This is a genomic window from Candidatus Aquicultor sp. (assembly GCA_036504445.1).
Taxonomy (GTDB): Bacteria; Actinomycetota; Aquicultoria; order Aquicultorales; family Aquicultoraceae; genus DASXVE01.
This window is the reverse complement of the sequence record DASXVE010000017.1, coordinates 1-57,671: the sequence shown is the minus strand read 5'-3', so window position 1 is coordinate 57,671 and position 57,671 is coordinate 1. Positions and strand designations below refer to the sequence as shown.

Annotated in this window: 55 protein-coding genes, 1 pseudogene and 1 CRISPR repeat array (1 of these 57 running past the window's edge); of the genes and pseudogenes, 13 read left to right on the top strand and 43 right to left on the bottom strand. The window is 49.9% G+C overall.

Annotation, left to right across the window (positions count from 1 at the left end; translation table 11 throughout):
* Positions 1–895 carry the 3' portion of a stalk domain-containing protein gene (locus VGK02_04060; GenBank protein ID HEY3374223.1) on the top strand. The gene continues 38 nt to the left of window position 1, outside the view, so only the last 895 of its 933 coding nucleotides appear in the window; its start codon lies off the left edge, out of view; it ends in the stop codon at positions 893–895.
* A gap of 835 nt (positions 896–1,730) precedes the next feature.
* Here VGK02_04060 and VGK02_04055 read toward each other — a convergent pair.
* Positions 1,731–4,244, bottom strand: a complete 2,514-nt coding sequence (locus VGK02_04055) for a DUF3656 domain-containing protein (GenBank protein ID HEY3374222.1) — start codon at positions 4,242–4,244, stop codon at positions 1,731–1,733.
* A 211-nt stretch (positions 4,245–4,455) separates the two neighbouring features.
* Here VGK02_04055 and VGK02_04050 point away from each other — a divergent pair, with 211 nt between their 5' ends.
* Positions 4,456–6,642: a PBP1A family penicillin-binding protein gene (locus VGK02_04050; protein HEY3374221.1), complete on the top strand. Its 2,187-nt coding sequence runs from the start codon at positions 4,456–4,458 to the stop codon at positions 6,640–6,642.
* Between the two features lie 75 nt (positions 6,643–6,717).
* Here VGK02_04050 and VGK02_04045 read toward each other — a convergent pair whose 3' ends face one another.
* The 5 genes from VGK02_04045 to polX form a co-directional block, all read right to left on the bottom strand.
* The gene (locus tag VGK02_04045; protein HEY3374220.1) at positions 6,718–7,518 is read right to left on the bottom strand and encodes a hypothetical protein; all 801 of its coding nucleotides are present in this window, start codon (positions 7,516–7,518) and stop codon (positions 6,718–6,720) included.
* Positions 7,515–8,900, bottom strand: a complete 1,386-nt coding sequence (locus VGK02_04040; protein HEY3374219.1) for a MurT ligase domain-containing protein — start codon at positions 8,898–8,900, stop codon at positions 7,515–7,517. The genes VGK02_04045 and VGK02_04040 overlap by 4 nt, the downstream gene beginning before the upstream one ends.
* Before the next feature lie 96 nt (positions 8,901–8,996).
* Positions 8,997–9,950 (bottom strand): hypothetical protein, encoded by a 954-nt coding sequence (locus VGK02_04035; protein ID HEY3374218.1) that lies wholly within the window; start codon positions 9,948–9,950, stop codon positions 8,997–8,999.
* Positions 9,951–10,008: 58 nt separating this feature from the next.
* Positions 10,009–10,671 (bottom strand): DNA-3-methyladenine glycosylase, encoded by a 663-nt coding sequence (locus VGK02_04030; protein HEY3374217.1) that lies wholly within the window; start codon positions 10,669–10,671, stop codon positions 10,009–10,011.
* 22 nt (positions 10,672–10,693) lie between these two features.
* Positions 10,694–12,460 (bottom strand): DNA polymerase/3'-5' exonuclease PolX, encoded by a 1,767-nt coding sequence (gene polX, locus VGK02_04025; GenBank protein HEY3374216.1) that lies wholly within the window; start codon positions 12,458–12,460, stop codon positions 10,694–10,696.
* Positions 12,461–12,774: 314 nt separating this feature from the next.
* On the opposite strand from polX, the gene VGK02_04020 reads away from it, so the two are divergent.
* Positions 12,775–13,680 (top strand): cation diffusion facilitator family transporter, encoded by a 906-nt coding sequence (locus VGK02_04020; GenBank protein HEY3374215.1) that lies wholly within the window; start codon positions 12,775–12,777, stop codon positions 13,678–13,680.
* A gap of 12 nt (positions 13,681–13,692) precedes the next feature.
* On the opposite strand, the gene corA is transcribed toward VGK02_04020, so the two are convergent.
* The 15 genes and pseudogenes from corA to cas3 form a co-directional block, all read right to left on the bottom strand.
* Complete coding sequence (gene corA, locus VGK02_04015; GenBank protein HEY3374214.1) at positions 13,693–14,760, bottom strand: magnesium/cobalt transporter CorA; 1,068 nt, start codon at positions 14,758–14,760, stop codon at positions 13,693–13,695.
* 11 nt (positions 14,761–14,771) lie between these two features.
* A complete protein-coding gene (locus tag VGK02_04010) occupies positions 14,772–15,257 on the bottom strand; it encodes a hypothetical protein (protein ID HEY3374213.1) in 486 nt (161 codons plus the stop codon).
* Positions 15,258–15,270: 13 nt separating this feature from the next.
* Positions 15,271–15,990, bottom strand: coding sequence for a CPBP family intramembrane glutamic endopeptidase (locus VGK02_04005; GenBank protein HEY3374212.1), 720 nt, complete (start codon positions 15,988–15,990; stop codon positions 15,271–15,273).
* Between the two features lie 309 nt (positions 15,991–16,299).
* A pseudogene (gene tnpA, locus VGK02_04000) lies at positions 16,300–16,741 on the bottom strand (IS200/IS605 family transposase).
* Positions 16,742–16,938: 197 nt separating this feature from the next.
* Positions 16,939–17,160 (bottom strand): hypothetical protein, encoded by a 222-nt coding sequence (locus tag VGK02_03995; protein ID HEY3374211.1) that lies wholly within the window; start codon positions 17,158–17,160, stop codon positions 16,939–16,941.
* Positions 17,161–17,410: 250 nt separating this feature from the next.
* Positions 17,411–17,683 carry an AzlC family ABC transporter permease gene (locus VGK02_03990; GenBank protein HEY3374210.1) on the bottom strand — a complete coding sequence of 91 codons (273 nt, stop codon included), beginning with the start codon at positions 17,681–17,683 and terminating at the stop codon, positions 17,411–17,413.
* A gap of 47 nt (positions 17,684–17,730) precedes the next feature.
* Positions 17,731–18,390: an HD domain-containing protein gene (locus VGK02_03985; GenBank protein HEY3374209.1), complete on the bottom strand. Its 660-nt coding sequence runs from the start codon at positions 18,388–18,390 to the stop codon at positions 17,731–17,733.
* 176 nt (positions 18,391–18,566) lie between these two features.
* Positions 18,567–19,184, bottom strand: coding sequence for an NAD(P)H-dependent oxidoreductase (locus VGK02_03980; protein HEY3374208.1), 618 nt, complete (start codon positions 19,182–19,184; stop codon positions 18,567–18,569).
* 282 nt (positions 19,185–19,466) lie between these two features.
* Positions 19,467–22,758: direct repeats of the CRISPR family, unit length 32 nt; unit sequence GTTTCAATCCACGCCCCCGCATGGGGGGCGAC.
* A gap of 255 nt (positions 22,759–23,013) precedes the next feature.
* Positions 23,014–23,304: a CRISPR-associated endonuclease Cas2 gene (gene cas2 / locus VGK02_03975; GenBank protein ID HEY3374207.1), complete on the bottom strand. Its 291-nt coding sequence runs from the start codon at positions 23,302–23,304 to the stop codon at positions 23,014–23,016.
* A 7-nt stretch (positions 23,305–23,311) separates the two neighbouring features.
* On the bottom strand, positions 23,312–24,346 hold the full coding sequence (gene cas1c, locus VGK02_03970; protein ID HEY3374206.1) for a type I-C CRISPR-associated endonuclease Cas1c: 1,035 nt from the start codon (positions 24,344–24,346) through the stop codon (positions 23,312–23,314).
* 66 nt (positions 24,347–24,412) lie between these two features.
* A complete protein-coding gene (gene cas4, locus VGK02_03965; GenBank protein ID HEY3374205.1) occupies positions 24,413–25,054 on the bottom strand; it encodes a CRISPR-associated protein Cas4 in 642 nt (213 codons plus the stop codon).
* 4 nt (positions 25,055–25,058) lie between these two features.
* Complete coding sequence (cas7c, locus tag VGK02_03960) at positions 25,059–26,069, bottom strand: type I-C CRISPR-associated protein Cas7/Csd2 (GenBank protein ID HEY3374204.1); 1,011 nt, start codon at positions 26,067–26,069, stop codon at positions 25,059–25,061.
* Positions 26,069–27,865: a type I-C CRISPR-associated protein Cas8c/Csd1 gene (cas8c, locus tag VGK02_03955; GenBank protein ID HEY3374203.1), complete on the bottom strand. Its 1,797-nt coding sequence runs from the start codon at positions 27,863–27,865 to the stop codon at positions 26,069–26,071. Before cas8c ends, cas7c begins: the two co-directional genes overlap by 1 nt.
* Positions 27,866–28,609 (bottom strand): type I-C CRISPR-associated protein Cas5c, encoded by a 744-nt coding sequence (gene cas5c, locus VGK02_03950; GenBank protein ID HEY3374202.1) that lies wholly within the window; start codon positions 28,607–28,609, stop codon positions 27,866–27,868.
* Between the two features lie 16 nt (positions 28,610–28,625).
* A complete protein-coding gene (gene cas3, locus VGK02_03945; protein ID HEY3374201.1) occupies positions 28,626–30,950 on the bottom strand; it encodes a CRISPR-associated helicase Cas3' in 2,325 nt (774 codons plus the stop codon).
* A 765-nt stretch (positions 30,951–31,715) separates the two neighbouring features.
* On the opposite strand from cas3, the gene VGK02_03940 reads away from it, so the two are divergent.
* On the top strand, positions 31,716–31,967 hold the full coding sequence (locus VGK02_03940) for a hypothetical protein (protein ID HEY3374200.1): 252 nt from the start codon (positions 31,716–31,718) through the stop codon (positions 31,965–31,967).
* Between the two features lie 53 nt (positions 31,968–32,020).
* Complete coding sequence (locus VGK02_03935; GenBank protein HEY3374199.1) at positions 32,021–32,683, top strand: YidC/Oxa1 family membrane protein insertase; 663 nt, start codon at positions 32,021–32,023, stop codon at positions 32,681–32,683.
* A gap of 102 nt (positions 32,684–32,785) precedes the next feature.
* On the opposite strand, the gene argH is transcribed toward VGK02_03935, so the two are convergent.
* The 10 genes from argH to VGK02_03885 form a co-directional block, all read right to left on the bottom strand.
* A complete protein-coding gene (argH, locus tag VGK02_03930; GenBank protein ID HEY3374198.1) occupies positions 32,786–34,189 on the bottom strand; it encodes an argininosuccinate lyase in 1,404 nt (467 codons plus the stop codon).
* 19 nt (positions 34,190–34,208) lie between these two features.
* Entirely contained in the window at positions 34,209–35,435 is a 1,227-nt protein-coding gene (locus VGK02_03925) for an argininosuccinate synthase (GenBank protein ID HEY3374197.1), read from the bottom strand.
* Between the two features lie 33 nt (positions 35,436–35,468).
* Positions 35,469–36,239 carry a hypothetical protein gene (locus VGK02_03920; protein HEY3374196.1) on the bottom strand — a complete coding sequence of 257 codons (771 nt, stop codon included), beginning with the start codon at positions 36,237–36,239 and terminating at the stop codon, positions 35,469–35,471.
* A gap of 114 nt (positions 36,240–36,353) precedes the next feature.
* Complete coding sequence (argR, locus tag VGK02_03915) at positions 36,354–36,824, bottom strand: arginine repressor (protein ID HEY3374195.1); 471 nt, start codon at positions 36,822–36,824, stop codon at positions 36,354–36,356.
* 3 nt (positions 36,825–36,827) lie between these two features.
* On the bottom strand, positions 36,828–37,766 hold the full coding sequence (gene argF, locus VGK02_03910; GenBank protein ID HEY3374194.1) for an ornithine carbamoyltransferase: 939 nt from the start codon (positions 37,764–37,766) through the stop codon (positions 36,828–36,830).
* A 19-nt stretch (positions 37,767–37,785) separates the two neighbouring features.
* The gene (locus VGK02_03905) at positions 37,786–38,967 is read right to left on the bottom strand and encodes an acetylornithine transaminase (protein ID HEY3374193.1); all 1,182 of its coding nucleotides are present in this window, start codon (positions 38,965–38,967) and stop codon (positions 37,786–37,788) included.
* A gap of 31 nt (positions 38,968–38,998) precedes the next feature.
* Positions 38,999–39,874, bottom strand: a complete 876-nt coding sequence (argB, locus tag VGK02_03900; protein HEY3374192.1) for an acetylglutamate kinase — start codon at positions 39,872–39,874, stop codon at positions 38,999–39,001.
* A 15-nt stretch (positions 39,875–39,889) separates the two neighbouring features.
* A complete protein-coding gene (gene argJ / locus VGK02_03895) occupies positions 39,890–41,113 on the bottom strand; it encodes a bifunctional glutamate N-acetyltransferase/amino-acid acetyltransferase ArgJ (protein HEY3374191.1) in 1,224 nt (407 codons plus the stop codon).
* Positions 41,114–41,123: 10 nt separating this feature from the next.
* Positions 41,124–42,170, bottom strand: coding sequence for an N-acetyl-gamma-glutamyl-phosphate reductase (argC, locus tag VGK02_03890; GenBank protein HEY3374190.1), 1,047 nt, complete (start codon positions 42,168–42,170; stop codon positions 41,124–41,126).
* 454 nt (positions 42,171–42,624) lie between these two features.
* On the bottom strand, positions 42,625–42,774 hold the full coding sequence (locus tag VGK02_03885; GenBank protein HEY3374189.1) for a PAS domain-containing protein: 150 nt from the start codon (positions 42,772–42,774) through the stop codon (positions 42,625–42,627).
* Between the two features lie 274 nt (positions 42,775–43,048).
* Between VGK02_03885 and VGK02_03880 the strand changes: the two genes are divergently transcribed.
* The 7 genes from VGK02_03880 to nhaD all read left to right on the top strand — a co-directional run bounded on the left by VGK02_03880 (position 43,049) and on the right by nhaD (position 48,037).
* Entirely contained in the window at positions 43,049–43,612 is a 564-nt protein-coding gene (locus VGK02_03880) for a 2-oxoacid:acceptor oxidoreductase family protein (GenBank protein ID HEY3374188.1), read from the top strand.
* Positions 43,609–43,815: a hypothetical protein gene (locus tag VGK02_03875; GenBank protein ID HEY3374187.1), complete on the top strand. Its 207-nt coding sequence runs from the start codon at positions 43,609–43,611 to the stop codon at positions 43,813–43,815. The genes VGK02_03880 and VGK02_03875 overlap by 4 nt, the downstream gene beginning before the upstream one ends.
* A 12-nt stretch (positions 43,816–43,827) precedes the next feature.
* Entirely contained in the window at positions 43,828–43,962 is a 135-nt protein-coding gene (locus tag VGK02_03870; protein HEY3374186.1) for a 4Fe-4S binding protein, read from the top strand.
* An 83-nt stretch (positions 43,963–44,045) separates the two neighbouring features.
* A complete protein-coding gene (locus VGK02_03865; protein ID HEY3374185.1) occupies positions 44,046–44,402 on the top strand; it encodes a hypothetical protein in 357 nt (118 codons plus the stop codon).
* The gene (locus VGK02_03860; GenBank protein ID HEY3374184.1) at positions 44,402–45,583 is read left to right on the top strand and encodes a hypothetical protein; all 1,182 of its coding nucleotides are present in this window, start codon (positions 44,402–44,404) and stop codon (positions 45,581–45,583) included. The genes VGK02_03865 and VGK02_03860 overlap by 1 nt, the downstream gene beginning before the upstream one ends.
* An 87-nt stretch (positions 45,584–45,670) precedes the next feature.
* On the top strand, positions 45,671–46,615 hold the full coding sequence (locus VGK02_03855; GenBank protein HEY3374183.1) for a thiamine pyrophosphate-dependent enzyme: 945 nt from the start codon (positions 45,671–45,673) through the stop codon (positions 46,613–46,615).
* Positions 46,616–46,765: 150 nt separating this feature from the next.
* Entirely contained in the window at positions 46,766–48,037 is a 1,272-nt protein-coding gene (gene nhaD, locus VGK02_03850) for a sodium:proton antiporter NhaD (GenBank protein ID HEY3374182.1), read from the top strand.
* A 66-nt stretch (positions 48,038–48,103) separates the two neighbouring features.
* Here the strand turns inward: nhaD and arsB are convergent, their stop codons facing one another.
* From arsB to VGK02_03825, 5 genes are all read right to left on the bottom strand, one after another.
* The gene (arsB, locus tag VGK02_03845; protein ID HEY3374181.1) at positions 48,104–48,805 is read right to left on the bottom strand and encodes an ACR3 family arsenite efflux transporter; all 702 of its coding nucleotides are present in this window, start codon (positions 48,803–48,805) and stop codon (positions 48,104–48,106) included.
* A gap of 151 nt (positions 48,806–48,956) precedes the next feature.
* On the bottom strand, positions 48,957–49,343 hold the full coding sequence (locus tag VGK02_03840) for a DUF2703 domain-containing protein (protein ID HEY3374180.1): 387 nt from the start codon (positions 49,341–49,343) through the stop codon (positions 48,957–48,959).
* A gap of 222 nt (positions 49,344–49,565) precedes the next feature.
* Complete coding sequence (gene arsD / locus VGK02_03835) at positions 49,566–49,931, bottom strand: arsenite efflux transporter metallochaperone ArsD (protein HEY3374179.1); 366 nt, start codon at positions 49,929–49,931, stop codon at positions 49,566–49,568.
* 12 nt (positions 49,932–49,943) lie between these two features.
* The gene (locus VGK02_03830; protein HEY3374178.1) at positions 49,944–50,897 is read right to left on the bottom strand and encodes a permease; all 954 of its coding nucleotides are present in this window, start codon (positions 50,895–50,897) and stop codon (positions 49,944–49,946) included.
* A gap of 4 nt (positions 50,898–50,901) precedes the next feature.
* Positions 50,902–51,135, bottom strand: coding sequence for a thioredoxin family protein (locus tag VGK02_03825; GenBank protein ID HEY3374177.1), 234 nt, complete (start codon positions 51,133–51,135; stop codon positions 50,902–50,904).
* 697 nt (positions 51,136–51,832) lie between these two features.
* On the opposite strand from VGK02_03825, the gene VGK02_03820 reads away from it, so the two are divergent.
* Positions 51,833–52,411, top strand: a complete 579-nt coding sequence (locus VGK02_03820) for a (4Fe-4S)-binding protein (GenBank protein HEY3374176.1) — start codon at positions 51,833–51,835, stop codon at positions 52,409–52,411.
* A 213-nt stretch (positions 52,412–52,624) separates the two neighbouring features.
* Here the strand turns inward: VGK02_03820 and VGK02_03815 are convergent, their stop codons facing one another.
* The 7 genes from VGK02_03815 to VGK02_03785 form a co-directional block, all read right to left on the bottom strand.
* Positions 52,625–52,954: a hypothetical protein gene (locus VGK02_03815; protein ID HEY3374175.1), complete on the bottom strand. Its 330-nt coding sequence runs from the start codon at positions 52,952–52,954 to the stop codon at positions 52,625–52,627.
* Between the two features lie 121 nt (positions 52,955–53,075).
* Positions 53,076–53,741 (bottom strand): MBL fold metallo-hydrolase, encoded by a 666-nt coding sequence (locus VGK02_03810; protein ID HEY3374174.1) that lies wholly within the window; start codon positions 53,739–53,741, stop codon positions 53,076–53,078.
* Between the two features lie 415 nt (positions 53,742–54,156).
* Positions 54,157–54,342, bottom strand: coding sequence for a type II toxin-antitoxin system HicA family toxin (locus tag VGK02_03805; GenBank protein ID HEY3374173.1), 186 nt, complete (start codon positions 54,340–54,342; stop codon positions 54,157–54,159).
* A complete protein-coding gene (locus VGK02_03800; protein ID HEY3374172.1) occupies positions 54,339–54,563 on the bottom strand; it encodes a type II toxin-antitoxin system HicB family antitoxin in 225 nt (74 codons plus the stop codon). Before VGK02_03800 ends, VGK02_03805 begins: the two co-directional genes overlap by 4 nt.
* Before the next feature lie 237 nt (positions 54,564–54,800).
* Positions 54,801–55,577 carry a flavodoxin family protein gene (locus tag VGK02_03795; GenBank protein HEY3374171.1) on the bottom strand — a complete coding sequence of 259 codons (777 nt, stop codon included), beginning with the start codon at positions 55,575–55,577 and terminating at the stop codon, positions 54,801–54,803.
* A complete protein-coding gene (locus tag VGK02_03790; protein ID HEY3374170.1) occupies positions 55,574–56,302 on the bottom strand; it encodes a DUF998 domain-containing protein in 729 nt (242 codons plus the stop codon). The genes VGK02_03795 and VGK02_03790 overlap by 4 nt, the downstream gene beginning before the upstream one ends.
* Before the next feature lie 338 nt (positions 56,303–56,640).
* The gene (locus tag VGK02_03785; protein ID HEY3374169.1) at positions 56,641–57,378 is read right to left on the bottom strand and encodes a DUF4097 family beta strand repeat-containing protein; all 738 of its coding nucleotides are present in this window, start codon (positions 57,376–57,378) and stop codon (positions 56,641–56,643) included.
* Positions 57,379–57,671 lie beyond the last annotated feature (293 nt).

The following is a 57,671-nucleotide window of genomic DNA, read 5'->3' as shown; positions in this document are numbered from 1 at the left end:
GCTAATCGCATCTACGGGGCTTGGTTATGCCGCTGACAGACCGGCATCAACGTACTCCGCAGCCGCGGTCGCACAAACACAACTTGCGTTCAAAATTGATGAGCGTCAGTATTTTGTAGTGAACTCTCAAGGCAGCACACAAAAAACGCTTGATGCCACACCGTTTGTTGCTGCGGGGCGCACGCTTATCCCTATCAGGTATGTTATCGAGCCGCTAGGTGGCAAAGTGACCTGGAACCAAAAGCTAAAGGAAGTAGATATAACGTTAAAGGGAACAACAATCAAGCTCTGGGTTGGCAAGGCGCAAGCTGAAGTCAATGGGAAGAGCACCCCTATAGATAGCTCAAACTCAAAGATTATGCCGATAATCTACAAGAGCAGGGCATTCGTTCCGCTTCGCTTTGTGCTTGAGACCGTCAAAGCCGAAGTGCTGTGGGATCCTACCGAGAAAAGCGTCCTCGTCAGGTATCCTGTCCCGTCGCTGCTGACATTTGACGCCCCAGGCTTTTCAATTAAGTATCCTGATAACTGGACAAAGGCAAGCGATAGAACCGCTTTGTTTACTTCTCCCGAGGATGATAATCAGGTGGTAGTGCGGTCGCAAGAAGTCTCATCAACAGTTACATTTGCTGATTTTGTAACGGCCAATGTAGACGATCTGCAACAAACGGCGGGTTTCAAAGTACTCGAATCTATGGATGCTACCGTGGGCGGCATTGCAGCTCATAAAGTAACATTTACATCACTTGATAACGGCGTAACGTCGGAGTTTACGCAATACTGGGTAATGAAGAACAGCACCGTGTATATCGTGCAATACAGCGCCAGCGATGCCCTCTTTGCAAACTACATGTCGATGTTCTCGCAAACGGTGGGTTCATTCACGCTGAAATAGGTGCTGATCGCTCTAGCGTTTACGTCAAAAAGCCCTGTATGAGTATACAGGGCTTTTTATTTTTGTTGCTAAATGACGATAACAATTCCATCCGTGAGTTCCCTTAGCCGTCTTGTTACGTTCCCGGTACGCAGCCAAGATCCAGGACATCATTAAGACAAAACCCGTGATGACATTTAAGAATGCTTTTCACAAGGTAAAGCCTTGGATTTCCGCCATACAGTTAAGCAGCACGATAAACGACCAGACGACAATGCCGGCTAATGCAATACCTAAAATATTAAATATAAGCACTCCATTATGGCTGCTATGCGTCGGTGTAAAAAACATTCCAGGTCAGCGATATACGACTGCGGCATAGTTCCCTGCGGGAATGCCTCTCGCCAAACATCAGAACGCGGGGCACCCAGAGTAGCTGCTCTCAGGTTACCGGCGCACGAGCCCATGCAACCGCTGTAATTGAATTTGCATTACTATGAATATAATTTCGGCAACGCCCCTGAAACTTGTCATGGTATAGCCGGGAAACATATACGAAGACCGAGCGACTTTACTATCTCGATGCTTGCATCGATACCGAGTTCGCTTACGGCCTCCTTAGCATTTGCCTCTAGCTTCTTGCAGTTGGTGCAGCCCGTCCTAAGATTTTGATCTCTATGAAATCTTCCTAAAATTACTTGATTGTATATATCCGTTAAAAATTGAGCTTTTCAGAGACGGTTCATATTAGTCGGTGCTTTTGATTTTCAGCAGAGTTACTCCAATTCGCTCTTAGTCTATAGTTACGCAGAATTTGCAGTGTGAAATACTCTCCTGGGCTTTCGCTGACCCATTACTATTGAACTTCGCGGAAGAAGTGGCCGGTTGTTGATTCCTGTCTATGGAATAGATTATCGGCTTTTTTCAGTACCGACGTGATGTCGGGATTACCGGCCGTTATGAGGTCGATTGCCTCTCGATACGCGGCAACCACATCGCGGACTTCTTTTTCCTCGTAGCGGTTAAGCAGAAGGCGGATCGAAGAAACGCCTGCGTCGATGATATTCCCGGTATTCGGCAGCAAGTAGAGTTCACGCGAGTTATAGATATGCGAGCGGCAATTGCTATCCTGCTCGATGGGGAACTTAAAACCCTTTTCATCCTTGATATAGAAGCTCTTGTAGGCGCACGTCGCACAGCTTTTCTTCGAGGCGCTCGGTACGCAATGCTCCGTGGTCATTACCTCGAGCCAACCGTGTGCCAGCACTTCAAACGGCCAGCTGATAGATGACGTGATTTCCCGTACCTGGTCGAGCGTGAGTTCCGGCGACAGACAGATTCTGGCGGCAACTTCTTCCATAAAGAACCGCGCGGCTACCCGGTTAAAAGTATTGACGTGATAATCGAGGAACACAGGTAATCCCAGAGTTTGTACGGGCTCGAACAACCCGAAATTATCGGCAAGCACGGCATTGAACGAACCGTTGTTTTCCTCCAAGAACTTCATGAGCGAGGTGATTTCCTTCTCATGCAGGATGTTGCCGGTAGCATATGCGATTCTTACACCGGTCGCCGATCTGAGATCGGTCAATCTTTCAAAATCGACCGGCTCCAACCTCTTGAGGCCCGGCCTGATGTATATCCAATCCGCGCCGCTGACTGCGGCGGAACGTGCCTGGTCGACGGTGCTTACATCGGCTGCTAATATCGGCTTTGCTTTGCCCTTTTTCGGGGGAGTCTTTTGAGGCGCCATGATATCATCGAGTTCATCCAGCGCCCTGCGGGCCGACAAATTTTGGCGTCGATATGCTTTAAGGCGCACGGCATCAAGGCGCTCGATGAGGTCGCGTCGGAGTTCGTTGAGTTTGCCGAGCGGCACCATCGCGCCTTCTTCGATCTTAATGTCCCACGATTCAACCTCGTATTCGGTGCTGCCGAGCCTGTTTAGCTGCGCTATTACGTCGATATCGGTAAGCGATCTGTGTTCACCCCGCTCAGCGAGAAAACCGCTGGTTACCTCCGACGTTTCATTGCCGTACGGCTCTGCCACACGCGCCGTAAACTCTAAGGGCTTATCAATCTCAATGCGTGCGCTCATGTGAATCGGGATTTTGCGGTCGCCGCCACGCTTGATGACTTCTCGCGCAGCCCGGACCAGTTTTTCGTTATGCACGCGAAATACCCGGTCGCCTGTGTTGATGCGGTGGCGTTTCCCCTCTACAATAACGACCGCCTTTGAATCCTGCGGCGCACAATCAACTGCTTTGTCGTCTACAAAGAGCTTACCGACTTTCGAGCGCACTCTTCCGCCTTGGCTCACCCATACTTCAATTTCATCGCCGATACAGAGTTCGCTTCTGAGCTGTATGCCGAGGCGTGCGGTATACACGTCCAGGTAGGTAACGCGCCCGATAAGGACGCCGCGGTCGCTCGGGCGTTCGAAGCTCATGAGCTGCCCGTCGCGAACCCCCTTCATATAGCCCTCGGTAAAACCGCGGCTAAACGCTTCTTTGAGCTCCTCGATCTCCTCGTCTGAAACATGATAGTTATCCGGGTCGCCTTTATAGCGGTCGATTGCCGCCCTATAAATGCGAACGACGGTCGCCACGTACTCGGGCGACTTCATGCGCCCCTCGATCTTGAGAGCCGAGACACCGGCTTCAGCAAGCTCGGGGATTAGTTTTATGCCGGCGAGATCGCGCGTGCTCATAAGATGCCTGCCCGGTGTCGGCCAAACCTCTTCTTTTTTGCCCGGCACGAGCAGTTCGTAACTCATCCGGCAAGCTTGCGGGCACATGCCGCGATTGCCGCTGCGATTTCCTACCATGCTGCTGAAAAGGCACTGGCCCGAGTATGAAAAACACAGCGCTCCATGGATAAAAGTTTCAATCTCGATATCGGTCGCTGTGCAAATGTCGTGGATTTCTTCGATGGATAGCTCGCGGGCAAGCGTAATTCTTGAGGCCCCATGTTCCTCAATGAATTTTGCCATCTCTACGTTATGCGTATTCATCTGCGTGCTCGCGTGGAGCCTTATCCCCGGGAGCAGCTCGCGCACCAGCTTAAATACACCCCAGTCCTGCACAATAACAGCGTCGGTGCCGGTATTATATATCTTCACCAGGTTTTCAATCGCTGATGGCAGTTCTTCATCTGAAACAACCGTATTGAAAGCGACATATACTCTTACACCTTTAAGGTGAGCGTCTTTTATCGCATCGTACAACTCTTCGATGGTGAAGTTATCGGCCCCACGCCGTGCGCTGAATTTGTCGATGCCTACATAGATGGCGTCGGCGCCGCTGTTGAGCGCCGCATTAAATGCCGTCCGGTTGCCCGCCGGCGCTAGAAGTTCAAGGTTTTTGTTCATTGTAATAAAATACCCCAGCTCACGTATTTAAACAAGCATTACAAAACTATCCTTGAGATTAGGTATGCCCTATACATTAGTTTAATTTTCCCCAATCGCGATAAAAACTGAAAAGATTCAAGCTCAACCAAACCGTTTTAGGGAATAGATAAAACACACGCATACTCAACTAACAGAAGCCATGGTCCATTCGCAGAAAGAGTGATGACGGTTGAAGAAATATTTCTTTTTAATATTATTGGGATTCTTTCTCACTGTCTTTCTTGCCGATAGCTTTGCCGGAGAAGCAGATCAGTTTACGAAAGTAGAAAACTTGGGAATAACTCAAACCGCCCAAAGATCGTATGTTATGGCCGACAACGGAACTGTCCTCGCCCGTTTATACCTTGAAAACCGCGAGGATGTACCGCTCAGCAAAGTGCCCAACCATGTTCAGCAGGCGTTTGTTGCAATTGAAGACGAGCGCTACTACGAACATCACGGGGTTGATTACTACGGTATCGCGCGGGCGCTGGTAACGGATATTAAAAGCGGCAAAGTCGTTGAAGGCGGTAGCACGATAACGCAACAATACGTAAAAAACAGTATCGGAGAGAAGGACCGTACGGTTACGAGAAAGCTTCGCGAGGTGTTCCTGGCATCAAAGCTCGAGCAAAAGTACTCGAAGCGAAAGATACTCGAAGCGTATCTTAATACCATTTACTTCGGTCAGGGTGCGTACGGAATAGAGGCTGCGTCAGAGGTCTTTTTTGACAAAAAGGTTAGCAGCTTGTCGCTGGCCGAGGGCGCGTTGCTTGCGGGTGTTACCAAGTCACCCGAGTATTTCTCCCCGTATACGAACCCTGAGCATGCCTATGAGCGACAGAGGATCGTTCTCGATAAAATGGTCAAGTTGCATATGATAACACCGGAAATGGCGGATGCGGCTAAGCAAACAAAGCCGAGGCTCACAGCTCTTAAGTCGGAAACCATTATCTGCCCTCATTTTGTAGAATACGTAAAGAAAGAGCTAATCGACCACTATGGTGTGGATAAGGTCTTTAAGGGCGGCCTGCGGGTTTACACGACGCTTAACTTGCGGGCGCAGCACATCGCGGAAAACGCGATTGACAACGAGCTTTACTACAAGCACGATCCTGAAGCCGCTTTAGTATCGATAAACCCAAAAAACGGCCATATCGTTGCGATGGCGGGCGGCCGTAATTTCAGCACATTAAAATATAATCTTGCGACACAAGGCAAACGCCAGCCTGGATCTTCATTTAAAACATTTGTGCTTGTCACGGCGTTAAAACAAGGATATTCGCCTAACGATATGTTTGATGGCAGTTCACCTCAAGCTATACGTATCGGGGGGCCCAACCCCTGGATCGTACACAACTGCGAAGGTGAAAGCAGCGGCGATATAACGCTGCGCGATGCCACCGTGCATTCGATTAATGCCGTATACGCACGGCTCACCGTCAAAGTCGGCCCCAAAAACGTATGGCGTACTGCCCATGCTATGGGTATTACCACGTACAACCACCCATACCCGTCTATGGGAATCGGCGGTTTGACTGTCGGCGTGTCGCCGCTTGAGATGGCGAGTGCGTATGCTACACTGGCAAACGGCGGTATTTACATAAAACCTGTGGCAATTTCCAGCATATTGGATCCAAATGGCGATCTTTTCGCACAAGCGATGCCGTCCAGGTCACGAGCGATTAGCCCGCAAGTCGCAGCCGAGGCGATAGATATACTTCGCGGCGTTATAACACGCGGCACGGGCACGGCCGCCGATATAGGTCGCCCCGCAGCCGGCAAAACCGGTACGAACGAAGAATACCGGGACGCCTGGTTTGTCGGTTTCACCCCAAACCTCGCAACTGCTGTTTGGATGGGTTACCCGCAAGCGCAGGTTTCGATGTATGATGTGCACGGTAACCGCGCGTACGGAGGTATTATCCCCGCTTCGATTTGGGAGCGTTACATGAAAAGAGTGCTGGTAGATACGCCTGCATCGAGTTTCCCCGAACCTAAAGGAGCTTGGGATTCTCGCTCACACTCTGATAAATCATCCATAAACGCGGATAACAAGAACTATTCTGGCGGACCGCGCAAATCTCGAAGGAGGTCCCTTCATAACCAATGGAACCAGCAGCAAGGGCAGCAGCAATCGACGACGACACAAGACACATCATGGCAAACACCGCAAACCACACAAGCGCCACCGGTAGATTCAACCGCACCGTCAACGCCATCAACACAAAACAACTCCGGCAATTCCTGGCAACAAACGCAACCGAATACGTCGGTGACCCCGCCCGGCCAGCAACGCCAAAATCAACAAAACCGGCAGCCGGATCAGCAAGGTACCGGCAATGGCGATAGGCCGTCCACGACCTATCAGCAGTAGCTAGTTACAGCGGCTTGTATTGCATCCATCCGTATATGCCATCGGTTTACGTGGGGATCGTTTTTGCTAATGCAGCTATATGTGAGTGGTCTTTGCGGTGAGCGCTCGCTTCTTCGCCCCATAAAAAGCTGCGGCTTCCATCGAATTGTCGAGCTCTATAACTTCGATATTCTCACCATATTTCCTGCGAAGTGCGAGCACAATCAGGTAATCGGCGAACCAGGGGTTTTTCGGCAGAAGCGGGCCGTGTAAATAGGTGCCGAAAGCGTTTTTGTAACGGCAGCCTTCATGCTGAGACGCGCCATCATTGCCATAACCTTTGATAACTTTGCCAAAAGGCGTAACGTCTTCTTGCAAGTATGTTTTCCCGCTATGGTTTTCGAACCCTACGAGCTCAAGCTTCCGCAGCTTCGAGCCCCTGAATAACAGCGCTCTATCTACCGGTGTCATAAATGAATAGCAGTCGATAAGCGTGTTGCCGATCATGCGGTCGTCGCTTCCTTCTGTATGCACGTCAAATACACCGATGCCGGGTAGCTCAAGGCCTTCCTTTGTCCTAAAGTAATGCCCAAAGAGCTGGTATGCCCCGCAAACCGTGAGCGCGCATACCCCCTGCTCGATAGCCTCTTTTAACGCGCACTCCCGTTGTTTCAGATCATGAGCGATTACCTGCTGCGAGCGATCTTGCCCGCCGCCCATGAGAATGATATCGGCTGCATTAAAATCAACCGAATCACCCTGCTTGACATGGGTTACGACAACATCGAAGCCGCGCCACTCGCACCGTTTAACAAGTGCAAGAACGTTTCCGTAATCACCGTAAAGGTTCATCGCATCCGGATACAAATGGTAGAGATTGATGCTGATGTTGCTCATGCGACTTCCTTCCAGAAACCCTCGACAAAGCCTTTTCTCGTCAAGTAATTCCTTATATGCAGCATACCGGTATACGTCGCCAGAACGTACAACGTTTCACCATCGCCAGTGCGCGATAACGCCTGTTCAAAAGCATCATCGATCGTTTCAACTAAGACAATCTTACCCGTCTCGAATCCTTCATATTTAAAGCGAAGCGCCATATCCCCCGCCCTGATTCCCGTTGTGTAGATAAAGTTCGAGTGCCTGGGTAACGCTGAGATATCGGCATCCCATATCCATGAAATATCGGTGCCGTCCGCAAAGTTATCGTTTAGCACGAGCATAAAATTTCGCGCTTCGCTATCGGTGCTGAGCGTCTCGGCGATCTGCGTTAAGCCGATCGGGTTTTTAATAAGCAGAAGATAGGTTTCCTTGCCGTTTACCACGAAGCGCTCCATGCGGCCGAACGCCGCATCTGAATTCGTCAGCGCCATAGAGATATTGCGCTCATCCACATCTAAGGTTGATACAAGCGCGTATGCGGCGAGAGAATTATACACATTGTAGGTGCCCGATAATCCGAGTGCGACATCCAGCGATTTGTCGCTGCCGCGCAAGGTTACGGATGAATTCTTAACCCCGTGCAGGTAGATGTTATGCGCTTCGAAGTCGAGCGGAGGCCGTTTAAAGTCGCAGTTCGGGCAGGAATAGAGCCCGAGATGACCGTAGAAACGCCGGTCAAATTGCAGCTCTGAGCCACATATAATACAGTCCTTGCTGTCCATTGATGCTCTGGAGGTCGATATGTAACGGGCTTCGTCGAGGCCGAAGAACGCGACTCTACTGCGCTCATTTACATCACGGGCAAGCCATGCTACCAGCGGATCGTCTGCATTAAGAAGCACCATTGCACCCTGAAGCGGCGCGATTGAACTGCCTATCATTCGCGCGGTGGTATCGAGTTCACCATAGCGGTCGAGCTGATCTCTAAAAAGGTTTGTCACCAGCACGATTTTTGGTTTCAGTTGCGGTATGGCGTTCGGCATTGTGGCTTCATCCACCTCGAAGAGCCCGATATCACCGCGCGTCCGGCCAAATATCGTCGATTGCTCGATCAAAGCCGACGCTATCCCCCGAACAAGATTAGAGCCCGTCCGGTTATGCACGACCTTATAACCTGACTCGCGCAGTATCTCCGCCGCATATTTTGCGGTGGTCGTTTTGCCGTTCGTTCCGGTTATAACGATTGTGCCGTGTTTAAGCTTGCTTGTTATCTTAGCAATAAGCCGTGGGTCGATCCTAAGTGCGACAAGCCCTGGGAGGGCTGAGCCGCCGCCGGCTTTAAAAAGCCTGCTCAATAGTATTATGATCTTTCCGGCAATCACAGCTAAGAATTTCATTATCTCGCCTGATATATCTCGTGTTAATGCGGTTTGGTTCAGCTTCATAAGATATGTAACCATTCGTGGCTTTTTGAAACCTTTACTTATCCCCTGTTAACCCCGTTGCACACGCATTAATCCGGAAGTCGTTATGACTTTAACGCCCTGAGCTTCTATTTTATCGAGGTACAAGTTCATTCCTATCGCATCGCTTGCGATATGACCTGCCACTATAAGATTGATGTGGCTTTCGCTTGCTTTCTTCCTGAGCTTCTCGCTAAAGTGCATACCGATTATGGTGCCGACGCCGGCTGTGCTGAGCCGCTCCATCGCGCTCTCGGGCCCTTCGGTACCGCCTGTCATATCAACGACGATTCTACCAGGACGTTTGCTCGCTTCACCGGCTATGAGCGTTGGGCCGCTTCCCTTTTTTGCCGCATCTTTATACTCAGGTATCTCGCGAAGCGCTTTAACAATATCGCCGAGCGTGCTCGGGGATTTCGCATCGACATGGCGCTGGACAAATCCTTGTACCATGTTATCGCACGGTGTATGCGTGCACATAAACGCGAATCCAAGAAGTTTGGCCGCATCGACAGAGCGCATGTGGTTTACGGGCATAAGACCCCGGCGAACCTCGGCCATCCGTTCGCCGATTAAATCTTCACCGACATTGATCGGTACACCCTGCTTTTCCCACATATCGGCTTGCATCGCCATAACGCCCGCCAACTCCGCAAGCGCCCGGCCTTCGGGATGGTGTGCATGGACAAGATCGATTGTCTCACCTTTTTCACGTAACCGGTCGGCAAGAACAATCTCTTGCGTTTCCATGTCGATACCGGCCATTAAGCCCCTGATCTCCATGTCGGGATCGCCCAAGAGAATCCGGGTATCGGTATACGGGTTATCGAGCGACTCAACGTCGAAGTATTCTTTTTCGTCATCTTTGAGCCCCTCATATGCTTCCTTCTTTTTGTCGAGGAGTTTTTCAATTTCGGCTTCACCGCGCGGATCATGATTAATTCCAAGCTCAACCGCTAAATCGTACATTGCGCGCAACTTCATCTTTTACACAACCTCCTTGAGATAAGAACACATATCTAAAATACTTGTTTTTACCACTTTAACGACTCACGTATGGATTCCCGTCAATGGTAAACCTTAAAAGCATGTCTGTGCCTGCAGATATGCCTATCCTCGAAGATGCGGCGACTGCAAACTTACCGGCATCATCGGCTGAGCGCCTGTGATTATTGCTACCGTCGCATTTGCCGCGAGCGTCGTAACTGCAGTCCGCGAAAAAAAGACAGCCCGGTACGGTTACATCCGCACCGTTATCACGCAAATCGATACTCAAAGCCTTGGTTAGTTTGCCCGGCCCGTTCGTAAGTTCAACCGTGCTCTTGGCAGGCCGGTTTTCAAACATCTCCCCAACGCCGGATAGAGGCTCGATCGCCCGTATAAGAACCGCTCCTGCATGCCCATCGGGCTCGGTAACAACATTGAGCAGGCTATGCACGCCGTAATTAAGATAGACATAGGCCTTTCCGGCCCGGCCGAACATTATCGCATTCCGGGACGTCATGCCGCGGCATGCGTGGCTCGCCGGGTCATTCTCACCGAAATACGCCTCCGTCTCGACGATGCGCGCGACAAGTACTGATTTTGGCATAGTTCTGACGATTATCTTACCCAGCAGATCGACCGCAACTTCGTCGGTACGGCGTTCGTAAAACGAAACCGGCAATGGGTTATAAACATCGGTAATACTTTTTGTGGTCAACATTAAGAATAAATTATAGCATATACTACGGTCTCTTCTGCCGCATTAAACGCTTGATCTCTGCGACGTCGTAAGTGTTGATAACATCCTCTTTGGTAAGCCAGCCGCGCTGCGCCGTCGCGACACCGTAGCGCATATAGACCATATTGCCGGTGACATGGGAATCGGTGTCAATCGTAAATTTGCAGCCGTAACGGTCCTTAGCTTCGCGCAGGTAATCGTCTTTGAGGTCGAGCCGGTTCGGATAGGCGTTCAGCTCGAGAAACGTTCCGGTGCCCGCCGCTGCTTTGAACACAGCCTGCAAATCAACATCATACGGCGGCCGCTGGCCGAGAATACGCCCGGTCGGGTGACCGATGATGCCGACATAAGGGTTCTCAATCGCCCTTACAATCCGCCTCGTCATCTGTTCTCTCGATTGATTGAAACCACCGTGAACCGAGGCGATAACGACATCAACCCGGCCCAATACCTCCGGCCCGAAATCGATGTTACCTTCATTGTCGATGTTGGTTTCCATGCCGCACATAATTTCTATATCGGTGTAGCGCTCATTAAGCTCGCGTATTTCCCGTATTTGTTGTTCGAGCTCTTCGGGGGTAAGGCCGCCGGCTATACGCAGTTTTTCAGTATGATCGGAAATCGTTATGAATGTGTAGCCGATCTCACGCGCCATATTAACAATTGCTTCGATATCGTTAATGCCATCGCTCCAGTTGCTGTGCACGTGAAAGTCGCCTTTGATATCGCTCAACTGCACTAGTGCGGGCAATTTATGCGCCTGAGCCGCTTCGATTTCGCCCTTGTCCTCGCGAATCGTAGGCGGGGGCGTGTCCATATCCATTATCTGATAGACTTCTTCTTCCGTCCTGCCGGCAAGCCGTTCATCCGTTACCATATCGAAAACGCCGTATTCGTTTAACTTGAGCCCCCGCCGTCTCGAGATATCGCGCAAGTGGATATTGTGCGCTTTAGATCCGGTAAAATACTGAAGCGCGGCGCCATATTCGTGCGGGGCAACGACACGTAGGTCTATCTGCAGGCCGTTGCGCGCAACGATACTGCTCTTTGTATCTCCTTTGGCCAGCGTATACGCCACTTCCGGCATTGTTGTGAAGAAATCCATAACCATCCCGGGATCGGTGCTCGACGCAAGCAAGTCGATATCGCCTATGGTATCTCGCATACGCCGCAGGCTCCCCGCTAGATTCGCCCGTTCGACGAAGGGCTGTTTCCGCAGCAGTTCAACTATCTCGTGCGCGATAGGATACGCTTCCGACAAGAGGATGCGCTCGTGCATTTTTTCGAATTGCCGGATGCCTCGTTCGATGTTTTCCTCGGTTTTTCGACCGAAGCCCCGCATGCGCTCCAACTTATGCTCGGCAACGGCTTTTTCAAGCTCATCCATCGTGCTAATGCCGAGCTCATCATAGATCCGTTTTGCTTTCTTAGGGCCGAGACCCGGTATATCCATAAGCTCCGTGAGCGACTCGGGTACTTTTTTCTTTAGGTCCTCGTAGTAGGGCAGCCGCCCTGTCGTTATGAGCTCTTCAAGCCGCTGCGCCGTATGCGCGCCCACACCGGGAATTGCTTCCAATGCTTCTACACCGCCCTCGGCATATATCTCCGTAAGGGGTCTGCTAAGTGCGCGTATGCTCGCTGCCGCTTTATGATACGCGCGTATCCTAAACGTGCTCTCGCCGATAACGTCGAGCATATCGCCTATCTCATCAAGAATATTAGCCGCTTCGTTATTGTCGATTTCCCCGCGCCGGAGCGCCTGCTCGGCCATAATCATCATCCTTTATCAGCTCTTAGGCTTATCAATACGATCGCAGTTACTGAAAAATTGCGCAGCCACTGCTTCGGTTTTATCTATTCCAATATAAAATCTTTTCATAACTATTCGCTTTTATATCTCTACTAGATATTGTAACCAGCTTGTACGCTAGGCAAACGTCACATATAGCGTGTAAACGGCAAATTACCTGTAGCGAAGATATATGCTAGCCCTACAATCCGGTTTGCTGTACTATAATCGTCTAGGAATACTTGCGTTCACATACGTCTGAAATACTTAGATTCAATAAGGAGCATACATTTTCTATGGAACAGGAGAAGGCAGCAACGAAGGCTAAGCCTAGAACTCAAGAGACAAACTCCAGCGGTTTGAAGCTCGCGCTCGCAGGATACACCGTCTTGTTTGTCGGTAAACTTGTTACATATTTCATGACAGGCATCGGCGTAATGTACGCCGAAGCACTGCATAGCCTTGCAGACATGCTGATTTCGGGGTTTTTACTGATTGCTTTAATCTGGGCCCGTAAACCTGCCGACCGCGAATACCGTTTTGGATACGGCCGTGCAGAAAACGTGGCGGCACTTGTTGCAGCTACCGTTTTTATCTCGTTTACCAGCCTCGAGTCGTTTCGCAGCGCTATTCCTAAACTAACCGGGAGCGTCGAGCCAGAGTACTCCAATTTAACGCTCGGCCTTATTGTTACCGGCGTGGCTATAGTGATCAGCGCTTTGCCGCTCTTTAAAATCTGGTTTAGTAAAGCGAAAGGCGCGGCTTCGAAAGCACAGTTTATCGAGTCGATAAACGATGAGATTGCGCTCCTTGCAGCGCTGATCGGCATCTTCTTCATCAAGGAAGGCGTGTTGATAGCCGACGGGATTGCTTCCATCGTCGTCGCCGTCGTAATCGCGGTTAACGCCGGCATTCTCTGGTGGGAGAACGCTCGTACACTCATGGGGCGATCGCCCGACAGCAATTTCTACCAAGACGTGCAGCGAATCGTAACAGCGGTCGAGGGTGTCAAGGATGTGCATGATATGCAGGCCGAATACATAGGCAATGGTGTCAGGTTAGACCTTCACGTCGAAGTGCCGTGGGGTACCCCGATTGAGCGTGCGGATAAGATTGCCCACGAGGTCGAAGCGCAAATCATCACGACGATTGAAAATGCGTTTTGCACGGTCCATGTCGATCCGGAAGGCGTAAAGTCGTAAACCTATCGCTGTTTAAATCCACTTCTTGCGCCTGAAGTACATAACCATACTTAGCGCTACGAGCAGCATTATCAGTAAAACAACCGGATAACCCCATCGTGAGCTGAGCTCGGGCATATATCTAAAGTTCATTCCATATAAACCAACGATAAACGTAAGCGGGATGAATATCGTCGATACAATCGTTAACACTTTCATGACTTCGTTGAGCCTGTTGCTGACGCTCGAGAGATAAATGTCGACCATCCCCGAAAGCATGTCGCGGTACGTCTCGATGGTGTCGATAACCTGGATTGTGTGATCGTATACATCGCGCAAGTAGATTCTCGACGACGGTTGGATGAGGCGCGATTCACCCCGCTCCAACGTTCCGATCACCTCTCGAAGCGGCCATACCGAGCGGCGCAAGAATATCATTGTGCTTTTAAGATTATGTATAGACTCGAGCGTTTGCCGTTCGGGCGAGGCTACGAGCTCGTCTTCCAGGTCGTCAACCTCTTCACCCAGCATCTCCATTATTGCAAAATAGTTATCGACTACCGAGTCTATCAGTGTGTAAGCGAGGTAATCGGCGCCCATGCTCCGCAAACGTCCCGTTGCCACCTTAAGATGCTCGCGAATACCATTGAAGGTATCGCCTTCGATGCCTTCCTGAAACGAGATTACGTAGGTCTCGCCCAGAATAATGCTCACCTGCTCTGTTGTGATGTCGATTCCGTCACTCTTAGCATAGAGCATCTTGAGAACGATATAGAGGTAATCGCCGTAATCCTCGACTTTCGGGCGCTGATTTGTATTAAGGATGTCTTCAAGCACCAGTGAGTGAATGTTGAAGCACTCGCCCAACCGCGAGAGCACGTCAACCTGGTTAATCCCTTCTACATCAATCCACGTGACTACGCCCTTCTCTTTTTTAAGCGCGCACGCCTCTTCAATACCAAGAACGAGTTCCTGGTATGTTTCCGGTGAGTATTCAATAGCGGTTATCTTGACACCCTGCGTTCGCTCCCGGCCAATATGCACCAATGTGCCAGGTGGAAGACCCGCCTTTTGCGACCGTCTTTTTACGTGTTTTGCCATATTATCACCTGCTAATCTGAGCGCACTTTGGCGAGCTCGTTTTTTCTGGGATTAAACGGACAGGGAATCCTGCAATTCGGGCAAATCTTAACGCGATACAAAACCAGCGCGTAAAGGCCGAGCGCCGATGCCAGTATGCCAATCGCGATATTCAGCATAAACGTAGCAATTATATAAGCGCCGATAATGATAAGGGCAAGCGGGTAGAACAGCCATGCCTCGGATGTTGAAAAACCCATCCTGGTAAAGCGCATGCTTTTACGTTGAGGCCGGTACGGGCAGCTTATATCGCAGAAGTTGCATAAGCGCACCCGGTGAACGCCGTACCACAAGAATATAATGACGGCCAAACTAAGCCCGGCAAGAACGATGTTAACTCGTGAGACCGCATACGCGCCAACGAGAAATATTGAGGCAAACGTCATTACGATGAGCGATCGCTCTAGGTCATCAAACCCCCTGCCGGGATTATCGTTTTTAGTTTCTTCTGAAGACATAACTTCCCCTGAATCAGGTCTCTTGCAGCACTTTAGGGCGCCGCACCCAGAGAACCCGCAAATCGACAAGCGCATGTATCAACATCGACGGTATAAGGCTACCAGAAAACACATAAAGCCCGCCTAAGCCCGCGCCAAGAAGCCCGGTAGCTATAATGCCACGACAGCCCTGATATGCATGGGCTACACCGAAGATAATCGATGACACTAGCAACGGTAGAGCTACACCGGCACTCGGAATCATGAACGAAAGGTACAGGATCACGAAACCCCTGTATAATAGCTCTTCACAAACGCCCGCTGTAATAGAGAGCGCTACCCAGATACGGCGCTCACGCCGGGTGTTCGGCAACAACGCCAGCGCAGACTCTTCGGAGCTCGCCAACGCTTCCTGCCCTTTTGCCGACCGGGCCAATATAACCATAGCAATAATGCCGATGATAGCGACGGTTAATAAACCTAAGAGAAGCAGGGTCGAACCCGCTTTCGGTAGCTGCAACCCGATTAAGCCCGGCAAATTTAGTATCAACGGCGCAAGAGCGGCGATCGTCACCACTACGAGCACCCACTCGAGTATTATAGTCCGCAGATAAAAAGGTATTTTGAACCCCGGGTCCACCTTGAGTCGCTCGACAAGCTTGCGATACTGCAGAATCCCTGTTACCGGCTCAACAACAACGAGATAAAAAAACAGCAGATGTGAGATTACGGGCATGTATCCTGTTAATCGCACTCAGCAATTCCTTTCGACTACCGGTAGTAAGGGCCTCTACGCTCAGCCCACTTATCTACACCAATCCCTTTTATTACATTTAGATTCTGTTCGATGCCTCTGTGAACCTTCTTTAACACGTGCGTGCTACGAGTTTTTGATTAGCATTATGCTTTCCTCAAGTTTCTCATAGAAACCATGTGTCGCGAAAGCCTGCCGCGTATAAATCATAACCGCACCTTCAAGGTGCGGTTTGCACTAGCCCTATAAGGGCATGATACCTGCCGCATCTTAAAGTGCATGATACTGTCTTCTGCATTGTTTACCTGGCTATCCCTTAAAGGGATTATCCTCTTCCTTGAGGTTGTCCATTACCTGATCGTGGTGCTGTTGCTCGCGTATGTATTTCTTAATTGTCTCTTCGTTAATGCCAACCGTTGATACGTAGTATCCCTTACACCAGAAGTGCCGAGAGCCATACTTGTATTTCAAATTACCGAATTGCTCAAATATCATGAGCGAACTCTTGCCTAAAAGGATAGCCCATTATCTGTGCTACGCTATATTTCGGCGGAATCCTTAGACACATGTGTATGTGGTCGATACAGGCGTTTGCCTCAACTATTTCAATTCCCCTGTAGTGGCACAGTTTTCTAAGTATTGCGCCGATTTCTTTCTTGTACTTGCCGTAGATGATCTTTCTTCTAAATTTTGGCGCCCATACGATGTGGTACCGGCAGTTCCATCGTGTATGCTCTTGACTCGCATCCATACCTGTTTGCTCTCCTTTGCTTGGTTTGAAGACAGTATCACTTCAATCCTAGTGCAAAGGAGAGCTTTTTTATCTCTACTACAACGGCTCCGCCTTATTTGAACTCCCCCGTATAACGGGGGGTTTTCGCTTGCGCAAAAAAGGGCTCCGCGTTACCGCGAAGCCCTTGCTTTGAAGCCCCTGAAAGGGTGTTAAGGCTATGAAGCCTTTTTGATAATCTCTTGTGCCTTTGCTGCCATATTCGGGAAAAGATCTCCCGGCACGGTTCCTTTACCTAAAGTCTTAAAGACCATATACCGTGCGCAATTGGTGTTGTCACCTTGGCAGTATTTCTTCTTATACATATCTGCCATAGATGGCATGCCTGACATTCTGTCATGGAAGAAAGGACACCCTGCAATACATTCACAATCTGCCAATTCTAGCACCTCCCTTGTTGCAATTCGTAAAATAATACGTTGATAGACATAATATCGGCGCTAGAACTCTGAACTTTACACTTTTTTTTTTACGCTACAAGCGCTTTTTCATTATAAGTGCTGGTAAGTTCTTAAAGGATAGAGGCTTTATTCTATGTTATATTACTGCACGCGTACCAATAACGTAGCTAAGGAGCGTTCCCCGGCTTATGTTGAAAGTGGCTTACGGTGGTTACGTATGACTCATCGGTCATCCCGAATGCGAGCAAATACCGCCAGAGCGGTTTTTCCTTCTCGAGATACTGCGAAAGCGATAAACCCATAAGCAAGTCCTCAGGTTTATAAGAAGTGTCGAGAGCACGATGATCGCCGAGGATACGCCACCCTGCAGCATCCCGGCGGCCATGAATTGCGCGGCTCCCGCAAATACAATGAGCGACATGAACGAGGTTTCGGCGACTGCGAGCTTTGCCTGCGACGACATTACGCCGTAAGCAAGCCCGAACGGTATTACACCCAGCATGAGGGGTGCGGTCCTTTTTGTCCCTAGAATTATCTCTTTTGAAATCACTATAAAACGGCGAAGTTCTTTGTCTCATCCGCCAGCGCATTGATATACGCATCCATTTCCATCTGGCGCTGGTGCCCTATTTGTTGACCTTTCAGCGTGTGCAACCTTCCGGGGAGTTCCTGACTAAAGCGCCTGATAAGTGCAATGGTCTTCTTTGTATTGGGCGTCCACTCATCACGGCCTACGGTTGAGAGCAGGCGCATGATTCCAATCGCGCCCATGTAATCAAGCACATCGGCGTCATGAAAAATGACCGCTTCAACGGGCATTGCCGGTTTAGCGTAAAACATATGCCCGCGCACTATATCGCGGACAAGCGGTAGTTTCTCCAGCGGGAACCCCATAGGGGTGAGTATCTGGTCTGCAAGCTGGGCCGAGCGATCCGAGTGTTCGACACGCTCAAGTTTGTACGGCTCAAACGCACCTGCATCGTGAATAAAGGCCGACGCAAACAGCGCGTCTTCATCGATCTGAATGGGCTGAGCCTCTATGAGAGTCTTCGACATTTCGTATACTCGTCTGTAGTGCTCAAAGCCCCTGCTTGGGTGGTTAAACTGTTTTGCAAAACCAAGCAATGATTCTTTCCATGTAGGCCCACCTTCCCGAGCGTTCATGTTACGTGCTTCAGGTTTATCTACGACATTTGCTCTGCTTCTCATCGGGCCCCCTTAACGCTAAACTCATGATAATCAGGGAATATTGCTTGCTTGGCAGATGATACTCTAGGGCGAAGCTATTCCTGCCTTTAATAATTGATTGTGCCAGTTGTCACGCAAAACTACAAGGGATGCTACCGGAGTTTTGTAACATTTTCCGATACCATCCCTTTATTTTTTTACGCCGTCGCCCGCATCGTTCTCATTTTGGGATAAAGCTGGTCTACAGTTTGCTGTGCGTCGTTTAACCAATTCTCACGCTGCTCAGGCGTACTGATCAACACCGGGCTATAGAGACGACGGTAGAAGTTTTTTATACCACAGAAGCCGAGGACATTTCTATGCCATAATTCAGCCAGCGAATTTCCGTATATTTGTTCTTCTAGGTCGGGCGGTGTATTTGATGTATTTATCAAAAGCGCGCTCTGGGTTTTTAATAGACCTACCGGCATGCCTACCCCGGCCGGCCCCTCATCAAATCTGTATGCAATGCCAACCCTGAATACACGATCAATCCAACCTTTAAGGATTGCCGGCGGTTGGCCCCACCAGACAGGATGAATAATTACGAGCCCCTCCGCACTGCCGAGCTCGTCGCAATGTTGCTGCAGCATGGGATCAAGCTCGGAATTCGGCGAAACCTCCGTTAATGAAAGGGCCGGGTCGAAATTCTCTTGGTATAGGTCGTGAAACCGCGCGTCATGTCCGTTCTCTGTTAACGTCTGAACGACGGTATCAGCGATAGCGCGATTAAGACTTTTCGTACTCGGATGCCCGAGAATTACTGAAAGCTTCATAATGCACCTCCTTCTCACATACATTTTCTGCTAAGTATCTTCCGCAGCATCAAAAATCTTACACCTGGACACTACTAGCAACGAGATTGTCCGGCAATCTAAGGCGGGGCAAATGGACAATCCTCGAACCTCATAACGAATATCTCTATTGCAAAAATAACCTAACGAGTTCTTATACGGCAACACGAGCAGATGTGTGACTTGTATAAGTTAACATCTCACCTGGCACCTGCTGTATAGAGGGCAATATTCAAGATTTGCGGTCATTTGGTGTGCGCTCATGCTTCAATCCACGCCCCCGCATGGGGGGCGACCGTACCTTTTCGTGCAATTGTTGTTCTGGTGTCTTTGTTTCAATCCACGCCCCCGCATGGGGGGCGACCAACGCAGGTATCTGGGCATTTATCGCTATCCAAAGTTTCAATCCACGCCCCCGCATGGGGGGCGACCGGATACCGGCACAATCGCTACGACGGATACAACTCGTTTCAATCCACGCCCCCGCATGGGGGGCGACGGGTCTTCATCAAATGCACCTCCACCGATGATATTGTTTCAATCCACGCCCCCGCATGGGGGGCGACGCTCATCAAGGGCGCGTTTACCCTCGGCGGTGAGTTTCAATCCACGCCCCCGCATGGGGGGCGACCAAAGCGGTGCCTCAAGCTTGTCGGGGTGAAATGTGTTTCAATCCACGCCCCCGCATGGGGGGCGACGCGGCAGAGGCGGCGCCCTCGACCTCGCCAAAAAGTTTCAATCCACGCCCCCGCATGGGGGGCGACCTCATTCGCCTCGTAAACTCGTTGTACTCCATATGTTTCAATCCACGCCCCCGCATGGGGGGCGACTTCAAGCCCGCGATTTTACCGAGTACAGTGCGAAGTTTCAATCCACGCCCCCGCATGGGGGGCGACGCGTGTGCGTGACCTCGATACGCTGCAAGAAATGACGTTTCAATCCACGCCCCCGCATGGGGGGCGACTCTATCATGCGCCCGCGCAGCTCGTCGTAGGTCTTGTTTCAATCCACGCCCCCGCATGGGGGGCGACTACATAGGGGCGGCCCCACTGTGGTAGCTCGTATGTTTCAATCCACGCCCCCGCATGGGGGGCGACTCTCGGGCCTCCGTATAGCGATGCTCGTTTTTGTAAGTTTCAATCCACGCCCCCGCATGGGGGGCGACCTGGCAACCGGCGCATGGTCCGGGGTAATCGCAACGTTTCAATCCACGCCCCCGCATGGGGGGCGACTCGCTGTAGCGTGTTTAATGCTTAATTGTGATCATGTTTCAATCCACGCCCCCGCATGGGGGGCGACCGGCGATCTTCTTGTCGTTATAGGTGTTCTTTAAGTTTCAATCCACGCCCCCGCATGGGGGGCGACCCCTTCGACATACCGGCATATGGTTACTTACGTGTTTCAATCCACGCCCCCGCATGGGGGGCGACCTCAACGGAGCGCCCAAGAGCACGGCTGATGAGGTTTCAATCCACGCCCCCGCATGGGGGGCGACCGGGTAGTGCTTGATGGCAATATCATAGACTGCACGTTTCAATCCACGCCCCCGCATGGGGGGCGACCATTCCGGCGATCAGGGTACAAGCATTTACCGAGGTTTCAATCCACGCCCCCGCATGGGGGGCGACTTACTTCGTGCGATTGGTTGGGGCGATAGTTAAGTTTCAATCCACGCCCCCGCATGGGGGGCGACGAGGCCTAAATTAGGCATACTACCGCTAGTAGAGTTTCAATCCACGCCCCCGCATGGGGGGCGACAATCCTCTCAGCAGACCCTTTTTTTTGCAATCCATGTTTCAATCCACGCCCCCGCATGGGGGGCGACCCGGCACGAGGCGACACCGTGTTGCCCGACCCTATGTTTCAATCCACGCCCCCGCATGGGGGGCGACTTTAACCCGGTATCAGTGCTGTCATGGCTGAAGAGTTTCAATCCACGCCCCCGCATGGGGGGCGACTCGTAGCTCTTACCTGAGCCCGATCCGCCGATGAGGTTTCAATCCACGCCCCCGCATGGGGGGCGACCTGTCTGGGAGTACGTAAGGCTGTGCGATTGCATGTTTCAATCCACGCCCCCGCATGGGGGGCGACTGCAGAAGCTCAAAGAAAACGATGAGGACGAGTATGTTTCAATCCACGCCCCCGCATGGGGGGCGACTGCTTCACCTATGGCTGCACGCACCGTGCCACCGTGTTTCAATCCACGCCCCCGCATGGGGGGCGACAAGCGCCGCCAGGAAGAGCGCAGGCCATTTGAACGTTTCAATCCACGCCCCCGCATGGGGGGCGACGTTGGTGTATTCGGAGGCGTCACATCACAATAGAGTTTCAATCCACGCCCCCGCATGGGGGGCGACGATCGGTAAACTTCGGTGGCCTTCCCCCTACATTGTTTCAATCCACGCCCCCGCATGGGGGGCGACTTCAGACATTCAGAATCAACGAGCGGTTCGAAGCTGTTTCAATCCACGCCCCCGCATGGGGGGCGACCCAGCTTTGCGAAGTTCGCCGACGAGCGATTCATTGTTTCAATCCACGCCCCCGCATGGGGGGCGACTTGTGCACGGTTGCGGGGCAGACAAGCACAATTAAAGTTTCAATCCACGCCCCCGCATGGGGGGCGACCACGCGCGAAGCAGCGCATCGCTCATTTCATCGAGTTTCAATCCACGCCCCCGCATGGGGGGCGACTCTGGCCAATCGTTGGGATCGCCTGTCATTTCGAGTTTCAATCCACGCCCCCGCATGGGGGGCGACGACTGCATCAAGCGCGTCGGCTGCTTCTGGGGCAAGTTTCAATCCACGCCCCCGCATGGGGGGCGACTTGGTCGGCGTGGTCGGCGGGAAGTTGTAGGTAATGTTTCAATCCACGCCCCCGCATGGGGGGCGACCACCGGGTACCAACGCGGATTACGTCGGCTATATGTTTCAATCCACGCCCCCGCATGGGGGGCGACTAGTCGCGTAGCCGACAAACCGGCGTATGAGGCAAGTTTCAATCCACGCCCCCGCATGGGGGGCGACACGATGGGCGAATGGGTCAACGCCACGGTTAACATGGTTTCAATCCACGCCCCCGCATGGGGGGCGACTTCCAAAAGCTCAAGGCCAACGACATCGACGAATACGTTTCAATCCACGCCCCCGCATGGGGGGCGACATCATCAACAGATATATCGGTACAACCCTCGATGTTTCAATCCACGCCCCCGCATGGGGGGCGACGGTGGAGACACCGCAGGCAGCGGCAGTGACTACGTTTCAATCCACGCCCCCGCATGGGGGGCGACGAATACTATTGGCCTCCTGAGCTCTTTCTGTCCGTTTCAATCCACGCCCCCGCATGGGGGGCGACGTCGTCGAACGGTTGATCCCGGTGCAGCGTCGTTATGTTTCAATCCACGCCCCCGCATGGGGGGCGACGCAATATGCCGATCACTACGAGGTCGATGAGAAGTTTCAATCCACGCCCCCGCATGGGGGGCGACTTCTCCGTGTAATATCGTTTTGCCCTGCACAGCAATGTTTCAATCCACGCCCCCGCATGGGGGGCGACATCATTTATGCTGTGGTTTTTATTATTGTCACTTTGTTTTTCACATATTCACCTGTGTCAACATCAATAATTTGCGAGAGACACATCTATAGACATCATCTCCTGCACATTAATAAAGCAACAGGTCATGCGCTTACCATTACATAAATATAGCAATTATTCTACTAAGTTGTGTGCTAATAAGTGCTGTAAATATGACTTGTGGTTCCGGCGAACCTCCCTGGGAAATGTTGTGTGCTTACGGTTCGCCGTCTCCTAGATCACTAGCGGGCCGTCTTGTTCTATCGTCTTTTTCGCGCCAACATGCTCAACACGACGATGCCATTTTGAACCTAAGTAATAAAACCGCAGACTGTCTTTCTTTGGGTCAATTTCTGAGATCAATCTGTGTTTCAATGTCGCCCACTGTGCAGGATCCACTATGCACTCAAAAACTGAATACTGTACCCTCTGCCCGTAATCCTTGCACGCCTTAGATACACGCCGCAAGCGCCGCTGCCCACTAGTATCATCAAGTGCGACGTCATAACTCACTACAACAAACATCTATTTCCTACCTCCAGATAAAGGGCGGATAGCCATCAATATCGCGCCTTAGATGCCTTGCCAACAGCAAAGCTTGCACCCATGGCAACAAACCGATTGTAACCTTCTCTTTCAAGAACGGATGTACAATCTCTTTTTGTTTCCTCGCTTGATAAGCAACTAAAACGGCTTTTCTAGTTTCATCCTCCATCCAAACTGCACCCGATTCTTTTGCAGAAAAGCCCTTGGCGTTTACCTGTGATAAATTGATTAGCGAAAGGACAAGTCTATCGGCCAAATATGGGCGAAACTCCTCCATCAGGTCAAGCGCTAAACCGTATCTTCCAGGCCGATCTCTGTGTAAAAATCCAACCGCCGGGTCAAGCCCAACAACCTCAAGGGCTGAGCGAACATCATGCATTAACAATGTGTAAACAAAAGACAACAGACAATTGACCTTATCCAACGGCGGTCTGCGATTACGCTTATCGAACATAAAGTCGCTTTTTTGTGCTGTTATTAAATTATCAAAGACTCCGAAATATGTACTGGCCGACTCTCCCTCGATTCCGCGCAGTGTATCTAGCATGTGTGCGGATTCTCGCAGCTTTTCAATCGCCGTAGTCATCTTGTTCGAAGCTTGAGCGACTGCTTTTACGGCAACCTTTGTAGGGTGATCACGCAGAAGTCTTTGTAGGACTGCACGACAGTTAGTAATCTTAGCCACCAAGATCATTCGTGCGATCGATGCAGCAGCCTCTTCATCATCTGCACGTCGATATTGCTCGCGTCTAAGCAATACATTACCTGATACCGGTCCTTGAATCTTGGCAAGAAACCTGCCGTTTTCGGTCAAGAAACTTATTGAGACACCTTTTTCAGCACAGAACCCCATTAGAAAAGGGCTACAGCTAACTTGGCCAAAACAGACAATTCCGCCAATCGTATGAATCGGCACTCGAAGTTTTATTTCTTTTTCAACCCTGACCGCAACAGTTTCACCGTCTTTTGCAAGATATGCGCCCTGAGTTGTAACAAAAAGCGTGTTTAGATGCTGTTTCATTCTAACCTCGTCATGACCTCAATGTAATTGTGTTGAGCATGTTGGCGCGAAAAAGACGATAGCGTTTCATTCTAACCTCGTCATGGCCTCAATGTAATTAGCTACGTGCTTGCCGGTTTTTGGCACACAAAGCTCCACCATGGAACAATTCTTACACTTTGCCGAATACTCAGCTTTAGGAGTTAAGCCTGATGCTAATAGTTCATGCACAAGTCGAGCCGTAGTCTCAGTGTCCGCCCTCAAGTCTCGATCAAATGCAACATCAAGCCTGCGACGTGTACGTCCATAGAACAGCGCACCGCTCTCAATTGAAATACCCATCATTTCCTCAAGGCACATGGCCTGGGCGCAAAGCTGCACTTTATCAGAACTGTCTGGTTTAGGCTTGCCTAGTTTATGCTCGACAGGAAAAACATCCCACCCATCTTCCGTCTTATGGAATTCAATCACATCTGCCCTTCCAATTAGACCGAGCTTGATTGACCGTAGAGGAACTGCATACTCTAGTCGAACATTTCCTCGTGACTCATGGTCAGCCGAATCGACCTTTTCATGCATTATCTGACCCCTAGCTGTGAATATATTTTCATCCCACAATTGCTCTGTAAAGATAAGAGCGCACCGCCGAGGACAGTAGCTATATTGGCTTAGACTAGAAACAGCGATCAACTCACGATCTGCTTCATCAATCGAATTACAGTCAGGCATTCCGTTAAACCTTATTCAATCCATTGCCAGCATCGTTGCGCACCCATAACTCAACACCGGTCGGTATATTACCTGTGTTTACCGTCACGCCGTAGTGTGAAAACTTGCGTGGCGCTGTTACCTTATCTGCTTGCATTGCATCTTCATTCTTTTTGATTGTTATAATGTTGCCAGAATCAAGCATTACTTGTGCTGGCGCACATCCAAGCATCGCCTGCTTGACACATTGGCTCGGGTCGCTGTCCGTTCCGACATGCTTGAATACGTATAGGCCGCGACATGACATCATCCCTTTGCTAGCAGAGCGGTCGTGATCATACATATTTAATAGCGCTTCCCAGAGGTTTTTAAGGTCCTCGTCGGAAAAACCAGTCCCTTTTGCAAGATTGGCGCTGACAAAGCCTTTGGCCACATATAGACCATAAGGAATAAGCGCCTTGCGCCCCATAGTGCGGAGAGAGTCTTCTGGAGCTGCTTCCTCCCACTCCACATGCTGCTGATAGCTTGCATCACTCTTGACGTCTCTTTCGGTTGGAGTTTTTGCCATTCTTGTTATGGAAAGGTCAAGGGTCAAAATAGGGTCAGCAGACCGCGCAAATGCAAATTGCACTGGACCACGGACTTGCCCTGCATTAGCACCTGTACTAAGAACAGCTCCAAATGTCCTAATATCGAAAAAATTTTCACACATCCATGTCCGCGCGTTTAATGACTGACCTTTTGTTGTTTTGCCGTCTTTTGGTACCGCTCCGTTGGTTTTTTCATGCGCAAGAGCTATTGGCTTGTTGAGGTTAGTCGAGTGTCCAATATAGATTGCATTCGGTGCTACATTTTCAAATTTCGTTTGAACATAGTTCCGAACGCGGCGCTTGAGCGCCACATCGGAAACGAGGCCGTGCATGTCCTCTGGATCAATACGCGGGCTGTTGCCGGCGTCAGGATCGCCATTGGGGTTGCCTCTTTCGCAGTCAAACAGGTAAAGAAACTCATAACGGTTCTGAATTGCGGTGCTCATTAGTTGCCCCCTTCTTTGGATTCGTTAGTGATGTTATTCTTTGATCCCGCACGGTTAGCTGCGATCTGTTGGTAATAACCGAGGGCAAAGAGGCTCTGCCGTTCAAGATCAAGTGTTGCCGGGATGCGGTCCTGAATACAGCTCATAATCTCGGCGATTTGGCCTTCGTACCAGAACGCAAGACCACCGTCCAGTTTGTTTAGGTGATTCTTGGAGTTGGAGACGAGCCGCCCGATAGTTAGTCCTGGGGTCTGACTTGCTGCTACATAGTAACGCTGCACTACACTTGCTCCGACATCTCCAAGCGCAGAATATTGTAAGCTCGCCAACACTGCCAACAAACGCCCACATTGATACGCCGGTTCGGGATGTTCTTTGTTTAAATAGACACTCATGTGGTTATTTCCTCCTTTGCGGATGAAGTAGGCCTTGATTAAGCCCATACGGGCATAGAGTAACGAAAGATACCAACCTGCATTCTCTGAAACATCTTGTTTTCCAAAAAGCGCGCGGTTCAGTTCTTCACTCATAAAAAATGATGGGAGTTGTGTTACAAGTCGGGCTATAACATGAAAGGGTATAGCCCGATGCTGGATTGCAGCATGAAGAAGATTGAGTCTCGCGTGACCGATTGGTTTAACCCAATCGTCATACTTTTGCCCTTGTTTGAGAGGTTGCAACACACAGGTAATCACTCGCTCAAGTTTTGGGTCTTTTGCTGTATTCTTTCCGGAGCGGTTTGTCATCTCAAGGTTGTCAAACCAGGCTGCAATATTGGTAACCAGTTCCTCAAAGCTTCCCTCCATCCAGTCGCGCACCATGACACGGCCGGAAGCACCTGAAACTGTAAGTGCAAAATAGTGATTGTTGACAGGAACAGGCCTCTGGCCGCTCCTCAACGACTCAAGAATCTGCCTGGCCGAACTCTGCGCTACCGCTTCCGTCTGTTCCGATGATTCGTAAAGGAAAGCAAGAGGATCGTATTCAGGCTTAACAGCCTCTTTGAACCAATGGACAATCTTAGTTCCAGCCAACGTTTTTGAATGGTTGGAAATAAGAAAATTAAGGCCTTTTGAATAGCAGTTCACAGCATTTTCCGACATGGCACAATTTGTGGACTGCTCTAGGCCAAATGATCTAAAAGCCTTTTTATCAAAACCAATAAGGGTATCTTGACCGTTTTCACCAACCGACTTGAGACCAGAAATCTTGGGGTGTGTTGTTTCTGGAACGGCGTTATCTCCGCTCAAAAAACACAACATTTGTGATGACGTATTACCGCCACCAGATAATGAATCTCTAAAGTCTGTCCACCATGCAAGACATGGTTTGTGCTTGAGCGGATCGAGCCCGCCGACAATGAAAAATGCTTTATCAGTTGGTTTGGCCCCTGTCTTGTTTAGGTGTTCCCGTAACAGTTGAAGTTTTTCACTGTCAGCAAAGAAGTCTGCCGCTGCGATCAACTCTGGGATTTTGTTCGAGGCCATTTTGAGTAATTCAATAAAATAGGTGTGCTTCTCTTGATACTTTTCAGGATCATCATTCTTGTCCAATAATAGAAGCATTACCTGAAGAGTATCAACCAAAAATTGACAGCGCCCCCCGCCTTGAAGAAGATTGGCAGGATATTCGGGACACCTCTCCAACTCGCCTCCATATTCACCATCACCATATGGTTCAACGACTGCAGTACTGTTTATGTTAATGGTAATTCGCCACCTAACCCGCTTCGGCCCAAAACCAGGCTTCAAATGCGGTATGTTCTTCTTTGTAAACTCAACAACATGCTGAAGCATTTATCCACCTCCCTCTTTCGGCTTACGCACCATCTCGCTCTCGAAGGCAGGCACTTCTACAACACCATTCACCACAGTAGCGTCAAATAGGGAAATAAATGGCCTGTCGTCCCGAACGACTTCCCGTCGTAGGTCGAAAACATCATAGAGCATCAAGCCAATGTGTTGATCAAACGCTACTGGTTGCTTGTGCCCATTGACTGACTGAACATACTCAAAAAAAGCCGGAAACTCGCTGCATCCAAAGAAGGGCTGTTGAAAACACTTGCCATGTTTTGCCCGTCTTTCGAATATCTCATCAAACTTTATGATCTGTCCTCCGAATTTTGGCTTGGGAATTATACGGGCGGTAAGCCGGTAGCGAACGTTCTTGAGTGCCATAGTCTGGCGTTGCGTTCGACCAGTTGTAGCATCATCGCTATCAGCCCATAGTGGCTCGGGCTTTTTTGTGCCTCTTATCCACTTATTAAGAATAGCTTTGCCTGGAACGATACCTTTGACTTCATTCCGTCGCAGGGCGATATAGCGCGGCATTTCCAGTATTTCAATCCGCTCGATCTGCCAATAGAAATAAGGCTGGATAGTCTGGCCGTCGCGTAGCCCCTCCCAATAAATAGCGTCAAATATTCCGCGTGCCGCTGATGGAGTAATAACGGGATAGCTGAACCTCTCGACCTTCATTTCGGGGCGGGTGAAACACGCAAAATCACCCCAGACTTCCAATGTGTGTGTCCGTCTGCTCATATTGTTCCTCCTTTCGTTATCCAATTAGAATTTGTTGGGACTGTGGCAGCTGCAGCCCCATGACATCGTCGTAAAGTTGGCCGTTACGATCTTCAAGAATAAACCATTCGTCTGAAACGCCTTTTCCGTAACGCAATTTTGCCGGGATGAGTGCTTCCCATGCAGGGTGATCGAATGCGGGGCGAAAAATACTGACCGCCAGTCCCTGGGCGCGGCGTATCCATTTGGCGCTTATTCCTTGTTCATCCTGCTCATGCTGTAACTCATCGAACACGTCAAGATATGGATGATATGGGACAAGTACTTGAATGGCGGCTTTATCGATCAACTTATATTCCTGCGCCACACGGACAAAATCCTTCTCCAAAAAAGCATCTGTTAGTGCTTTGCTTTGCGTCTCCGGCTTGCTCAGGTCATAGAGCCGATGGTAGTAATCACGAAACACGGCTGGATCATTTAGGTCTAGACCTGCCTCGCCTACTGCTATGAGCATAGTTCGCGTTACCTCAGCCGCCTGGAAGTATGCGTAGGTTGGATAGCGCTTCCGAAAATTGCCATCAACATCGGGCTCGAAAACCCGCACCTCGCCCATTTTACGATTTCCAACTTCGTCCACCAACTGCCCCTCACGGTTGCACCGGCCGGCTGCTTGGGCAATAGAGTCAAGCGGCGCTAGTGCGCGGTAAACTACAGGGAAATCAACGTCCACACCAGCCTCCACACATTGGGTCGAGACCAGGCGGCATGGTTCACGTTCTGTCAACCTTGCACGAACTGCATCTAGAGCAAAACGTCGGTGGTAAGCACAGAGGTTGGTTGAAAGATGAAAAACTGCATCATAGTGCTTGATCTCTTTGAGCAGTGCTGCCGCATGGCTTTTGAGATTCACCACACATAGCACTTGCGCCTCATTGCTAACCTCATCCGCCAAGGCCGACCACCCTTTCGTTTCCCCTTCTTTAGGCCAACGTACGCTATAACGGCGCAGGGAATCGTAGAGCCGCGCATGATTGGGTGTGGCTTCGATGGGTTGCCAGCCTATGGAGACGAGTTTCGTTACCGCGTTATCCAATACGTCGAAGGCTGGTTGTGTCGCCGTAGCAAAGACGACCGAGGAACGGTATCTATGTGAAAGATGAGAAAGCGCCCCCAGTGTCGGTACAGCAAGCGCCTGCGGCAAGGTTTGAGCCTCATCGAACATGATGACTGATTCAATTAGATTATGCAGCTTGCGGCAAGTCGAGGGACGGTTTGAGAATAGCGACTCCAGCAGCTGCACATTAGTTGTAATGATAATCGGAGCATTCCAATTTTCCGATAGTAGCCGTCGAGCACGGTCATTGGCGGTCTCGGCGTCGTTTTTCGATTCTTCGCTACCCAAACCTGCAAGGCTATGATGCTCGAGCACAAAATTGTTAGGAAACGCTTGGAATACATCCCGATAAATCGCCGCCGTCTGTTCAATAATAGATAGATATGGCACAGCCAGCACGACCCGTTTCAATCCATTGCGGTCCGCATGCTCTAAGGCAAACTTGAGCATGGCAAGAGTCTTGCCGCTACCGGTCGGTGCGGTAAGAGTAAAAAGACCTGGTTTTGTGGCTGCTGACGCTGTCACCATTTCCCATAGGGCATTGCGAGCGTCCAGAACGTTCTGATCCGCGTTGTTTTTGTTGTTGCGAACCTTGTTATCCATAAAGTTCTCCAACACACTTAGCGCTTTTGCCGCATCCAGATCAGGACCATTCTCTCGATAGCACTTTCCCTGCTCGTTGCCATCAAAATGGGATTCGGTGTCCAAAAAGTCAGCGTCTGTCAAACACGAAAAGAGCATCCTAACATCCAACATTGAAGCAATGGGGTTCTTAAAACCCTCTTTAGGATTGATAACATAGCTGCTTGGCACTAAGACGTTTATACCATCTCCATTAAGACGGGTTTTAAGTCTACCGAGATCAACATCGCTGAGCTTTAATTTCAGCGGATGCTGCCGAGATAAAATCGTCGGGTTCATGTTGCGAAGGGCCGGTAGGCTACCTTGTTGCAAGCCGATATGATGGCCTTGAATGGCTAAAGACGCAGCAACAGATTGATATGCCGTTAATGCCACCCATGCGCCTACTGACCAATGATCCAGCCCACTAGCCTCGCCTCGTAAACGCGCCTGAAAAAGGTCGCCATACTTACCAAGATCGTGCAATAATCCTGCCAGTTGAGCCTCACAAGTAAATTCGTGTCCAATAGAAGTTCCTTCAATGATTCGACTGACTGATTGGAGATGATCTTTAATGGTATGTTTATACAGCCCATTATTGGCGCTATGTGCGTAATAGGTTGCCACTAGAAACCTCTCTTGGTTTTACCGTAATATCATATGCCTCTGCTATCCTTCACTGACCTCACGTTAAAATGCTTTGTGGTTTTAGCTATCAATATGCTTTGGTAAAACTACCTAATGCTAGATTAAGCCAGAATTGCTCAACTACTTTATTATACTTTAATGAGCGTTCTATATGTTAGTATGACAAATATGGCATCTAAAGCAAAGCCCATGAGTGCGTAATACTCATATTTTCCTATAATAGTTTGCAGAACAAGCAAAATGATGGAGAGGCGTGACTTAACAGATGGTTTCTTGAATCCTCCGAGATCGCGGTGAGAAGCTGTTTTGTCTATTATCGATTCCCATTTTCAATTTTCTAGCCTATGTCCGAGTCATGGTCCATGACCAGGCAAGAGTACTATAATACAAGTATTCAGGTGGAATCATCTAAGTCCATTTTTTGTCACCTTAGCAGAGAGCTTTCCCTGTTTCAAACGCTCTTACGTCCGCCTCAATCTCTGCCAATGCGAACGATTAATGATATCTGATCGACAAAAAAATATGCAATCGTGAAATTCGTTGAGGTTCGAATCATAGGAGGGCTCACATTCCAAACGAAAGGAAAATGGCTCTGACGAGCCATTTTCAAACTGCTTATGATTTTGCTCGGATACCAGGACTCGAACTCCATGTGAACGGTTGTGGAGTATGCACCTGGCAGCCAATTGTGAACATGCGCGATACCGTCTATAATTAGTATGATAAAACGTAGGAGGTGGACCCGTGCATATTGATATAAACCTGCTTATCGTTCTGACACTTCATATCGGTGTGGTATTGGCGTTCGCTTGTTACGGTACTCAGCTGCTCGCGCATCGGTCAATTTTAGAGTCGAGCACGTCATTCGCACAGCATTCATTATCAGAACTCTCGGACACGTATCGAATTCGTAGACCGGTACGGCGCTATTTTATCCCCAGGATGCGGGTAAAACGCACTACCTGCGATGATGAGCCTCCGTTTTCGCTCTCTTAGAAGCACATCTAATTTTTGTTCTATTATTCTAAGAAGCTAGAGGAGGATATTTCATGAGCATATTCAGCTCACTATTTTCAGGCGCGTTAGGCGCGATTATTGGATTTACCGGCGACTGGTTTTTGGCGATTGCGCTGCTTACCATAGCTATAAAGGGGCTGCTCTTCCCGCTTTCGGTGAAGCAGCGGCGCGGCATGCTCATTACGCAAAGCTTTGCCGAAGCGCAAAAGATGCTTAATGAGAAGTATAAAGGTAAGAAGGAGCTCGTTACTGAGGGGCTTACAAAGATCATGGCCAAGTACAAGGTGAACCCGTTGTCTTCGATCATGATGCTGCTCGTACAGCTGCCTGTGTTCTTTTCGATATATTATACGGTGAGTCACCTGACGACAGGTATCGGCAGCGTTATTATTCCATGGGTAATCAACGTGACGAAAGCCGACACCTTGCACGTGCTGCCGGTTGCGGCAGGCCTGGTTCAGGGAGCGTTGAGCTTTTATAGTACGCCGAGCCAGACGCGCAATTTCTTGATGATTGCCCTGCCGATCGGTATCGGTCTGTGGTTCTTGTGGAGCGCGCCGGTTGGCGTAAGCGTCTATTGGGCATGCAACGCGCTCTTCGGCATTGCCGAACTGCAGTTGTTTAAGCTTCGCGCAATCAAGGAGCGCTATCTTACAGTGCCGTCCGCCGAAGAAATGGTTGCAGGAATCGCGTAATAATAAAGGGGACGTTGCTCTAGATTTTACAGAAAGATTCTTTTTGTACGAGCCATATTTACTCGCATTATTAGAATATGTAAGATTCAGAGCAACGTCCCCTTACTCCTTACTCTTATCCAGCCAATCCTGTTCTTTGCCGAGTAGTTTGTGTGCTTTCTCGATCTGCTCTTTGACGCGGTTCGGAGCGGTGCCGCCGCGGACGTTGCGCCTCGCCACCGCGTTATCGATGTTGAGCACGTCGAATACATCCTCTTCAATAAGCGGGCTTTCGGCCTGGAACTCTTCGATTGAAAAATCGACGAGCCAGCAGCCCTCTTCTATCGCTTTTCTTACAAACTCGCCGGCGACCCTATGTGCATCTCTAAATGCCATACCCTTACCGACCAGGTAATCCGCCAGCTCGGTCGCATTGGTGAAGCCGCCCTCTGCCGCCTGGTGCATGACCTCTGAATGCACGTTCATCGTTGAAATCATTCCTCGCATGCCGATCAGGCAGTTCGTAACCGTGGTGATCGTGTCGATCAAGCCTTCTTTGTCCTCTTGCATGTCTTTGTTATAAGCCAGCGGCAAACCCTTCATCGTTGTTAGGATTTGCACCAAATTGCCGTAGACGCGCCCGGTTTTTCCCCGGATAAGCTCGGCGACGTCGGCGTTTTTCTTCTGCGGCATAATGCTGCTGCCGGTGGTGTATGCGTCGTCAAGCTCGATAAAGCTGAACTCAGCCGACGACCAGATGATAAGCTCTTCGGCGAGCCTGCTCAGATGCGCGGCAAGAATCGATGCCGCCGCTTGAAATTCTATGATAAAATCGCGGTCGGATACCGCATCGAGGCTGTTATTGCTGAGTTTATTAAACCCAAGCTCGTCAGCGACAAATCCCATATCGATCGGATAGGTCGTACCGGCAAGCGCGGCACTTCCCAACGGCATTACGTCGGTGCGCTTAAAACAGTCTTTGAGGCGCATAAAATCACGCCGCAGCATCCAGAAGTACGCCATCATATGGTGCGAGAAGAGCACCGGCTGTGCCCGCTGCAGATGCGTATAACCGGGAAGTATCGTTCCCATCTCGCGCTCGGCTACTTTAATAAGCTCTTCTTGCAGCGCGAGGATCTCGGGAGCCACACTGACAATCGCGTCCTTCGTAAACATCCTGGCATCGAGTGCGACCTGATCGTTGCGGCTGCGCGCCGTATGCAGTTTACCGCCGACAGGACCGATTTTCTCGGTAAGCGCGCGCTCAACCGCCATATGAATATCTTCATCTGCGATATCAAAGGTAAATAAACCATCTTCGATCTCTTTAAGGACCGTTTGCAAACCCTCAACGATTTGCCTGGCCTCGGCATCGCTTATGATGCCGCACTTCGCCAGCATTTTGGCATGCGCGATGCTGCCGCTGATATCATGCTTATAAAGATGCTTATCGACCGGCAGCGACGCGTTGAACTCATCAACAAAACCGTCCGTGCTTTTGGTAAACCTCCCGGACCACAATTTCATAGAGCTTCCTCGTTTCCCCTTATTGTTCTTTGCGGTACTTGCGACCCCATGTTTCCAGGCTTAAGCCGAATATCTTATTGAAACCGGCGGCCGACTGATGCGAGAACGTGTCTCCCTGTTCGTAGGTAGCAAGCTTGCGGTCGTAAAGCGAATTGGGTGACTTACGCCCGACAACCCGGCAAGAGCCTTTATACAGTTTTAAGCGTATCGTGCCGTTTACCACTTTTTGTGTCTCATTGATAAACGCGTCGAGCGCTTCGCGTAGCGGGCCGAACCAGAGACCGTCGTACACAAGCTCGGCATATTTTTCTTCTATGGTGTACTTGAAATGCGCCAAATCGCGTTCGAGCACCATGTCCTCAAGCTCTCTATGCGCCATAATCAGGGTGAGCGCGGCCGGTGCCTCGTAAATCTCGCGAGATTTTATGCCGACCAGGCGGTTTTCAATCTTATCGATACGACCGAACCCGTTGCTGCCGGCGATCTGGTTTACCCTCCCGATGAGCTCGATAATATCCATTCCGGCGCCATCCAAGGCTACCGGAACGCCCTTCTCAAACTCTACTTCGAGGTACGTTGGCTTGTTCGGCGCTTGCACCGGGTCTACGGTCATCGTAAATGCGTCTTCAGGAGGTTCGATCCACGGGTCTTCAAGAATACCGCACTCGATCGATTTTCCCCATAGGTTTTCATCGATGCTGTACGGGCTCTTTTTAGTAACCGGGATGGGAATGTTGTGTTGCTGAGCGTATTCTATTGCCGATTCGCGGGTGAAATCCCACTCGCGAGCAGGAGCAATGATATTTAGATCAGGATTGAGTGCACGGATGGAAACTTCGAAGCGAACCTGATCGTTTCCCTTGCCCGTGCAACCGTGCGCGACATAGACCGCGCCGGTACCTTGCGCTACCTCGACGAGCACTTTGGCGATAAGCGGCCGGGAGAGCGACGTTGCGAGCGGGTACTTTTTCTCATAGAGCGCGTTAGCTTTCAACGCCGGGATAATGAATTTCTCCGCGAACGCTTTCTGAGCATTTACCATTTCGGAATGAACGGCACCAACTCTGAGCGCTTTATCTTTGACCTCTTCAAGGTCGCCGCCCTGGCCGACATCTACGGCCACCGCTACTACTTCAAGGTCGTAATTTTCCTGCAGCCATCTGATGGCAACCGATGTATCAAGGCCGCCGGAGTACGCAAGAACCACTCTATCTTTAATCTCCCTAACACTACCAACCTGTCCCACGTAAGTTTCCTCCTAAATCCTATTTATGCTGACTTAGCGTGCCGCATTCGCTTTCGAAATCAACTCAGGAGCAACGCTGTTTTTACCCTTTTGACCTAACCAGATAATATTATTAATCACCTTATGTGCCCGCTGTGGAAATCCATCCTTATACTCGAGCGGATACTGTATTCGAATTTCAAACGTTCGCTCTCCGTTATTGAATATCTCGAGCGAACCCACTATATGCTGCTGTCCGTTGATTCTATCAAGGTCGAATTCCCGCTGCTGATCGGCCCCCGGCACCGTATAACGCTTTGCATCGGTAGCCAATCGCTCCGAGACGATAAGCCCGTCTGTTTGTGCGAACTGCACCCCCTGGGTCGCCATCTCTTGAACCGTCGCTTTGACTCCCTTAGGTCGTGCAAATACTAAAATGGCTCTGCTCTTGTCGGGTTGCCCCGCATACTTCGCATATATCGAGAGCCTGTCACCCTCGGCCGAACTGGTAGATTCCGCCACCATATCCGACGGCACGTACGTAGAGAGTCCTAGCGCCCGTGAGTCTAACAACTTGAGCGTAAGCTCCTCTAATGGACCTTCAAGCCTGATCGTGTCCAGCTTGCTGCGAGCCCGAGTCTCAGCCGAACTTCCAATAGCCGTTGCTGATGCTTCCAACGCTCCATGAGCTGTTGGTGTTTCAGATTGCGTTGCTGTAGTAGCCGGTTGCTTCCTAGTTATGTCTGTTGTTGCTATGGTTGTCGAGCCCGTTTGTTCGACGGGCTTCTGTGCCATGCTGCTGATGTATGTAATAAAGACTATCATTAAAGCTGCTGAGATTAATAGATACGTTCGTGTTACTTTCACTAAAACTTCAACCCAAACATGTTTGTAGATTTATTGCTGTTACTTATCGTTGAATATTGCTACGTATTGCCGCTAAAATGCTTTTTCTCTGCTCAGTGTCGTTAGCCTTTTGACCATATACGCCGCGACATCCGAATTGCGCGAAATAATCAAAATGGTATCGTCCCCGCCTACGGTACCGAGCACATCGGGCCAGGCTACGGCATCTGTCGCCGCGGCTATCGCTTGCGCCATACCGGGCGCTGTCTTGATAACAATGAGATTGTTCGCCCGATCTATTATGCTCATAAACTCCGTTAAAAGCGAGCGCAAGCGCTCGATTTCCGGCAGTGAATACACCTGGCGTGCGCTGTGCAGATCACCCGGTTCCTGAATTATGCGTACCTTTTGAAGGCCCAGGTCGCTGATATCACGCGACACCGTCGCTTGCGTAACATCGAAACCGCGCTTCTCTAACTCGGCTATCAGCTCTTCTTGCGTCGATATTTCCGTCGTGTCTATGATTTGCCTGATAGTGTTTAATCTATCCTGCTTCGACCTCATATTCTAACCTCTCTTGATGAGCGATACGAGCGCCGCTTTTGCAGTATGCAGCCGGTTTTCGGCCTGCTGGAATACTACCGATTGCGCGCTCTCCACCACTTCATCCGTTACTTCTTCGCCGCGATGCGCCGGCAGGCAGTGCATAAAGACCGCTGCGGGCTTCGCCGCTGCCATAAGAGCGCTATTGACCTGATAATCTTTGAAGATATTCAAACGCTGTATGTATTCCTCTTCCTGGCCCATGCTTGCCCATACATCGGTATAGATCACATCGGCGTCTTTTACGGCTTCATACGGGTCGTTGGTCACCGTGATACGTTGGCCGCCGTGCTGAGTATCGAGCTTCGCGCGGGCAATTATTCTTTCGGATGGCTCATATCCTTCCGGTGACGCCACGGCGATGCTTACACCGAGCTTAGCGCCGACGATCAACAGCGAGTTCGCGACGTTATTGCCATCTCCCACATAGGCGAGCTTGATATCGTTAAGCCTGGCTTTGACCTCTAAAACAGTCATATAGTCGGCCAGCGCCTGCATCGGATGGTGCTCGTCGGTTAGCGCATTGATTACGGGAACGCTTGAAAACTCGGCCAGCTGTTCGACGTTCTTGTGCTCGAATGTCCTGATCACGATAGCATCGACATACCCGGACAGCACGCGCCCGACGTCTTGAATCGGCTCACGTTTGCCTACCTGCACCTCGTCCGGACGCAAGAAAATCGGGTGAGCGCCGGTATGAGCGCACGCCGTCTCAAACGAGATTCGCGTTCTGCTCGACGGCTTATCAAAAAGCATTGCGACCGTTTTGCCTTCGAGCATCTTGTGCGGTACATTGTTCTTGATTTTACTCTTGAGATCTACTGCTGTGCCGAGCAGGTTATTCAGCTCATCCGGGCTATATTTTTTAAGCGATAGAATATGTCTACCTGTCAACGTGGTCATTGTTCTCTCCTAATAAACGCTATAATAACCGCTCCAGCTTTGATATCACCTGATCTACTTCGGCCTTTTTCAAGCAAAGAGGCGGTAAGAATCTAACTGTGGAATTGCCGATACTATTTGCCACTATACCGTTTTTTAGCAATTTGAGCACTATATCCTTTGAATTTTCCTGGCTTAGCTCGATCGCAAGCATCAAGCCCATACCGCGAATCTCAGTGATTTTACCGGTCGTTTTCATTAGATTTTCGAGCTTTTCCTTAAAATAGGCACCGACGATGCGGCTATTTTCTACCAGGTTTTCGTCTTCCAGTACCTGAATCGTTGCGAGCGCCCCCGCGCACACAACCGGACCTCCACCGAAGGTAGAGCCGTGCTCCCCCGGGCTAAAGGCCGCTGCTTTATCACTTGCCACAAGGACGCCTATGGGAAGACCACTGCCAATTCCCTTGGCAAGCGTCATGACATCCGGGGTAACACCATATGCCTGGTAGGCAAAGATGTGCCCGGTCCTGCCCATGCCCGTCTGTACTTCATCGAAAATTAAGAGGATGTCGTGCTTGTCGCAGAGCGCCCTTACATCCTTGAGGTACTGTGGCTCACACGGGTATACGCCGCCTTCGCCCTGAATCGGCTCGAGCATCACGGCGCACGTTTTTTCGGATACAGCATTTTTGAGCGCTTCGATATCATTAAGCGGCACATGGATAAAGCCGGGAGGCATTGGCTCGAACGGTTTTTGTTTATCGAGCTGGCCGGTTGCGGCCAATGTCTTCATGGTGCGGCCGTGAAACGAGTTAAGCGCTGTCACGATCTCGTATGCATCATCTTTGCCATGTATCCTTGCATAGCGCCGGGCAAGCTTAATCGCACCCTCATTGGCCTCGGCGCCACTGTTGGCGAAAAAGCACTTGTCACCGAAGGATACTTCAGCGATTTTCTTCGCCAGCTTGAGCTGCGGCTCGGTATAAAAGAGATTCGATACGTGCATGAGTTGTTCTACTTGGGCTTTTACCGCATCGACTACCGCCGGATGGCAATGCCCGACGCTTACCACGCCGATGCCGCTTAGTAGGTCGAGGTATTCTTTGCCCGTATCGTCCCAAAGCCGGGTTCCCTTGCCTTTAACAAACGTTATCGGCAGGCGCCCGTAGGTATTCATGTGGTAACTATCATTGAGCTGTTTTGCTTCATCAAGGTTCATTGTTTGCCTTTCGTGTCTACCTGCTTCTTGTCTAGCGTTTGATCATGGTTCCGATACCTTTGTCAGTGAATATCTCAAGCAGCATTGCGTGCGGTATCATACCGTTGAGAATGGTGGCCCTTGATACTCCCGATTTCAGTGCGGTCACGCACCCTTCGACTTTTGGTAACATCCCCGAGTTTATCTCTTTATTTGCAAGCCTCTCCTCGCATTGCGCCAGGGTCAGCTCTGAAATGAGCGAATCCTTATCATCAAAATCAGCATACAAGCCGTCGACATCGGTAAGGAAGATTATCTTATCGGCATTTACCGCAGCAGCAATCTCACCGGCAACTTTATCGGCGTTAATATTGTAGCTCATACCGTCTTTGCCAACCCCAACGGTCGCAACAACCGGGATAAAATCGTCTTTAATCAGGTTGGTAAGAACTGTTTCGTTTATCGCTTCGACTTCACCGACATACCCCAGGTCGACTTCGCCGGTTTGCGCTTTTTTCGCAACGATGAGGTTGGCATCATCGCCGCTTATGCCGACAGCGAGCCGCCCGTGACGATTAATCAGCGATACGATCTCTTTGTTGATCTTGCCGACCAGCACCATCTTGGCGATGTCCATGGTATCTTTATCGGTCACACGCAAGCCGTTTACGAACCGGGCTTCTTTGCCAAGTGCGTTCATAAACCGGGTGATCTCGGGGCCGCCGCCGTGGACGATCACCGGGTTGATGCCGACATATTTCATGAGCACGATATCGGTGGCAACGATCTCTTTAAGCTCTTCCCGCTCCATTGCAGCACCACCGTATTTAATAACGACGGTCTTACCGTGGTATTCTTTAATATACGGCAGGGCTTCGGTAAGAATCTGGGCTTTTTCCATTACGGCCTGCAACTGCATCTCCTCCATATCGACTCATCCATTCTAAGTGTGGTACTCGGCATTTATTTTTACATAATCATAGCTAAAATCGCACGTCCAGACACTCGCCGAACCTGCCCCAAGCTTGAGATCGATCTCGACTTTAACATCCGGTTGTTTCAGAAGCTCTTCAACCTTAAAGGTGTTATATGCGATCGGAGTGCCGTTTTCCACCAGTTTTTCTCCATCGTAGTAGACATCGACTTTCGTCTGGTCGACTTGGGCCGAAGAGTAACCGACGGCGCAAACGATCCTGCCCCAATTCGGGTCTTGGCCAAAAAAGGCCGTCTTTACCAGGTTGGAGTTCGCTACCGCCATCGCCGTTTTCTTGGCATCCGAATCGTTGGCGGCGCCCTTTACCGCGACCTCAATCAACTTAGTGGCACCTTCACCATCGCGCACGATAAGTTTTGCCAGGTGAATGCATAGTTCGTTGAGCGCTTCTTGAAACAGGTTTATGTTTTGATCGGTGATTGTTACTCCCGATGCGCCGTTTGCCAGCATTACAACCATATCATTTGTGCTGGTATCACCATCGACGGTAATTGAGTTAAACGACATATCTACGGCTGTCTTCAGAATAGTATTGAGAGTATCTGCCGGCACGTTAGCATCGGTTGTAATAACGGCGAGCATCGTCGCCATATTCGGCGCAATCATACCCGAGCCTTTTGCCATACCTCCGATTTTTACTTCACCGCCACCGGTTTCGAAGCTTACCACGAACTCTTTCGAGAAGGTATCGGTAGTCATAATAGCTTCTGCTGCGTCGCTGCTCCCGTGCTCTGATACTAATTTCGCTGCAGTCGTTATGCCCTGCTCGACTTTCTGCATCGGCAGTGGAACTCCGATAATGCCGGTCGATGAGACGATAACGTCGTCCGGCTTGATACTGAGCGCACCGGCTGTAATGCCGGCCATAGTTTTTGCATCTAACAAGCCTTGCTTTCCGGTGCACGCATTTGCATTGCCGCTGTTTATAACTATCGCTTGAGCAATACCGTTAGCCACATGCCCTTTGCTTACCAACACCGGCGCCGCGGCTACTTTATTAGTCGTAAATACGGCGGCGGCGCTCGCAGGCATATCAGAAAGAATGATTGCCATATCTTTGCGCCCACTCTGCTTTATGTCGCATGCGATACCTGCCGCTTTATATCCTTTTGGTGCGGTAACCCCGCTGTGTATCATCAGTTTTTCGTACCGTTGTTTCTCTTGGTTATCCATCAGCTTTCTCCTATGGCATAAGCCCTGGTTGTTTTAGCCCCATATCCTGTGGCAACCCCATCATAAGGTTCATATTTTGGATCGCTTGCCCTGATGCACCTTTCACCAGGTTATCTATTGCTGAAAACGCTGTAATCTTGTTTGTTCTCTCATCATAGACAAGCCCGATCTGGCAATAGTTCGAGCCCAAGATGCTCTTCGTTTGTGGCAGCTGGCCTTTCGGCAATACATTAACAAACGGTTTGTTCTTGTAGAACTCATTATAAAGCTCAAGCAGTTCATCAAGGTTCGTGTCGCCAATCGCGTCCACATATGCAGTTGTGAGGATACCCCTGCTTATCGGTACCAGGTGTGGCGTAAACGATATGATAATCTTCTCACCGGCGATATCGCTAAGGTACTGCTCGATCTCCGGCGTATGCTGGTGCTTTCCGCCCGCTTTATATGCCGTGAGGCTTTCGTCGACCTTGCAAAAATGCGTCTCGGGCTTAGCATCGCGGCCCGCACCCGATACGCCGCTGAGCGAATCGATAATAATACCACTCATTCTGGCTTTATGCTTAGCGAGCAGCGGCGCAATTGCAAGAATGGCGCTTGTTGGATAACAACCGGGATTCGCTACAAATGTTGATTCTTTGATTTTATTTTCATAGATTTCGGGCAAACCATACGCAGCCCGTCCGAGAAGCTCGGGGTTCGTATGCTCCATTGTATACCAGGTTCTGTATGCGCTAGCGTCATGTAAACGGTAATCGGCACTGAGATCTATGACTTTATGATCGGAGCTTTGAAATTGAGCCGCCGGCTTCATTGCTTTGCCATGCGGCAGGGCTAAAAAGAACAGCTCGGCTTTCTTAATCGCCGTTGTGAATTCATAGGGCTCATATACCAGGTCGGTTATTCCGTAAAAATTCGTGTAGAGCTCGTCGACTCGCGTTCCCTGATACTGGTTTGCCGTTACATATGTTATTTCCATCTCGGGATGTGCCACCGCTAACCGGATAAGCTCGGCGCCGGTGTATCCCGATGCTCCTATAATGCCAACTCTAATTGTCATGAGAGCTCCTTACATCACAACTATAAACTCTATTATTATTAATATAATTAGCATATTCCTAGCAGTTTATGCAATGGCTAAACATAATTATTTTAGTTATTTCGCAATATTGATGAATATTTTGTATTGCTTATGCGTTATAGGATAGGACTTTATGCTGCATCAGCGTATAAATCTTATTCTTACCGATTATCTAAAAACGGTTTGTTGGATTAACGGCAGGTGTCGGCGATCAGGTATGACTTTAATATGCGCCTTGACAGTCGGTATGCTAACGTATAAAAGCTCTGCAATTTCCGTATTTGTAAAGCCCCAAAGCATGAGATCCAGAACCTCGTTTTGGCGGCTGCTGAGTCTCTTATTCAATTCATACGGCCCGTGTGCGGTATTGGCAATTTGTTCCGAATAATCATCGCAAATATACAATTCGCCGCGAGCAACCGTACGAATTGCTTCAAGTGCGTGACTTACCGATAAGATGATCTTTTGGTACTCCGATCAAGCGCCCAGTGGCTAAGTTAGCGAAGACAATACGTCCGTCTAAATTAATGACCGCGATCGGATATGGTATCGCTTCAAGCGTGCGTTCACACAAATTCTCCATACTGCTATCTCCTGCCGGCGGATTACCATATCTGACCAGTAGTTTCAAATTTAACATGCCGTAGTATAAAAAATCCACAGCAAGCGTTTTATAGCAGGATAATCCTGAAGATAAACATTAATACGCAGGAAGTTTTCCTTCTCCGAGATCTCCGCGGCAATTACGAAACGTGCTAATTCAGTACACCGAATAATAAAATCCCGTGATTAGGGTATCTACGAAACAACACAATGTGCCTAACATCAGTGCAGGTTGAGCTATTGAGGAGTATGTAATGGTAGAGATACGCTGGCATGGCAGAGGCGGCCAGGGCGTTGTGACGGCCGCCAAGGTGCTTGCCGCAGCGGCGTTAGCCCAGGGCAAGCACATCCAGGCATTCCCCGAGTACGGTCCGGAGCGGCGCGGGGCACCCGTCCAGGCATTCACGAGGATCGACGACGACCCGATCAAGCTTTTCTCCCATGTGACCTCGCCACAGATCGTCGTTGTTCTCGACCGCACACTCGTCGGTAAAATCCCGTTTACGGAAGGGCTCGTCGAGGACGGTACGGTCATTGTCAACTGCCGCCACTCTGCAGAGCACTTACGCGATGAGATTGGGCTCGGTTACGGCAAAGTGTTTGCCGTTGACGCCACGACCATTGCCAATGAGACCATGGGGCGGCCCATAACCAATACACCGATGCTTGGTGCGCTGATTAAGACCACGGATATCCTGAGCGTGGAAGCCGTTGAAAAAGAGCTGCGAACGCTCTTTGGGCCGAAATTGAGCCCTAAGGCGCTTCAGGCCAATATCGATGCGCTGCGACGTGCGCACGAGGAGGTGCACGGCGAATGAACGAAGAGCATTCCAATGAAAAGGCCCACGATCATCTGCATATCTACGACGGGAAGCCCGTTGAGGAAATGAAAGGGAACCCGGGGTGGCGCGATATCACCGAGGGCACGGTAATCGTGGATGCCGGCAATGCCGCACGTTATCACACCGGTGACTGGCGTACTGAAAAGGCAATCTGGATCGAGCAAAAATGCATACAGTGAATGTTGTGCTGGATGTTTTGCCCGGATGCGGCATACCTGACAAAAGATGAAAAAGTGATCGGGATAAACTACGACCGGTGTAAAGGCTGCGGTGTGTGCGCCGAGCAGTGCCCGGTTGATGCGATCGCTATGACCGAAGAACTATAGCATAGCTGTACGGCGTATTGCGCAGTTAGGTTAACTGCGACAACCATATGAAACTGAGTTAAAACGGATTGGGGGTTTTAGCTGTGACACTGTCTAAAGCCGACGAAGAACGATTCGGTGAACCGACGGATAAACAAGAAAACCAGGAGCCCGATATGCTCCGCAAGGGCGTGATTGAGGAGGGCGAAGGGTTCAAACACGAAGCCGAGTATCAGTGTGAATGGCCATCCCAGGGCAAGACAGCTCCTGAGTCGCATGGGCTCCATCACCATGGCGAAGAGAAACAGGCGGCGCTCGGCGATGAGGACGAGCCGCCCGAACCGGGCACCCCCGCTTTCTGGCCCTCGGCAGATCTCGACCAGGACGAGGATTGGGAGCCGCCTGCGCGCAACAAGCCCGATAGCTCACCGTGGTGCGAGCGTCAGGAAGGTGAAGAATAATGGCCATACGGGTTGCCTACACCGGAAACGGGGCCTGCGCGCAGGCCATGCGCCAGGTAGAACCGCACATGGTTGCAGCTTACCCGATTACCCCGCAAACCGAGGTGGTCGAGGAGTTCGCCCAGTTTGCCGCCGACGGTAAGGTAAAAACAAAGTTCCTGCCGGTCGAGAGCGAGCATAGCGCCATGAGCGCCTGTATCGGCGGAGCAGCAGCCGGCGGCCGCGTGATGACCACAACCGCGTCCCAGGGTCTCGCTTACATGTGGGAGATGCTCTTTGTCGCTTCGGGGCTTCGCCTGCCTATCGTGATGGGCGTTGCCAACCGGGCGCTCTCGGCCCCGATCAACATCCATGGCGACCACTCCGACGCCATGGGTGCGCGCGACAGCGGCTGGGTGCAGCTGTACTGTAAAACCGTCCAGGAAGTCTACGATACCCTTATTCAGGCGGTGCGCATCGCCGAGCATGGCGATGTACACCTGCCGGTTATGGTCTGCTACGACGGCTTCTCGGTCTCGCACAGCCTCATGGATCTGGAGATGCTCCCCGAGGGTCAGGTAAAAGACTTCGTCGGCCGTTTTACGCCCCGGCACCCACTGCTCGATATCGCCAACCCGGTCACCTACGGACCGCTCGCCCTCTACGATTTCTACTTCGAGTACAAGCGTCAGCAGGTCGAGGCGATGGCTAATGCATTAGATGCCATTAATGAGGTTGCAGAGGAATTCGCTTCCCTATCCGGGCGCCGCTACAGCGCGGTCGAGCACTACCGGCTCGACGATGCAGAGTTGGCTTTGGTAAGCCTGGGCTCCACGGCGAGCACAATCGAGTACACTGTCGACCGGTTGCGTGACGAGGGCATAGCCGCAGGGGCGCTGCGCATCCGTACCTTCCGCCCCTTCCCGCAAGATGCGATCCGCGAAGCCCTCTCACCGGTAAAAGCGGTTGCAGTAATGGACCGGGCTGAAAGCCTCTCCGGCTGGGGCGGACCGGTCGGCATTGAGGCCAAAGCGGCTTTTTACGAGACCGAAACCCGACCGCTGCTGCTCGATGTCGTCTATGGTCTGGGCGGCCGCGACGTCGGCATCGACGGTATACGCGAAGTTTTTAGCGAACTCAAGAAGGCCACCGACAACGGTAAGGTACCGGAACCGGTGTATTACCTGGGCCTACGTGATTAAGCTTAGAAGATCAAGGTATTATTATTGCGGCTTATTAGGTTAACGATATTGAAGAATAAATAATAGGCAGGCTATGAGGTGGTCAATGTGGCTGTAAACTTAAAGAAATTCACGAATAAGCCCGAGCTTTTTACGAGCGGGCACCGGCTCTGCGCGGGTTGCGGCATCGCAACTATAGTTCGCCAAGTGCTCATGGCGGTCGAAAACCCGGTGGTCATCTCGAATGCAACCGGTTGCCTGGAAGTCGGGTCTACTATCTACCCCTACACCAGTTGGAAGGTCCCCTGGATTCACAGCGCCTTTGAAAACAGTGCGGCGACGATCTCCGGTGTGGAAACCGTCTACGAGGCACTTAAAGAAGAAGGCTCGGTAACCGAGGACATTCGTTTTATTGCCATCGGCGGTGACGGCGGTACCTACGATATCGGCTTGCAAGCGCTCTCGGGGGCGCTCGAGCGCGGGCATAACTTCACCTATATTTGCTACGATAACGAAGCGTACATGAATACCGGGATGCAGCGCTCGAGTGCAAGCGCCTACGGCTCCTGGACTACGACCACCCCGCTCGGCAAGATCGGTAAAGGCAAGGCGATACGGAAAAAGCCGCTTACCGACATCGTGGCTGCCCACCGCATCCCGTATGTGGCGCAGGCCGCGCCGGGCCACTGGCGTGATTTGATGAACAAGGTGCAAAAAGCGCTTGCGACCGAGGGGCCGTCCTTTTTAAATATACTGCAGCCGTGCGTTCCGGGCTGGCGCATCGAGCCTTATGTGAGCATGAAGGTAGCAAAACTTGCCGTTGAAACCTGTTACTGGCCGCTCTACGAGGTAGAAAACGGTGTCTACCGGGTGACGGTAAAGCCTAAGGAGAAAAAGCCGCTTACCGAATACCTGGAGCTGCAGGGGCGCTTCCGCCACCTGCTCGCTGAAGAACAGCGGCCGCTGCTTGATGAATTGCACGCGGAAGTGGATACGGCTTGGGAGGAACTATTGGCAAAAAGTTCGCCTGCAGAAACGAAAACCGCGGAGTAAGTAAAAAGTATAATAACGACTCCGCAAAATATTTGAATGACCGTCGTTCAGTCTCTTCCCAATCAACATAGCTTGCTATCTAAGGCTAGCGGAAGGAAAATTACGGCAAAATGATTTTGCTAGCGAATAACTAACGGTATACTGGTAACCATGTTAAGTGCCGAGGCCGTGATTCTCTTCATAATTGCATACATCCTCATAATGGCCGAAGAGAAGGTTCTGATCAGCAAAAGCGCTGTTGCCCTCGTCCTCGGAACAGCCCTGTGGGTTCTTATTGCTATTCGCGATCACGCTAAAGTAGTTCCCCACTTGAGCGAAACGAGCGCCGGCATTTTCGAAATCATAATATTCATACTCGCAGCGATAACGCTCGTACAGATACTCACTCACTACCGACTCTTCGACTGGCTGCGTTACCGGATCGCCAGGTACCCGCTCAATGCAAAAGGGCAGTTGTGGCTCATGTCGGCTATGGCATTCCTATTGTCCGCAGTGATCAACAATATCACGGTAGCAATTGTTTTTACGCAGCTCATGCGGCTGTTCTTCAAAGGGAAAAATCTCCTGATTGCGGCAAGCGCCGTTATTATTGCAGCAAATGCCGGGGGCGCTTTCTCCCCGATCGGCGACGTCACTACGACGATGCTCTGGCTCAATAATAAATTTAGTAGTGCCGAAATTATTCAATTCGCCCTGGCGCCTTCGATCGTTATCTACCTGATCTCCACAGCTCTTCTTGTTATGCAACTTAAGAAGGGCCAGGTTGAGCCACCTGCTGAGCAGGATTTTCAGTTTTTACGCTCAGAAAAGCTTGTGATCGGATTTGCGTTTGGCTCTTTCGCTCTCCCTTTTATCGTCAACCTAATCGGCCTTAATCCGTATCTCGGAATCCTGTTCGGGTTGGGAATCACGTGGATTGTAATCGACATCCTGCGCAGACGTCTGCCGGAACACCGGTCGCACTTCACCGCATCCATAGAGCATTTCTTACGCGATGCCGATATTTCAACGTTGCAGTTTTTCGTCGGGATACTTTTAGCCGTCTCCGCCCTTGATTACCTTGGAATTTTGAGCGCTGCGTCAAATCAGCTCCTGGGGCACACCCCATCCCTCGGCCGATTGGTAGCGGGCAGCTCGCTTATGGGAGCACTCTCCGCATTAGTGGACAACGTTCCGCTCACCGCAGCAGCGATGGAGATAGTGAAGACCACGGATACTTCAATTTGGGCGCTCATCGCGCTTACCGTCGGAGCCGGCGGCTCGATCCTCTTAATTGGATCGGCAGCCGGGATAGCAGCTATGGGAATCGTAAAAGAGCTTACTTTTAGCAGCTATCTTAAAGTGGCAACCATTCCGGCGCTATTAGGATATGCTGCAGGTATCGGTATGTGGTACCTGCAACACCTCACACTTAGAATGTAGTTTGCGGGCATTTCGCTATTCTCTACCCAACCAGCAACCTTTCGACCATTACAGAATTTTAGGGGCTTAATCCCGCGAAATACTTACAGGACACGCATCATCTACAGTAAAGTACCGCCGCTGGAAATAGAGAGCCACATTAACAAGCCCGATTAAAACCAGCACCTCAACAAGGGGACCAATAACAGCAGCAAACGCAGCACCTGAGTTAATCCCAAAAACCGCAATCGCTACTGCTATAGCAAGCTCAAAGTTGTTGCTCGCCGCTGTAAACGAAAGCGTGCAGCTTTTCGAGTAATCGGCACCGACTTTTTTGCCCATGTAAAACGAGACCAAGAACATCAGCGCAAAGTAGATAAGAAGCGGAATGGCAATTCGCACCACATCGAGCGGAATCCTTACAATGATCTCGCCCTTAAGCGAGAACATAACGACGATAGTAAAGAGCAACGCAATGAGCGTTATTGGGCTAATTGTCGGGATAAACTTGGTTTCGTACCACTCTTTGCCCTTTGCCTTTAGCAACACGAAGCGTGTAAACATCCCGGCGATAAATGGAATGCCAAGATAGATAAGGACGCTCTGTGCAATTTGGCCAATGCTGATATTTACGATCGTATCTTTAAGGCCAAAGAGTGGCGGTAGCACGGTTATAAAGATATAGGCATAAACCGAGTAAAAAAGAACCTGAAAGATCGAGTTAAAGGCCACCAAACCTGCGGCATATTCGCGATCACCCTTGGCAAGCTCGTTCCAGACGATAACCATTGCAATACGGCTGGCCTACGTTTTGTGGTTCTGCCTTAGAGTCCATGAGTTTTGGATAGATAATAACGGCCGCAAGAACAACGACAATTATTATAATAGCGGCCTTTGTTAATGCGCTTGTGCTCAATTACTTCGCCTGCCCCTCGCTAAGTTATTCCTCTATACCAAGAACCCTGTATGCTGCCTTATAGATCAAATCCTCAGGAATCTCCTCATAGGTTTGACCGTCATATTCAACCGTGCGACAATAAGCCTCGCTACCGGTTATGCAGGAGCAGGACTCACAGCAATTCTCAGAAACAACGATCTCTGGCAATACTTCCTCAAGCGCCCTGCCATTAAAGAGAACCATGTTTGATTCAGTAATTTTCTTTTCGGGAAGAGTTATCTCGATAAAATCTACGATCACGCCCTTAGGTGCCAGTTCTTTTGTTAAGTCGGCTACGACATCTGAGAGCGTCTTGCCGGTTTCAGAACAGCGGACGCACGTCTTGCCGTCCATCTCAAGATGCCGCCACTCAATTTCGAGCTTTCTCATATTTTTCACACAACCTCTTATAACCAGATTAAATAGGTGCCCGGTAAAGACAATGCAGGATCAATTTTGCCGAAAAATGTTGCACAAAACTTTTCTAGCGGGACGCCGTAGCCATCAAGCTCCGCATTAAATACGTCCTGCAAATTTGAAGCGGGGTCGGTGCTAATAAGCAGAATGCTCTTTTGTCTAAATCAAATGCTTCAAACATAAAATTACCCCTTTCTAGCAGCAGCCGGTAGAACCACAACCGCAAGCATCATTTTGTTCGAACTGCTTCGTTTCGATTGCAGTACCAAACCATTCGGATAATTCTTCATTGGTTGAATATTCCCTGGTCTTCACGATCTCGCCATCAGCAAGCGTTACCGGCAAAACGTCCGGGCCTTCTTTTTGTAAAAGATCGCTAATGACTTTATTTGCAACAAAAGCTTGCGGCTCATTTGATAGCCCATATCTCTTAATCTCGATCCTCTTTTCTTTAAGAGCGTTTATGACTGTTGCAATACGTAACAGGTTCTTATCGACGGACGGCCCGCAAACACCAGTGGAGCAGCACATCGCAGGGTCGAATATCTCGATTCTCTTCATAATTAAATCCTCTTAAATAACTAAGTTAAACAAGTATCCGGTAAAGATGATGGCAACGGCAACCGTCGCAAAAAACGTCGCAAGAAGCGGCTTCTTTAATACTTTACGCAAAATAATCGCTTCCGGCAGGCTTAAGGCGGTCACTGACATCATAAACGCCAAGGCCGTGCCCATCGGAACACCTTTGCCGACGAGCTCGGTAACAATAGGGATAGTGCCGGCAGCGTTTGAATAAAGCGGCACACCGAGTAGAACAACAAGCGGCACTGCTAATGGATTCGCCTTTGCTGCAATGTGAGTCAGAAAATCTGCCGGTACATAACCATGAATAAATGCACCGATGCCTACACCGAGGGCAATGTAGGGCGCAACCTTTTTTACCAGATCTTTGGTGTAAGCTAAGGAGTCATCGGAGCGAATCTTCCAAGTAAGCTTGGCTGCCTCTGTTACGCTCCTACCAACCTTCACCTGGTAGACAAAATCCTCGACCCAATTCTCAAGGCCAAGCCTGCCGATAATGATGCCTGAAACAATAGCAATCAGAAGACCAGATCCGATATAGATCAGTGCAACCTTCCAACCAAACAAGCTCCAGAGCATGCCGAGAGCGATTTCATTGATCATCGGCGAGGCGACTAAAAACGAGAAGGTCACGCCAAGCGGGATACCCGCTTCAATGAAGCCAATAAAGAGCGGCACTGCCGAACAGGAGCAAAAGGGAGTAACAATTCCAAAAAACGCCGCAAGGACATTGCCCACATATTCGCTTTTATTGCTAAGAACAGCCTTGACCTTCTCTGCCGGTAAGAATGAGCGGATAATGGCGATAGCATAGATGATAACGGCAAGCATCACGAGGATCTTTGCCATGTCGTAGATGAAGAAATTTATCGCACCGCCAATTATGGAGCTTTTGCTAAAACCCAGGAGGCTGTAGGTGAACCAGTTAACTGTATCTTGCCACATGTTGTTATCCTTTCAGAAGTGCTTTGACGTCAGCAACACTCGGCACGCGGCCGCTTATCTTAACCACACCGTCAACAACAAGGCCGGGGGTCGAGAGAACACCGTAACTCATAATATCTTTGATATCCTCGACCTTCTCGATGCTTGCATCGATGCCAAGCTCACTTACGGCTTCCTTAGCAGTTGTCTCTAACTTCTTACAGTTGGCGCAGCCCGTTCCTAAGATTTTGATCTGCATTAAATCCTCCTAAAATTACTTGATTATATAGATCTGTTAAACAATCGAGCTTTTCAGCGTTAACGCTGTAGTAAATCCATCTTCCTTCGCGCCTGGTATCGACCAAGCCAGCCGTTCGGAGTTCTTTTAAGTGGTGGGAAGCAAGGTTTTGAGGTAAGCCGAGGGGTTCATGGATATTGCAGACGCAGCGCTCGCCTTTACTTAAAAGGCACAAGATTTGCAGGCGATTAACATCTGCAATAACCTTTAAATATTCGGAAAGCTCCTTTATCTTCTCGAATTCCTTTGTTCCGTTTACACAACACTTCTCCATACCATACCTCATATCAACATTATTTATATCAATATATATTGATATTATATTTATTACATCGGCCAGTCAAGGTTTTTTTGTTTAATAGGAAGTTTAGAATAATTGCGATTAAGGCTTGCTTTGACAAGTCATCATTTAAGGTGCTCCCCGGATCGGGCAATCTTCGGCTTTGGACCAATTGTGCTTATACATTTCTGCTTAGGATATATCATTCATCAGATTCGAGTTTTAACACATTACCAAGTGTTCGGCTTGATTTAGTCAGTTCGCATATCTACTTACTACGATCACGTATGATTATGAAGGTGAATCAAATTCTTATTTTCATGGTAAGCCGGCAAAATTATTAATAAAGAAATTGTTATTTAGGGAGATTGTAAAACAATGTCAGAATTAGAAAACGAGGCTCAAAAAGAAACCAAATATAGAATTAAGGTAACAAAGAACGGCCCCTATATTGTGTCGGGAGAGTCCCTCTTTCGGAACAGAGAATATGTACCGATACCGATGGACAGTGCCACGGATGGAAAGAAGGAAATAAACTTCGATGGTACCGAGACTGCCGTTCAGAGAGGATACCTGGAGCAAGCCACTGAAATATTAGGGCCAGACCTAAAATTGACTGACGCCAAAACCTTCTGTGCCGGGGCTAAGTTTTGCCATCGCAGTGCCGGAACATGGAAACTGGCTGAGCGATCTGACGGCCCGGAGGCCAGACAAATGGCAATTGAGGAAGCTTGCGAGTGTCCTTCGGGAAGGCTGGTAGCTTGGGATAAAGACGGGGCAGCTATAGAACCGGACTTTGAACCCTCTATAGGGCTAATACTGCTGCCTGAGACTGCTGTTCACAATATGGGACCCTTATGGATGAGAGGCAATATCCCGATTGAATCGGCCGATGGCAAAGTCTATGAAATAAGAAACGGGGGTGACGCTTTGCCGCTGCGGAAAAAGCTCCAATAAACCATTTTGTGATGGCAGCCACCGGAAACCATAAGCCGAACATAAGTCGAAAGCTGGATACAAGACCGGTGCCTTTATTATGTTCGGTGGTGTTGTAAATGTTTAGTCCATGGACCCTGCACCTTTGACTAGCTCAAGAGTAATCTTTTCTTCCCAATGGTCTTTCAAGAAAGAGGTTTATTGCAATTCGATTAGTCACCGTCGCCCTGGGTGTTAGCCGAAGGCTCCTGAAAATACAATCGCACTTACGAGCAGGATCAGGCTGATGATCGCGCCAATGATGGCCAGCGGACGCCACCATCCTGGAATCGAAGGGGCAAATCCAATAGCAACTGCGCAGGCAAGAATTACGATTCCCGCAGTGGCGTGGAAAGCCAACGCGAGCGTTTTAAGTCTGTCACCCGTGATGGCGCTACCAAGAAGCCAAGAGCTTCCTCTCCTCTCCTTGAGCGTGCGGGGTACTAGGATTCCAATGGGATGTATGTAAACCCGTGACAACCAACGACGAAGGCAATCAGATACCGTAACCAAGGTGTCATCCAACTCTCTCACCTCCTTTGCGAGGCTTCGTCTGAGGGCAATATGGAGGGCGAGGAACATCAGAGGTCCACAAAAGCATAGTCAACAATGTTTATCGTTTTATTCTCCTTTTACTTGCTGTTCTTCAGAAACTGTCCCAGGAGAATGGCTTACCGTGCCCCGGGTAGACGGTTTTTACCTTTAGCTTCTTTAGCTTTTCGACGCTAACATTTGCTGCCGCTAAGTCGTCGATTAAAAAATGGATATCTGCTTTGATCATATTCATGAACAGGTCGCCACAGAAAAGATCACCACTTGTTGTCAGAATTCCGATTGAGCCACTCGTGTGCCCTGGAAGATACAGAATCCTTGCATCTAACCCGTATGCGGAAAGATCGAAAGCTTCATCGATAGTTACATCCGGCTTAAAGGGATCTAACTCTTGTGATTTGATGAAGAACCGTGCCATAAAACTTATAATCTTGCCGAATACCGTAAATCTGTCAGGTTTGGCTTTGTTGCCCCATGACTGATCCCCGCGCTCAACTTTGCCGGTATCACCCACGTGCATAGCAATTCTTGCACCATACTTTTCGCGAATATAGGCGGCATTGCCGCTGTGGTCGAAATCTCCGTGGGTTAGAATGATAAGCTTGAGATTACCGGGCTTGCAGCCCGCGCTTTCCAGTCCGTTTTCAAGCCTGGTCGGATTATCCAGCACCCCGGTGTCAATCAGAACAAACCCGCTATCGGTTTTTATGAGGAAGCAATTTACTCCGCCTACGTTAATGGTTTTTATCTCTTGTGACATAGTTCCCTCTCGTCGGATTCCTTTTTCTATATTGGATATTATAAGCATCATTCCCAAATAATACGAAGCTTTTAGTAATTGAGCGGTCATCTACCTAAAAAGCGGAACTGGGTGATGTTCTTTGCTTTCGCACTATACTCATTAAGATAGAGCCTTGGCTTGCTGAGCCTTATCCCGTAACAATACCCAAAAAGTAGAATAGCCGCTCTACAAAGCGGCTTTCTTGTATGTTCGTATGCGCTCTAAAAATGCATCCCCGGATTCGCATTTATTCCAACTTCATACAGATATTACCAGTTTGATTGGTTGAGTTTCTATTGCTTCTATCTTAGGCAGGTGTCAGGTGAGAGGTTAACTTATATTCAATTTATGACTCGGATAGGACTTGTACTAACGATAGGTTTCGCTGAATGGTCTATGGTTTTGGAATACCAAGGTCTTTGCAGATTTTAACGACAAGATATTCATCGATTTCTTTGTGACGCGGAACAGTTGAGACCTTCTTCTCGATTCGGCTTATAAAAACGGTATGATTTGCACCTTCACGCAAGAAAACACATCCATTATTTTCTAGATAGCGGATTAGATCTTTTCGTTTCAAGCTATGATTTCCCCAAATTCCTCTTTTATTATTTCGACTCCCTCCAGCTCTTCTTCTGCCATTTGCCGATTTGCTTTAAGAACAAGCTGAACAGCCTCAACTAAATTATCTTTTGCTTCTTTTAGCGTTTCTCCTTGCGTATTTACTCCAGGAAGTTCCTCAACATAGCCGATATAACCGTAGGGAGATTTCTTGAAAACCGCTGTTAATTTCTCATGCATTTTATCACCTGCCTTTTTGACTATTATGCCATAAGATGCTTAATAATACGAAACTTACCAGAATTGTTTCAATCCAAAACCGTAAGCATTACCGTACTAAATCTCGTGAATTATCGCTCTACAAAGCTACAAATATGTCTAGTTTCGGTTTGTACTCAAAATGGGTTACGGTCAAAGAATTCAGTGGTGGCCAGAGACGGACTTGAACCGCCGACACGGGTATTTTCAGCCTCACGCCTAGCCGGCCCTTGCCTTCGACATGCGGGCTCCGATCAAGTCGAAGAGACTGCCGGCCGACCTCTTCAGCACACCCAGCCGGGTTGGATAATAGTAGTCGGACTCGAACCAGCCCTGTTCCGAGTAGTACGTGTAGTCTCGATAGTTGTCATCGAGCTCCAGCCTGATGCTCGTCCGGCCCATTCTGAACGCCATGAGCCCGAACAGCCCGGGCACGGGATTAGCCGGCTTCGATAGTCGCTTATGGAACCGCTTGCTCTGCTTGGCGAGAGCCTTGTCCCGCTTCTGTTGTTCCTTCTCCGTCATCGGCTCAAAAGCCGTGGCGCAGCTGCCTTTCACTACGTTAAAACCGAGACCTCCTCCTACGAAGTCGAGGTACTTCACGATCTTGTGGCCTCCATAGATGCCCTGGGCGACGATGCTCGTGAAGGTCTTACCGTGGAAGCGGGGGCGGTGGAACACGAAGCCGAGCCTGTCGAGAAATATTTTCATGGTAGCGGAGACCTGAAACGAGTAGTTCGGCGACGCAAAGATCACGCCATCGGACGCCATCATCTTCTCGATGAGCACGTCCCGGTCGTCCTTCAAGGGGCAGAACTCCTCGCCCTTCTCGAAGCACAGTCTACAGCCTCTACACGTCTCGATTCGGTAGTCGCTCAAAGCGACGATCTCGGACTCGACCCCGCCAAGCGCCTCCAGCCTGTCGAGGAACTCACGGACGGCCTTGTACGTGTGCTTTTTACGAGCAGATCCAACGAAAGCAGTGATCTTCTTCATCGGGCCAGCCCCCTCACCGGCAAACCTTTCTGGGCGCCGGCTTCGATTGGGATGTAGTCTTTCTTAGCTCTTAACAGAGCAACGGCCAGCACGAGCACCCATAGCATGGTGCTGTAGATGTTCACGCGCTCGAGGATTCCCGCCCACGGCGTCGAAGCAGCCTGCGCTGTCATCTGCGGAGCCTGCGCACCCACCACGGCCCCGGCAGCCATGAGTACCAGGATCGTCCCGATCGAATAGAGACGGAAACCCTTCCCACGTACACCGGACCCGAACCCGATGAACAGCACTATCGAGAGAACCTCCAAAGCGGTGAGGACGATGTGGCCGACATCGGTGGCCGACATCGCGGATCCGCGAAGGTGCATCGGCGAGAACAGTAGCGTCGCTTGACCGACGACCGCGTACACGACCAGCATGATCGCCGCGACACACAGAGAGCGCTTCTTGCCAGCCGCTCCCCATACGCCTATGCTGAACGCAATCACGAGTGCGTTGTACACGCTGAAGAGAGGAACTATCATCGGTCGTGTCGGAGCTCCGATGGCGCTGAGCTCGCTTACGGCTTGATTGGTGTAGCTGTAGCCCTCCCATCGCATTGCCGCGAGTATGTCGGTAGCGACATAAAACAGCGAAGAGAGGATGCCGCAGACGAGAAGGAACTTTAGTACCGTCGTAGGTGCTTGCGATTCTTTTCTGGCTTGTATCATTGTTTCTTGTTTCACTCTTCTCCCCCTAACTTCTTCCCTAAGAAAGCCTTTTTGCCTTGCAACCCATGAACCAGTTAGTTTTTATCCAACGAGGCCTGGTAGGCCTTCCATCCCGGACACCACTTGATGTGCCAGAACCACAATCGCCCAATAATTGATTTTGGGTTCTTTTCCGCCTTGCGTCGCAACTGGCAATCTTCACATTTAGCGCTCATGCAGCATACCTCCTAATAGTTTTCCAGCTCGTTGACCGAATACATGCTATGTACCCTCAGTACTTTATGTAGCTGAATCTCATGGCGGAACATTGCTATACTTGACCCAGCAAAAGCAAATTCTTATCCAAACAGGTTTTAGTGCAGCTTCTTCAGGCTTATGGAGCCTGTAGAGGCTTTAATGTCTATTTTACCGCCGCCTTCTCCAATCTTTCCGATTAGCTTTTTATCAGTTGATTGGCTTACGGTTAGAGGCAGATCTTCATAGGTAATTTTTCCGTTGGAGGTGCTTGCCTCCAGTTGTGCAGCAATACTTGGAGAAAGGAAAACTGCGATACTGCCGGTTTTGGTCTTTATCTCCAGGTTATCCCGGATAGCCTGAACCTCTACTGAGATATTACCTGTGGAAGTTCGTGCTTCGTAAATCCCGTTTACCCCGGTAATGTCAATACTACCGGTACTGGTTACGGCCCTTACAAACCCGTCTGCTCTCTGGATTTGAATAGCGCCAGTGGATGTTTTGGCATCAACATCCCCTGAGACATTAGCCACATTGATTTTTCCAGTGGAGGTTTCCAAATAGGCGACCTGCACTCCCCTGGGTACTGTGATGCGGTTATGGAGGGGAACCGCCCCGCATAAAAACGTACTGCATTGAGTCCGGACAACAAATTCACGACCAGTTACTACATCGATACTCGGCTCTTTCAGAAATCTATTCAACCAATTGTTCTGCTTGGCAGCTACTACTTCTATGTAATCGCGGTCCCAACTACTTACGTCAATATTTCCGTTTCTGTTGTATACCTTCAAAACGGTTTCCGGTTCAACGGAAAAAGTTTTCCGGTATATTTCTTCTCTATTCATGCCCAACATTGAAAAAGCACCTCCCATAATCATGAATGCAACTAGTACAATCTTTTGGAAAAGCTTGTCTTTTCTGTAGCATAGGGGAGCGGGGATAGAATTTCAACCTGTGACCTTCGTGTTATGAGCGACCCCTAAGCACCGGACGTCGACTTCGCTGAATGCCTGTTTGCAGGTCACAGGCCGTCGGCATGCGGTTATGGGAGTGCCTGATTGCCTTCATGCGCGAGCTGTCCCGCCTGCTCGATCTAGCCTCTGATGTCCAGAAACCCCAAGTTGGCAACTTTCCAGATTGGGCTTTC

Excerpts from the sequence above, each read along its gene's own strand:
- VGK02_04035 (HEY3374218.1), bottom strand. The coding sequence starts at position 9,950 with ATGAAGTTGCGCGCAATGTACGATTTAGCGGTTGAGCTTGGAATTAAT.
- VGK02_03795 (HEY3374171.1), bottom strand. The coding sequence starts at position 55,577 with ATGAAGAAGATCACTGCTTTCGTTGGATCTGCTCGTAAAAAGCACACG.
- VGK02_04045 (HEY3374220.1), bottom strand. The coding sequence starts at position 7,518 with ATGAGCAACATCAGCATCAATCTCTACCATTTGTATCCGGATGCGATG.
- VGK02_04020 (HEY3374215.1), top strand. The coding sequence starts at position 12,775 with ATGGAACAGGAGAAGGCAGCAACGAAGGCTAAGCCTAGAACTCAAGAG.
- argB (HEY3374192.1), bottom strand. The coding sequence starts at position 39,874 with ATGGAGGAGATGCAGTTGCAGGCCGTAATGGAAAAAGCCCAGATTCTT.
- argF (HEY3374194.1), bottom strand. The coding sequence starts at position 37,766 with ATGACCACGTTGACAGGTAGACATATTCTATCGCTTAAAAAATATAGC.
- VGK02_03830 (HEY3374178.1), bottom strand. The coding sequence starts at position 50,897 with ATGTGGCAAGATACAGTTAACTGGTTCACCTACAGCCTCCTGGGTTTT.
- VGK02_03800 (HEY3374172.1), bottom strand. The coding sequence starts at position 54,563 with ATGCATGAGAAATTAACAGCGGTTTTCAAGAAATCTCCCTACGGTTAT.
- corA (HEY3374214.1), bottom strand. The coding sequence starts at position 14,760 with ATGGCAAAACACGTAAAAAGACGGTCGCAAAAGGCGGGTCTTCCACCT.
- cas5c (HEY3374202.1), bottom strand. The coding sequence starts at position 28,609 with ATGAGCAGACGGACACACACATTGGAAGTCTGGGGTGATTTTGCGTGT.
- VGK02_03880 (HEY3374188.1), top strand. The coding sequence starts at position 43,049 with ATGGTAGAGATACGCTGGCATGGCAGAGGCGGCCAGGGCGTTGTGACG.
- VGK02_04010 (HEY3374213.1), bottom strand. The coding sequence starts at position 15,257 with ATGTCTTCAGAAGAAACTAAAAACGATAATCCCGGCAGGGGGTTTGAT.
- cas8c (HEY3374203.1), bottom strand. The coding sequence starts at position 27,865 with ATGCTTCAGCATGTTGTTGAGTTTACAAAGAAGAACATACCGCATTTG.
- VGK02_03870 (HEY3374186.1), top strand. The coding sequence starts at position 43,828 with ATGTTTTGCCCGGATGCGGCATACCTGACAAAAGATGAAAAAGTGATC.
- VGK02_03825 (HEY3374177.1), bottom strand. The coding sequence starts at position 51,135 with ATGCAGATCAAAATCTTAGGAACGGGCTGCGCCAACTGTAAGAAGTTA.
- VGK02_03990 (HEY3374210.1), bottom strand. The coding sequence starts at position 17,683 with ATGCTGGGTGTAATACCGTTCGGGCTTGCTTACGGCGTAATGTCGTCG.
- VGK02_03920 (HEY3374196.1), bottom strand. The coding sequence starts at position 36,239 with ATGATAGTCTTTATTACATACATCAGCAGCATGGCACAGAAGCCCGTC.
- cas7c (HEY3374204.1), bottom strand. The coding sequence starts at position 26,069 with ATGAGCACCGCAATTCAGAACCGTTATGAGTTTCTTTACCTGTTTGAC.
- VGK02_03860 (HEY3374184.1), top strand. The coding sequence starts at position 44,402 with ATGGCCATACGGGTTGCCTACACCGGAAACGGGGCCTGCGCGCAGGCC.
- polX (HEY3374216.1), bottom strand. The coding sequence starts at position 12,460 with ATGGCCGAGCAGGCGCTCCGGCGCGGGGAAATCGACAATAACGAAGCG.
- cas2 (HEY3374207.1), bottom strand. The coding sequence starts at position 23,304 with ATGTTTGTTGTAGTGAGTTATGACGTCGCACTTGATGATACTAGTGGG.
- VGK02_03810 (HEY3374174.1), bottom strand. The coding sequence starts at position 53,741 with ATGTCACAAGAGATAAAAACCATTAACGTAGGCGGAGTAAATTGCTTC.
- VGK02_03985 (HEY3374209.1), bottom strand. The coding sequence starts at position 18,390 with ATGAGAAGCAGAGCAAATGTCGTAGATAAACCTGAAGCACGTAACATG.
- nhaD (HEY3374182.1), top strand. The coding sequence starts at position 46,766 with ATGTTAAGTGCCGAGGCCGTGATTCTCTTCATAATTGCATACATCCTC.
- argH (HEY3374198.1), bottom strand. The coding sequence starts at position 34,189 with ATGAAATTGTGGTCCGGGAGGTTTACCAAAAGCACGGACGGTTTTGTT.
- VGK02_03885 (HEY3374189.1), bottom strand. The coding sequence starts at position 42,774 with ATGGAGAATTTGTGTGAACGCACGCTTGAAGCGATACCATATCCGATC.
- VGK02_03935 (HEY3374199.1), top strand. The coding sequence starts at position 32,021 with ATGAGCATATTCAGCTCACTATTTTCAGGCGCGTTAGGCGCGATTATT.
- VGK02_03820 (HEY3374176.1), top strand. The coding sequence starts at position 51,833 with ATGTCAGAATTAGAAAACGAGGCTCAAAAAGAAACCAAATATAGAATT.
- cas1c (HEY3374206.1), bottom strand. The coding sequence starts at position 24,346 with ATGAAACAGCATCTAAACACGCTTTTTGTTACAACTCAGGGCGCATAT.
- argJ (HEY3374191.1), bottom strand. The coding sequence starts at position 41,113 with ATGGATAACCAAGAGAAACAACGGTACGAAAAACTGATGATACACAGC.
- arsD (HEY3374179.1), bottom strand. The coding sequence starts at position 49,931 with ATGAAGAGAATCGAGATATTCGACCCTGCGATGTGCTGCTCCACTGGT.
- VGK02_04030 (HEY3374217.1), bottom strand. The coding sequence starts at position 10,671 with ATGTTGACCACAAAAAGTATTACCGATGTTTATAACCCATTGCCGGTT.
- VGK02_03840 (HEY3374180.1), bottom strand. The coding sequence starts at position 49,343 with ATGAGAAAGCTCGAAATTGAGTGGCGGCATCTTGAGATGGACGGCAAG.
- VGK02_04055 (HEY3374222.1), bottom strand. The coding sequence starts at position 4,244 with ATGAACAAAAACCTTGAACTTCTAGCGCCGGCGGGCAACCGGACGGCA.
- cas4 (HEY3374205.1), bottom strand. The coding sequence starts at position 25,054 with ATGCCTGACTGTAATTCGATTGATGAAGCAGATCGTGAGTTGATCGCT.
- argR (HEY3374195.1), bottom strand. The coding sequence starts at position 36,824 with ATGAGGTCGAAGCAGGATAGATTAAACACTATCAGGCAAATCATAGAC.
- VGK02_04040 (HEY3374219.1), bottom strand. The coding sequence starts at position 8,900 with ATGAAATTCTTAGCTGTGATTGCCGGAAAGATCATAATACTATTGAGC.
- VGK02_03785 (HEY3374169.1), bottom strand. The coding sequence starts at position 57,378 with ATGTTGGGCATGAATAGAGAAGAAATATACCGGAAAACTTTTTCCGTT.
- arsB (HEY3374181.1), bottom strand. The coding sequence starts at position 48,805 with ATGGTTATCGTCTGGAACGAGCTTGCCAAGGGTGATCGCGAATATGCC.
- VGK02_03905 (HEY3374193.1), bottom strand. The coding sequence starts at position 38,967 with ATGAACCTTGATGAAGCAAAACAGCTCAATGATAGTTACCACATGAAT.
- VGK02_03875 (HEY3374187.1), top strand. The coding sequence starts at position 43,609 with ATGAACGAAGAGCATTCCAATGAAAAGGCCCACGATCATCTGCATATC.
- argC (HEY3374190.1), bottom strand. The coding sequence starts at position 42,170 with ATGACAATTAGAGTTGGCATTATAGGAGCATCGGGATACACCGGCGCC.
- VGK02_03980 (HEY3374208.1), bottom strand. The coding sequence starts at position 19,184 with ATGAAGCTTTCAGTAATTCTCGGGCATCCGAGTACGAAAAGTCTTAAT.